This window comes from Elusimicrobiota bacterium (assembly GCA_026388095.1).
In the GTDB taxonomy this organism is placed as follows: Bacteria; Elusimicrobiota; Elusimicrobia; order UBA1565; family UBA9628; genus UBA9628.
Map to the genome: position 1 here is coordinate 1 of JAPLKL010000067.1, position 55,882 is coordinate 55,882.

At 67.4% G+C, this 55,882-nt stretch carries 51 protein-coding genes and 2 tRNA genes (1 of these 53 cut by a window edge); 22 read left to right on the forward strand and 31 right to left on the reverse strand.

Translation table 11 applies throughout. The annotated features are described in order from the left end of the window. The 4 genes from NTY77_16510 to NTY77_16525 form a co-directional block, all read right to left on the reverse strand. On the reverse strand, positions 1-246 hold a 246-nt coding region (locus NTY77_16510), incomplete at its 3' end, for a GTP-binding protein (protein ID MCX5797096.1). 66 nt (positions 247-312) lie between these two features. Beyond that, positions 313-385: transfer RNA gene (locus NTY77_16515), tRNA-Thr, on the reverse strand. An 8-nt stretch (positions 386-393) separates the two neighbouring features. Beyond that, a tRNA-Gly gene (locus tag NTY77_16520) sits at positions 394-467 on the reverse strand. 103 nt (positions 468-570) lie between these two features. Beyond that, a complete protein-coding gene (locus NTY77_16525; protein ID MCX5797097.1) occupies positions 571-1,017 on the reverse strand; it encodes a nucleoside deaminase in 447 nt (148 codons plus the stop codon). A 60-nt stretch (positions 1,018-1,077) separates the two neighbouring features. Here NTY77_16525 and NTY77_16530 point away from each other — a divergent pair, with 60 nt between their 5' ends. Both NTY77_16530 and NTY77_16535 read left to right on the forward strand, forming a co-directional pair. Further along, positions 1,078-1,311 carry a hypothetical protein gene (locus tag NTY77_16530; protein MCX5797098.1) on the forward strand — a complete coding sequence of 78 codons (234 nt, stop codon included), beginning with the start codon at positions 1,078-1,080 and terminating at the stop codon, positions 1,309-1,311. A gap of 3 nt (positions 1,312-1,314) precedes the next feature. Next, positions 1,315-1,830: a hypothetical protein gene (locus tag NTY77_16535; GenBank protein MCX5797099.1), complete on the forward strand. Its 516-nt coding sequence runs from the start codon at positions 1,315-1,317 to the stop codon at positions 1,828-1,830. A gap of 139 nt (positions 1,831-1,969) precedes the next feature. Here the strand turns inward: NTY77_16535 and NTY77_16540 are convergent, their stop codons facing one another. Then, positions 1,970-2,470: a rubrerythrin family protein gene (locus NTY77_16540; GenBank protein ID MCX5797100.1), complete on the reverse strand. Its 501-nt coding sequence runs from the start codon at positions 2,468-2,470 to the stop codon at positions 1,970-1,972. 132 nt (positions 2,471-2,602) lie between these two features. On the opposite strand from NTY77_16540, the gene NTY77_16545 reads away from it, so the two are divergent. Beyond that, positions 2,603-3,817 (forward strand): adenosine deaminase family protein, encoded by a 1,215-nt coding sequence (locus NTY77_16545; GenBank protein ID MCX5797101.1) that lies wholly within the window; start codon positions 2,603-2,605, stop codon positions 3,815-3,817. Here NTY77_16545 and NTY77_16550 read toward each other — a convergent pair whose 3' ends face one another. Together NTY77_16550 and NTY77_16555 are read right to left on the reverse strand one after the other, a co-directional pair. Continuing rightward, positions 3,818-4,582, reverse strand: coding sequence for a glycoside hydrolase family 75 protein (locus tag NTY77_16550; GenBank protein ID MCX5797102.1), 765 nt, complete (start codon positions 4,580-4,582; stop codon positions 3,818-3,820). A gap of 57 nt (positions 4,583-4,639) precedes the next feature. Then, the gene (locus NTY77_16555) at positions 4,640-6,121 is read right to left on the reverse strand and encodes a hypothetical protein (protein MCX5797103.1); all 1,482 of its coding nucleotides are present in this window, start codon (positions 6,119-6,121) and stop codon (positions 4,640-4,642) included. Positions 6,122-6,203: 82 nt separating this feature from the next. Here NTY77_16555 and lepB point away from each other — a divergent pair, with 82 nt between their 5' ends. Both lepB and NTY77_16565 read left to right on the forward strand, forming a co-directional pair. Next, entirely contained in the window at positions 6,204-6,716 is a 513-nt protein-coding gene (gene lepB, locus NTY77_16560) for a signal peptidase I (GenBank protein MCX5797104.1), read from the forward strand. Between the two features lie 11 nt (positions 6,717-6,727). Beyond that, positions 6,728-7,537 (forward strand): hypothetical protein, encoded by an 810-nt coding sequence (locus NTY77_16565; protein MCX5797105.1) that lies wholly within the window; start codon positions 6,728-6,730, stop codon positions 7,535-7,537. Here NTY77_16565 and NTY77_16570 read toward each other — a convergent pair. The 4 genes from NTY77_16570 to NTY77_16585 all read right to left on the reverse strand — a co-directional run bounded on the left by NTY77_16570 (position 7,534) and on the right by NTY77_16585 (position 12,810). Further along, positions 7,534-8,805, reverse strand: coding sequence for a BamA/TamA family outer membrane protein (locus NTY77_16570; protein ID MCX5797106.1), 1,272 nt, complete (start codon positions 8,803-8,805; stop codon positions 7,534-7,536). The two genes, NTY77_16565 and NTY77_16570, sit on opposite strands and share 4 nt — an antisense overlap. A 151-nt stretch (positions 8,806-8,956) precedes the next feature. Then, entirely contained in the window at positions 8,957-11,293 is a 2,337-nt protein-coding gene (locus NTY77_16575) for a VIT and VWA domain-containing protein (protein ID MCX5797107.1), read from the reverse strand. Between the two features lie 714 nt (positions 11,294-12,007). Beyond that, positions 12,008-12,358 carry a hypothetical protein gene (locus NTY77_16580; GenBank protein ID MCX5797108.1) on the reverse strand — a complete coding sequence of 117 codons (351 nt, stop codon included), beginning with the start codon at positions 12,356-12,358 and terminating at the stop codon, positions 12,008-12,010. Further along, positions 12,355-12,810, reverse strand: coding sequence for a type II toxin-antitoxin system RelE/ParE family toxin (locus tag NTY77_16585; protein ID MCX5797109.1), 456 nt, complete (start codon positions 12,808-12,810; stop codon positions 12,355-12,357). The genes NTY77_16580 and NTY77_16585 overlap by 4 nt, the downstream gene beginning before the upstream one ends. 219 nt (positions 12,811-13,029) lie before the next feature. Here NTY77_16585 and NTY77_16590 point away from each other — a divergent pair, with 219 nt between their 5' ends. Next, positions 13,030-16,308, forward strand: a complete 3,279-nt coding sequence (locus NTY77_16590) for a caspase family protein (protein MCX5797110.1) — start codon at positions 13,030-13,032, stop codon at positions 16,306-16,308. Positions 16,309-16,412: 104 nt separating this feature from the next. On the opposite strand, the gene NTY77_16595 is transcribed toward NTY77_16590, so the two are convergent. After that, positions 16,413-17,063: a phosphatase PAP2-related protein gene (locus tag NTY77_16595; protein ID MCX5797111.1), complete on the reverse strand. Its 651-nt coding sequence runs from the start codon at positions 17,061-17,063 to the stop codon at positions 16,413-16,415. After that, positions 17,060-18,274, reverse strand: coding sequence for a lysophospholipid acyltransferase family protein (locus NTY77_16600; protein MCX5797112.1), 1,215 nt, complete (start codon positions 18,272-18,274; stop codon positions 17,060-17,062). The genes NTY77_16595 and NTY77_16600 overlap by 4 nt, the downstream gene beginning before the upstream one ends. Positions 18,275-18,332: 58 nt before the next feature. Here NTY77_16600 and pyk point away from each other — a divergent pair, with 58 nt between their 5' ends. Beyond that, a complete protein-coding gene (gene pyk, locus NTY77_16605; protein ID MCX5797113.1) occupies positions 18,333-19,736 on the forward strand; it encodes a pyruvate kinase in 1,404 nt (467 codons plus the stop codon). Here pyk and NTY77_16610 read toward each other — a convergent pair whose 3' ends face one another. After that, positions 19,737-21,179, reverse strand: a complete 1,443-nt coding sequence (locus tag NTY77_16610) for a radical SAM protein (GenBank protein ID MCX5797114.1) — start codon at positions 21,177-21,179, stop codon at positions 19,737-19,739. It lies immediately after the preceding gene. Positions 21,180-21,269: 90 nt separating this feature from the next. Between NTY77_16610 and NTY77_16615 the strand changes: the two genes are divergently transcribed. Next, complete coding sequence (locus NTY77_16615; protein ID MCX5797115.1) at positions 21,270-22,796, forward strand: amino acid permease; 1,527 nt, start codon at positions 21,270-21,272, stop codon at positions 22,794-22,796. A 451-nt stretch (positions 22,797-23,247) separates the two neighbouring features. Beyond that, complete coding sequence (locus NTY77_16620; protein ID MCX5797116.1) at positions 23,248-23,631, forward strand: response regulator; 384 nt, start codon at positions 23,248-23,250, stop codon at positions 23,629-23,631. A 164-nt stretch (positions 23,632-23,795) separates the two neighbouring features. On the opposite strand, the gene ric is transcribed toward NTY77_16620, so the two are convergent. Next, complete coding sequence (gene ric / locus NTY77_16625; GenBank protein ID MCX5797117.1) at positions 23,796-24,545, reverse strand: iron-sulfur cluster repair di-iron protein; 750 nt, start codon at positions 24,543-24,545, stop codon at positions 23,796-23,798. Between the two features lie 263 nt (positions 24,546-24,808). Next, positions 24,809-27,313: a glycogen/starch/alpha-glucan phosphorylase gene (locus NTY77_16630; GenBank protein ID MCX5797118.1), complete on the reverse strand. Its 2,505-nt coding sequence runs from the start codon at positions 27,311-27,313 to the stop codon at positions 24,809-24,811. 31 nt (positions 27,314-27,344) lie between these two features. Here NTY77_16630 and NTY77_16635 point away from each other — a divergent pair, with 31 nt between their 5' ends. Next, a complete protein-coding gene (locus tag NTY77_16635) occupies positions 27,345-28,253 on the forward strand; it encodes a DMT family transporter (GenBank protein MCX5797119.1) in 909 nt (302 codons plus the stop codon). Between the two features lie 9 nt (positions 28,254-28,262). Here NTY77_16635 and NTY77_16640 read toward each other — a convergent pair whose 3' ends face one another. After that, positions 28,263-28,706: a hypothetical protein gene (locus NTY77_16640; GenBank protein MCX5797120.1), complete on the reverse strand. Its 444-nt coding sequence runs from the start codon at positions 28,704-28,706 to the stop codon at positions 28,263-28,265. A gap of 193 nt (positions 28,707-28,899) precedes the next feature. On the opposite strand from NTY77_16640, the gene NTY77_16645 reads away from it, so the two are divergent. Beyond that, positions 28,900-29,955, forward strand: coding sequence for a hypothetical protein (locus tag NTY77_16645; protein MCX5797121.1), 1,056 nt, complete (start codon positions 28,900-28,902; stop codon positions 29,953-29,955). On the opposite strand, the gene NTY77_16650 is transcribed toward NTY77_16645, so the two are convergent. Continuing rightward, positions 29,936-30,661 carry a class I SAM-dependent methyltransferase gene (locus tag NTY77_16650; GenBank protein ID MCX5797122.1) on the reverse strand — a complete coding sequence of 242 codons (726 nt, stop codon included), beginning with the start codon at positions 30,659-30,661 and terminating at the stop codon, positions 29,936-29,938. The genes NTY77_16645 and NTY77_16650 overlap by 20 nt on opposite strands. Positions 30,662-30,691: 30 nt before the next feature. Further along, positions 30,692-30,892 carry a hypothetical protein gene (locus tag NTY77_16655; GenBank protein ID MCX5797123.1) on the reverse strand — a complete coding sequence of 67 codons (201 nt, stop codon included), beginning with the start codon at positions 30,890-30,892 and terminating at the stop codon, positions 30,692-30,694. Positions 30,893-31,366: 474 nt separating this feature from the next. On the opposite strand from NTY77_16655, the gene NTY77_16660 reads away from it, so the two are divergent. Continuing rightward, complete coding sequence (locus NTY77_16660; GenBank protein ID MCX5797124.1) at positions 31,367-32,545, forward strand: hypothetical protein; 1,179 nt, start codon at positions 31,367-31,369, stop codon at positions 32,543-32,545. 54 nt (positions 32,546-32,599) lie between these two features. On the opposite strand, the gene NTY77_16665 is transcribed toward NTY77_16660, so the two are convergent. After that, positions 32,600-32,893 (reverse strand): FxLYD domain-containing protein, encoded by a 294-nt coding sequence (locus NTY77_16665; GenBank protein ID MCX5797125.1) that lies wholly within the window; start codon positions 32,891-32,893, stop codon positions 32,600-32,602. A gap of 66 nt (positions 32,894-32,959) precedes the next feature. On the opposite strand from NTY77_16665, the gene NTY77_16670 reads away from it, so the two are divergent. Next, a complete protein-coding gene (locus NTY77_16670) occupies positions 32,960-33,910 on the forward strand; it encodes an MBL fold metallo-hydrolase (GenBank protein MCX5797126.1) in 951 nt (316 codons plus the stop codon). Between the two features lie 118 nt (positions 33,911-34,028). Then, complete coding sequence (locus NTY77_16675) at positions 34,029-35,033, forward strand: hypothetical protein (protein MCX5797127.1); 1,005 nt, start codon at positions 34,029-34,031, stop codon at positions 35,031-35,033. A gap of 21 nt (positions 35,034-35,054) precedes the next feature. Here NTY77_16675 and NTY77_16680 read toward each other — a convergent pair whose 3' ends face one another. Next, complete coding sequence (locus NTY77_16680; protein MCX5797128.1) at positions 35,055-35,774, reverse strand: ATP-binding protein; 720 nt, start codon at positions 35,772-35,774, stop codon at positions 35,055-35,057. A gap of 84 nt (positions 35,775-35,858) precedes the next feature. Between NTY77_16680 and NTY77_16685 the strand changes: the two genes are divergently transcribed. Continuing rightward, positions 35,859-37,469 carry a DUF2079 domain-containing protein gene (locus NTY77_16685; protein MCX5797129.1) on the forward strand — a complete coding sequence of 537 codons (1,611 nt, stop codon included), beginning with the start codon at positions 35,859-35,861 and terminating at the stop codon, positions 37,467-37,469. On the opposite strand, the gene NTY77_16690 is transcribed toward NTY77_16685, so the two are convergent. From NTY77_16690 to metK, 5 genes are all read right to left on the reverse strand, one after another. Then, positions 37,392-37,574 carry a hypothetical protein gene (locus NTY77_16690; protein MCX5797130.1) on the reverse strand — a complete coding sequence of 61 codons (183 nt, stop codon included), beginning with the start codon at positions 37,572-37,574 and terminating at the stop codon, positions 37,392-37,394. The two genes, NTY77_16685 and NTY77_16690, sit on opposite strands and share 78 nt — an antisense overlap. Before the next feature lie 33 nt (positions 37,575-37,607). Beyond that, the gene (locus NTY77_16695; GenBank protein ID MCX5797131.1) at positions 37,608-38,576 is read right to left on the reverse strand and encodes an anti-sigma factor; all 969 of its coding nucleotides are present in this window, start codon (positions 38,574-38,576) and stop codon (positions 37,608-37,610) included. A gap of 5 nt (positions 38,577-38,581) precedes the next feature. Next, positions 38,582-39,124 (reverse strand): sigma-70 family RNA polymerase sigma factor, encoded by a 543-nt coding sequence (locus tag NTY77_16700; GenBank protein MCX5797132.1) that lies wholly within the window; start codon positions 39,122-39,124, stop codon positions 38,582-38,584. A gap of 100 nt (positions 39,125-39,224) precedes the next feature. Continuing rightward, the gene (locus NTY77_16705; protein ID MCX5797133.1) at positions 39,225-39,542 is read right to left on the reverse strand and encodes a hypothetical protein; all 318 of its coding nucleotides are present in this window, start codon (positions 39,540-39,542) and stop codon (positions 39,225-39,227) included. Between the two features lie 7 nt (positions 39,543-39,549). After that, positions 39,550-40,767, reverse strand: a complete 1,218-nt coding sequence (gene metK, locus NTY77_16710) for a methionine adenosyltransferase (protein ID MCX5797134.1) — start codon at positions 40,765-40,767, stop codon at positions 39,550-39,552. A gap of 153 nt (positions 40,768-40,920) precedes the next feature. Between metK and NTY77_16715 the strand changes: the two genes are divergently transcribed. Beyond that, positions 40,921-42,606 (forward strand): hypothetical protein, encoded by a 1,686-nt coding sequence (locus NTY77_16715; GenBank protein MCX5797135.1) that lies wholly within the window; start codon positions 40,921-40,923, stop codon positions 42,604-42,606. Beyond that, complete coding sequence (locus NTY77_16720; protein ID MCX5797136.1) at positions 42,603-43,163, forward strand: hypothetical protein; 561 nt, start codon at positions 42,603-42,605, stop codon at positions 43,161-43,163. Before NTY77_16715 ends, NTY77_16720 begins: the two co-directional genes overlap by 4 nt. A 15-nt stretch (positions 43,164-43,178) precedes the next feature. Here the strand turns inward: NTY77_16720 and NTY77_16725 are convergent, their stop codons facing one another. From NTY77_16725 to NTY77_16735, 3 genes are read right to left on the reverse strand one after another with little or no spacing between them, the layout of a single operon-like run. Next, the gene (locus tag NTY77_16725; protein MCX5797137.1) at positions 43,179-44,216 is read right to left on the reverse strand and encodes an NDP-sugar synthase; all 1,038 of its coding nucleotides are present in this window, start codon (positions 44,214-44,216) and stop codon (positions 43,179-43,181) included. 3 nt (positions 44,217-44,219) lie between these two features. Further along, complete coding sequence (locus NTY77_16730; protein ID MCX5797138.1) at positions 44,220-45,638, reverse strand: phosphoglucomutase/phosphomannomutase family protein; 1,419 nt, start codon at positions 45,636-45,638, stop codon at positions 44,220-44,222. Between the two features lie 13 nt (positions 45,639-45,651). Beyond that, on the reverse strand, positions 45,652-46,713 hold the full coding sequence (locus NTY77_16735; protein MCX5797139.1) for an NDP-sugar synthase: 1,062 nt from the start codon (positions 46,711-46,713) through the stop codon (positions 45,652-45,654). 47 nt (positions 46,714-46,760) lie between these two features. Here NTY77_16735 and NTY77_16740 point away from each other — a divergent pair, with 47 nt between their 5' ends. Then, positions 46,761-48,890: a hypothetical protein gene (locus NTY77_16740; protein MCX5797140.1), complete on the forward strand. Its 2,130-nt coding sequence runs from the start codon at positions 46,761-46,763 to the stop codon at positions 48,888-48,890. Between the two features lie 25 nt (positions 48,891-48,915). On the opposite strand, the gene NTY77_16745 is transcribed toward NTY77_16740, so the two are convergent. After that, a complete protein-coding gene (locus tag NTY77_16745) occupies positions 48,916-50,385 on the reverse strand; it encodes a glycosyltransferase family 39 protein (GenBank protein MCX5797141.1) in 1,470 nt (489 codons plus the stop codon). A 38-nt stretch (positions 50,386-50,423) separates the two neighbouring features. Here NTY77_16745 and NTY77_16750 point away from each other — a divergent pair, with 38 nt between their 5' ends. From NTY77_16750 to NTY77_16760, 3 genes are read left to right on the forward strand one after another with little or no spacing between them, the layout of a single operon-like run. Then, entirely contained in the window at positions 50,424-51,455 is a 1,032-nt protein-coding gene (locus NTY77_16750; protein MCX5797142.1) for a trypsin-like peptidase domain-containing protein, read from the forward strand. A 1-nt stretch (position 51,456) separates the two neighbouring features. Continuing rightward, positions 51,457-52,569 carry an LptF/LptG family permease gene (locus NTY77_16755; protein MCX5797143.1) on the forward strand — a complete coding sequence of 371 codons (1,113 nt, stop codon included), beginning with the start codon at positions 51,457-51,459 and terminating at the stop codon, positions 52,567-52,569. Further along, positions 52,566-53,642: an LptF/LptG family permease gene (locus NTY77_16760; protein MCX5797144.1), complete on the forward strand. Its 1,077-nt coding sequence runs from the start codon at positions 52,566-52,568 to the stop codon at positions 53,640-53,642. Before NTY77_16755 ends, NTY77_16760 begins: the two co-directional genes overlap by 4 nt. Before the next feature lie 58 nt (positions 53,643-53,700). On the opposite strand, the gene traF is transcribed toward NTY77_16760, so the two are convergent. Then, the gene (traF, locus tag NTY77_16765) at positions 53,701-54,963 is read right to left on the reverse strand and encodes a conjugal transfer protein TraF (GenBank protein ID MCX5797145.1); all 1,263 of its coding nucleotides are present in this window, start codon (positions 54,961-54,963) and stop codon (positions 53,701-53,703) included. A 55-nt stretch (positions 54,964-55,018) separates the two neighbouring features. On the opposite strand from traF, the gene ychF reads away from it, so the two are divergent. Then, positions 55,019-55,882, forward strand: partial view of a redox-regulated ATPase YchF gene (ychF, locus tag NTY77_16770; GenBank protein ID MCX5797146.1) — the 5' portion only. 216 nt of this gene lie beyond the right edge of the window; 864 of the gene's 1,080 nt are visible here — the first part of the coding sequence; it begins with the start codon at positions 55,019-55,021; its stop codon lies beyond the right edge, outside the window.

Below are 55,882 nucleotides of genomic sequence, written 5' to 3' on the forward strand. Positions count from 1 at the left end.
GCAGTCCACGTGCGCGTAGTGCCGCTTGTCCGTCTGGTACTCCGCGTGGTGCACGTTGATCGTCACGCCCCGCGCCTTCTCTTCCGGAGCGTTGTCGATCTCGTCGTAGCGCTTGGCCGTCGCCAAGCCCTTCTTGGAGAGGTAGAGGGTGATCGCCGCGGTCAGGGTCGTCTTGCCGTGGTCCACGTGCCCGATCGTCCCGATGTTGACGTGCGGCTTGGTGCGCTCGAATTTCGCCTTGGCCATGTTCGATCTCTCCTTGACATTATGCGCTGACTGTCCGTCCTGAGGCGGCGTATTCTAACATAAACCAGCTGGGGATGGGAATCGAACCCACGACCTTCTCCTTACCATGGAGATGCTCTACCAACTGAGCTACCCCAGCATCTGAACTGGAGCGGGCGATGGGAATCGAACCCACGTAACGAGCTTGGAAAACTCGTGTTCTACCATTGAACTACGCCCGCGTCCCAGCCCGCCGACCCATAAGCATTCCGCTCTTGTGCCGGAAAATCTCGGGGATTTGCGGCGGCGGGACCTGGATAATATAGCGATTTTTCCTAAAAGGTGTCAAACCCCTATGTCTTCGTTCCATAACTCCGGGCGGCGGCGTATGAAATCCGCCATCAGCTCGCGGCACTCGGCCAGGTCGAGGTTGACCAGACGGGTGAAGCGGCGCGAGTAGCTCTCCGGGCCCTTGAAGGTCCGGTTCTCGCCGATGACCACGCGGGGGATCTTGTAGAGGAGGATGGCGCCGGTGCACATGGCGCAGGGCGAGAGCGTCGAGTAGAGCGTGCAGCGCCGGTAGTCGCGGGCCTTGAGCCGGCCGGCGTTCTCCAGGCAGTCCATCTCCGCGTGCAGGATGGCCGACTTCTTCTGCACCCGGCGGTTGTGGCCGCGGCCTATGACGCGGCCGCCCTTGACCAGGACCGCTCCAATGGGGATGCCGCCTTCGCGCAGGCCCTGGCGGGCCTCTCGGATGGCGGCTTTCATGAACTTGAGATCGTCCTTGCGCATGGGGCCTCCGTGGTCGAGGGATGATACCAAATCTCCCTGAAAAGAGTTATCATCACCGGCATGAGTCCATCAACGCAGTCGGCCCTGTCCGGCCTCCTGGGGGCGGCTCTAGCGGTGGCGGGGGTGCTCTACGCCCAGCGCGTCCTGCGGGAGAACAAAGAGAACTGGGCGCGGGCGCATCAGGAGCAGCAGGCTCCGGCGCAGCCCGCCCCGGCGGCGCAGGCACAGCCCGCCCCACCGCCGCAGGCGCAGCCGGCCCCCGCGCCGCAGGCGCAGCAGCCTCAGTCGCCCTGACCTATGTCGCGGCTCTGGCCGTGGGCGCCGCTGCTGCTCTGCCTGGCGCTGACCGCCTGCCCCTACGGCGCTCCGGTCCCGCTCGGAGCGCCCGAGGCCGGGAAGATCGACGGGCGGCTGCTGGGGCGCTGGGTCCAGGTCCATGAGCAGGAGGTCGGCTTCGCCGAGTTCGAGTTCTTCGCCTTCAACGACCACGAGTATGTCGTGGAGATGCGCAGCCACGAGCCCTATAAGCCCGAAGAGGCGGCCCACTACCGGGTCTTCTCATCGGAGGTGGGGGGGAAGAGCTTCCTGAACTGCCGGGACCTCGGCGAGAAGGAGTCCTACAACCTCGCGGTCTACGAGTTCCCGGCCCCGGACAGCGTGACCTTCTCCTTCGTCAAGGACGACGCGATGAAGCCGGCGGGCGAGGTCAAGACCTCCAAGGCCCTGCGGCGCTTCGTGGCCGAGCACATCGCGGACAAAGGCTTCTTCGAGCCCGGCTTCACCTTCAAGAAAGCCGAGCCGGCCCGCAAGTAGTTCCGGTCACGCCATAGGCGTGACCGGAACCCAGCGCCGACACTCCGGTCGGCGCTGATCCGTTGTCGGCTGAGCGGGTTCTGCCGCCCGCTGCGCGGGCGGTTGCGGGCGAGCGGAGCTCGCCCGCTCGGGGGACGGACTAATCCATCCGGCGGAACTTCTCCGGCGGCAGGCCGCAGACCCGGCACTTGCCAGCGGGCTTGCCCAGCTCCAGGTGGCCGCAGACCGGACAAAGGTAGATCTCAACCTGGTCGAGGTCCTTGCCCCCTTGCACGGCCTGCAGGGCCTTCCGGTAGAGGCCGGCGTGGACTTCCTCGACCTGGAGCGCCCAGTTGAACATGGTCTTGGCCTTGTGGCCGTCCTTCTGGGCCTGGGCCAGCATGGGCGGGTACATCTCGGTGAACTCGTAGGTCTCTCCCTGCACCGCGGCCTTGAGGTTGTCGGCGGTCGGGCCGATGGCGTCCATGGCCGCGAGATGTCCCAGCGCGTGGATGGTCTCGGCCTCGGCCGCGGCCCGGAACAGCTTGGCCACCTGCGGGAAACCGTCCTTCTCGGCCTTCTGGCCGAAGGCGAGGTACTTGCGGTTGGCCTGACTCTCGCCTGCGAAAGCGGTCTTGAGGTTCTCTCTCGTGTCGGTCATCACTGGCATCGTTCGCCTCCTATCCTAAGACGACGGCCATTATAGCCTTTTTGACCGTCTCCCCTCGGTTGGAAAAATTTCGTAGGATAGGAGTCCTCTGGAGGCCATACCCTGAAGACCACACATCCCGCGATGAAAGACCGGATCACCACCGAGTTCATCCGCCGCATCCCCAAGTCCGATCTGCACCTGCACCTCGACGGCTCCCTGCGCCTCAAGACCCTCATCGAGCTGGCCCGCCAGGAGAGAGTGAAGCTGCCTTCCACCAGCGAAGCCGGGCTGCGCAAGCTCGTCTTCAAGGACTCCTACCGCGACCTCCTGGAGTACCTCCACGGCTTCGCCTACACCTGCGCGGTCCTGCGCCGGCCCGAGAACCTCGAGCGCGTGGCGCGGGAACTCGTGGAGGACAACGCGGCCGAGGGCGTGCGCTACATCGAGGTCCGCTTCGCCCCCCAGCTGCACGTCTGCGACGGGATGAGCGCAGGCGACGCCGTGCGGGCCGTGGCCAAGGGGCTCTGGGCCGGCGCCAAGGCCCACAACCGGCGGGCCGCCGTGCGTTCCGGCGCCGACCTGCCGTTCCATTACGGCATCATCGTCTGCGGCATGCGCAAGTTCAAGAAGGGCATGTCCCCGTATTTCGCGAGCCTGCTGAGCCTCATGGAGTACGCGGACAAGGACGACGTCTACGCCGCGGCCTCCTTGGAGCTGGCGCGCTCGGCCGTGGCTTGGGCGCGGGAAGGCATGCCGGTCGTGGGCTTCGACCTGGCCGGAGAGGAGGCGGGCTACCCGCCCGAGGACCATCGGGAGGCCTACCAGTACGCGCACGACCACTTCATCCGCAAGACCGTCCACGCGGGCGAGGCCTACGGCCCGGAGTCCATCTGGCAGGCCATAACCCAGTGCCACGCCAACCGCATCGGGCACGGGACCTTCCTCTTCGCCCACGAGATGATCAAGGCCTCGGACATCCCCGACCACCGCCGCTACGTCGAGGACCTGGCCAGCTATATCGCCAGCCAGCGCATCGGCATCGAGGCCTGCGTCACCAGCAACCTGCAGACCACGCCGACCATCAAGACCATCGCGGCCCACCCCATCAAGACCATGATCGACTACGGCCTTTCGGTCAGCATCTGCACGGACAACCGCCTGGTCTCCAACACCACGGTGTCGCGCGAGCTGGAGCTGGTGACCCGCGCCGTGGGGCTCTCGCGCCACCAGCTGCGCAACCTGGTCATCGCGGGCTTCAAGGGCAGCTTCTTCCCGGGCTCCTACAACGCCAAGCGCGAGTTCGTGGCCTCGGTCGTCGCGCACTACCGCCGCATCGAGACCGAGCTCCTCGGCTGATCAGAGGGAGGCGAGCCGGGTGTCGGAGGGGCCGGCCAAAGCGGCCTTGAGCGCCCGGGGTCCGGAGTAGCTCCGGCCCGAGCCGGGATAGAAGGAGTAGGTCACGCCGCCGGACACGCCGCCGCTGGTGCCGCTGGCCGGGATGCCCAGGCTCTCGGCCAAGGCGACCGAGCCTTCCCCGAAGCGCGGCCCGCAGTCGCCGACCACGGCCATGACGCGGCGGCCGCCGTATTCGACCTCCACCAGGTCTCCCAGCAGGCTTTGGTGCCGCTTGGGCACCACGACATAGGGTATCTCCGCCGGGTTCAGGGAGCTTCCGTCGCTGTAGCGCAGGGAGGTGCGGGCCTGCCGATAGGGGTCGTTGTGGATGCGCGGATCATAATTCGCGGTCTTGCCGTCCGTGTCGATGGCCATGCCCGCGCGGACCACCATGGGCTTGCCGGCCACGGCCGGGGCCAGGGCCTGGCGGGCGGAGCCGTCGAAGCGCACCCGGCCCTCCTGCACGCCGCGCAGATCGGCGTCGGGCGAGGAGCCGTCGGCGGGCCCGATGGCGGCCAGCTCCCGGGCTCCGGCCATGAGCCCGGCCGCGGCGGGGGAGAGCTGGGGCTGCTGGGGCGAGCCGAAGCGGGCGGGCGCCGGGGCGGAGAGGCCCGCGGCCGAGACGGCGCTGCCGTCCGCGCCGCAGGACGGGTCGCAGCCGCACAGCCCTCCGGCCAAGACCGACCAGCCGAGCAGGACCGCGATCCCCCGCCAAGAGCGCTTCATGGGAATAGTGTAGGCCTCTGGGCCCAATCGCGCCTGGAGAATAGGTCCCGGCAGGGCCTAGGACTTTCGACCTAGGCCCTGCAGGAGCCGGTCCAAAGACCGGATCCGGGGCCGGCCAGCCATGAGAGCCACGGCGCGGGCGAAGAGCGGCAGCGGGTCGGGCGGCTCCGGGCAGCCCTCCTGGGGCGGCAGGAGCGCGGCTACGGCCCGGGCCTCCTCGTCGTCCTCGGCCAGGCCCCTGCGGTTGGTGGAGAGCCGGCGCGCCAAGCGCCACAGGACCGCGGTCTGGGGATGAGCGAAGCGCCAGGGCAGCTCCTCCTGGTCCGCGGCCACGACGCAGCCGGAGTTGTAGGAGCGGTCGTCGTGCCGGCGCAGCACGAGCCCGTCTGCCTCGGCCAGGGCCGTGATCGGGCGCCCCGGGAAGAGCTGGAGGCGGCTGCCCAAAGCCGAGCCGTGGTGGATGAGCGGGCAGCGCCCGATGGCGCGCAGGTTGACGCGCAGGTCGGCCGGCGTGGTCCAGGGCGTGAAGAGGATGGTGCTCAGATGCCGGGACGGGTAGCGGAAATGGCGGGGCCAGCGGCGGCTCAGCTCGGCGATGAGCCGCACGGCTTCGTGGACCTGGGCCGCGGAGATGCCTTTGTTGAGGCGCCGGTTCTCGGCGGGCGAGAAGTTCTCCACGCCCATGCCGTAGAGCCGCAGGGAGAGACCCCGGGCGGCCAGGCGGGGCAGGCAGCGCTCCAGCGCGGCTCGCGCGGCCAGGAACTCGTCTATGCGCGGCATGAAGCCGAGCTCGGCTGCGCGCACGCCCTGCCGCGACAGGGCGCAGGCGAGCTTCTCCAGACGCCGCCAGAGCTCGTGGCCGACGAAGACGAAGCGCCGCTCCAGGCCCGCGGGGAGACGCGCCCGGCAGGCGGCCGCGGCTTCGCGCGCGGCGAAAGCGACCGGGTCGCGCGCGAAGGGCTGTTCCGGAAGGCAGCCGGCGAAGCAGAAGGAACAGCCCATGTGCCGCAACGGCAGGCTCAGACCGCGGTAGAGGGGGAGGCCGGCCAGGCGCTTGCGGTAGGAGCAGCGCAGACCGGCCACCACGCGGATGGGCGGCGCGGCGGCCCAGGGCGCGGCGTTGATGACCCGGCGCGCGAAGCCCGGCCGGACGCGGTCCGCCAGATAGGGGTCGTCGAGGCCGGGCCCCTCGGCGCCGAGGTGTTCCTTGACGAACCGGCCCAAGGCTGAGAGGTCCTCATCCAGCGGGCAGTAGACCAGGCGCGCGCCGCCGGCGCCGAGCTCGGTCCACTGGCCGTCGCGCAGGCGCTCGTTGAGCACGACGATATCGGGCTTGCGCCGCCGCAGCTCGGCGCGCAAGAGCTTCAGGTCGCCGGGCTCCAAGGCGTAGCTCAGGGTGGGGTCGTAGCGCACGCCCAGCGCGATCCAGGAGGCGCGCCAGCCCAAGGGTCGGGCCAAGCCCATGAGGAACGGGTAGGAGCTGGCGCGGAAATGGCGGTCCGCCTCGTCGGGGACCAGCTCCACGAGCAGCAGGCTCATGGGTTTGCGGGCTGGGCCGGGCATATGAGGGCTAGGATAACAAATTGCAGGCTTGCGCACCGTCTGGTATCATTGTCCCTAGGTGAAGCTCCCCAGGCTGTTGTTTTTGGTCAGCGTGGCCGTGTCCATCGCGCTGGCCCTGCGCATCTGGGTCTGCGAGTCCATCTTCGTGGCTTCGGGCTCCATGGAACCGACTCTGCTCGTGGGCACGCACCTCGTCGTCGAGAAGGTCACCCTGCGCCTGCGGCCGCCGCGGCGGGGAGACATCGTCGTCTTCCACTCTCCGACCGGGGAGAGCCTGGACCTGGACAAGAGGGTGATCGCTTTGCCCGGGGAGACCGTGGAACTGCGCGCCAAGACGGTCTATGTCGGCGGCCGCGAGCTTCCGGAGCCTTATGTCGAGCACAAGCGGGCCGGGGAGCGGCTTCTGGGCGACAACCTGGGACCGCTGCTCGTGCCGCCGGGCGAGATTTTCGTGCTCGGCGACAACCGCGACGAGTCCTACGACGCCACCGTGTGGAAGGACGCCGCCGGCAAGCCCATCTATTTCATCCCCATCGCAGGGCTCCAGGGGCTGGTGCGGGGAGTCTACTAAAGGAGGGGTCCATGACAGACAAGACGCGCGCGGCGGCGGCGGTCCTGTTGCTGCTTTCGGGCTGGGGGGCCGGGGCCCGCGCCGAGACCTTCATAATGAAGAGCGGGAGCCGCTTCGAGGGCAGGCTCCTGTCCGCCACCACCGATTACCTTGGAGTCTCGGTCCAGGGCCGCGCGCTCGACATCCGCCGGGACAGCATCCGGCGCATCGACTACGAGCCGGACTGGGACGGGCGCTCCGTGCGTCTGGGCGAGCGCGTCATCAAGGCGGGCTTCGGCGGGGCCTTGCCCCTGACCAGCTACGGCTTCAAGCGCGTGGCCAACGGCGGCTCGGCCGCGGACGTCGAGTTCCTCGTCCACTGCAAGCCCGAATGGGACCTGGGCCTGCGCCTCGACAGCATGGGCTTCACCAAGGCCCGGCCGCAGAGCGCGACGCTCGACGGCACGGCCCAGGTCCAGGCCTCGGTCCTGCTCTTGGAGGGCCGCTGGCTGCCCCGGCCCGGCCGCCGGGTCAGCCCGTTCTTGGTGGGGGGCCTCGGGGCCAATGTCTATTCCGAGGAGATCGAGATGACGCCCAAGGCGGGCTCGGTCTGGAGCGACACGGGCACGCGGGAGATGCGCGAGATCGACGAGACTTCGACCGGGCTGGCGGTCATGCTGGGCGGCGGCGTGCAGGTGCTGCTCTCCCGCAGCTACGTCGCGGATTTCGAGGCCGGCTGGCACTACTGGACGATCGCTGGGGCCAAGTTCGGCAACTCCATCCAGTCCTCCAGCCAGGTCCAGGCCGTATCCCTTCTGGCGCGGCTGGGCTGGCGGTTCTAGAAGGGGTAGTCGATGCCCATGTAGACCGCGGGGCCCTCGCGGCTGACGCCGGTCTCCACGCGGCCGACCACGGTCGGCTTGACCACGGCCCGGAACGCCGCCCCCACCACCGGCTCGAGGTGCTTGACCTCCAGCCGGTCCGGGCTGGGGAAGACCGTCCCCACGTCCACGAACGGGGCGACCTGGAACTCGGTCACGGCGTTGACCACGCTGAGCCGGTGGAAGGTGAAGCGCTCCTCGATGTTGCCGAAGACCGAGCCCCGGTCCTGGAAGCGTCCCTCCGGGTAGCCGCGCAAAGAGCGCGGCCCGCCCAAGGAGGCCAGCGCGGTGAAGGGGATGGCGCGCCCGTCCGAGTATTCCCCCTGTAAGTGGAAGGCCGTACCGTGCCCGTCCGAGTGCGGCAGATAGAGCCGCCATTGGCCCCCATAGCGCTGGAAGGAGGAGTCGCTGCCCAGGGCCTGCCGGGAGAATTCCGTGAAGAGCTCGGCGAAGCTGCCCTGGCTCGGCGTGGAGCCCAGGTCCCGGGTGTCGCGCGAAAAGGTCAAGCGGGGCATGGAGTAGCCGGCGGTCTCCAGGCGGGCCGGGTCGAAGGCGGCCGGCGCGGCCACGGTGCCGGGCAAGGTCTCGGCGCGGCGGAACCGCCAGCCGGCGCTGGCTTCCAGGCCGTGGCGGAACTTCACCCCGAAGTCGGCCTGCGCCAAGCCTTCCTTGAGCCGGTAGCTCGACTCCCCGCTCTTGGGGCTCGCCGGCCCGACGCCGAAGAAGCGGGGCGTGCCGTCCTCCTCCAGGTTGGTGTCGACCCGGATGAGGCAGCGGTCGCCCAGGAAGGCGCGGTCCTCGTAGCGCAGGGCGGCGCGGCCGTTGACCTTCTGCGCCTTCTGCAGCACGGCGCGGAAGTTGGCGTCGGCCGAGGGGTACCAGTAGTAGGTGCCCAGGAAGGCCGGCCCGAAGAGCTGGTTGTAATTCACCATGGGCGCGATGATGTGCTCGACCTCGTGGCGGGGGTTGGTCAGGATGGCGACCGGCAGGACCCCGTAGGTCACCCCGGAGTTGGGGTTGGCCGAGATGGCGGGCAGGAAGACCAGCCCCACGGGGCCGTCCATGTGGGTGAACACGCGCGCCGCGCCTTTGAGGAAGCGGTCGACGGGGCCCCCCTCGGCCGTGGATGGGGACGACGGCGGCATGCGGGGTTGGGCGGACGCGGCGGCGGGACTCAGCAGCAGCGCGGCCGCGAGCAGGGCGGTTGCGAGGCGTGCGGAGCGCTCCATGGCCGGAAGGATATCATAAAGGCCTGGACCGGAGCAGGATGTAGTCTTGCCCAATCCAACGGAACCGGCGCCCCCGGTTCACCCCCAACGACACGCCGGCCCCCCTCGTAGGGGGGCCGACTGACTCGGCACCCTGCGGGTGCCGAGTCCTTTACTGCGGCGCCACCTCGTAGAGAGTGTCGCCGTCCATGACCTTGAGGCTGCTCCCCAGGGCGAGATAGCGCGCCAAGGCCGGCTTGCGGGACAGCAGGTCGAAGTATTCCGGGCTGAGGTAGACGACGCGCACGGTCTTGGGCGCGGCGCCTTCGCGCAGTTCGTAGTCGCCGTCCACCCAGGTCTGGCCGCGCTTGTAGAAGGTCTTGCCCGCGATGGTGCGGGTCTGCGTCGCCCGGGACCCCTGCCGGCCCATATCCTGGCGGACGGCGGCCTCCTGCTCGGCCATCATGTCCATGGGCGCGGCGGCCGCGCCGGAGATCATGGCCATAGACGAGCCCGACAGGGCGCCGAGGAAGCGGGAAGCGGACTGCGCCTTGCGGGCCACGCCGGCGCCTCCGGAGAAGCCGCTGGACGCCGCGTCCAGGGCCATGCCGCGCACGGCCGAGACGGCCGCGGCCTGGATCGCGGGCATGTTCTGGCCCTCCTCCGCGATGAGGTAGGAGGTGTAGGGCGTGACGATGCCGTATTTCTTGGCGAGCTTGACGATGGAGGCGATGGTCTCCTGGTCGGCAGCGCCGGAGAGGCGCATCGCGTCGAGCTCGTGGGCCACCTTCATGCCGGCCCAGAGCTTGGGCAAAAAGGCCCGGTCGGCCGTCGCGGGGAGCTCGACCGGGAACACGAAGCGCGCGGCCCGGCCGGCCATGCGGCCGGTCACGACCAGGGACCCCTTGCCATGGTCGCGGTAGCGTCCCATGAGAACGAGCTCGGAGCCGTAGAACAGGTCGGTGACCGGCCGCGGGTAAAGCTCCTTGACCTCGAGGCCCTGCCAGTCGACGCGCACGTCGGTCAAAGCCGGCTTGGCCACCTTCTGGTAGAGTCCGGAGACCTTGCCCTCGATGTCCTCCCCCGGGGCCACGTAGTCGCGGCTGCCGCGGTTGTCCGCGGCGAGCTTGTCGAGGAGCAGGGTGTTGACGTCCGAGCCCACGCCGAAGGCGAAGAGCCGGGCGTTGAGGGAGGCGTTGCGCTCGTGGGCGCGGCGCAGGAGCTCGTTGACGTCCGTGGCGCCCACGGTGGGCAGGCCGTCGGTGATGAAGAAGACCATGGGGAGGCGGCCTTCGCCGCGGCGCAGGAACTTGAAGGTCTCCTCCAGGGCGCCTTCGATGTTGGTGCTGCCGGCGGCCGAGATGCCTTCCACGTAGCGCTTGGCGCGGGCCTTGTTGGCGGCGCTGGCCGCGACGAGGCCGGTCGCGAAGGTGTTGGCGTCGGTGGCGAAGTCGACCACGGCGAAGCGGTCCTCGGCCGAGAGGCGGCCGATGCAGTAGGACAGGGCCTTGCGGGCCTGGCCCATCTTGCCGTCGTCTTCCATGCTGCCGGAGCGGTCGAGGACGAAGACGATGTCCTTGGGCGTGGCCGCGCCCTGGGCCTGCAGGCGGGGCGAGAGGTTGAGCATGAAGAAGCCGTCCTCGCCGTCCTCCTTGTAAGCCAGGAGGCTGGCGGCCAGGGGGTCGGAGCGCATGGAGAAGAAGAGGTCGAGGTCCGCGGCGGGATGCTGGGAGCTCTCTTCATAGGAGACTTCGGCCTGCCGGTCCCCGATGCGGCGGATCTGCGCGCCGGAGAGGGGGGTGTAGAGGGTGCGCAGGGGGGCGGTGGTGCTGAGCTTGAGGCGCACCGAGGCGCGGCCGGCCTGGCCTTGCAGCATGCGGGCGGACTTGACCGGGATGTTGAGCGAGACGAGCTCGCCGCTCTTGTGCAGGAGCTGGGTCAGGCCGATGTGCACGCTGATGTCGCCGCTGGGCTCGATGGGGAAGACTTTGGCGCGCAGGAGGCGCTCGCCGACCAGCTCCAGGAGCGCGGGGTCGCGCATGCGGTTGACGATGCCTTGGTAGATGGCGGAGGCTTTGTCTGATTCCAGGAGCTCGCCGTTCATCTTGTGGCCGTTGACGGTCATCGTAAAGCCGCTGAGGACGGTGTCGGCCGGGATGGGGATGAGGAGCACGCCTTCGAGCCTTTGCTGGGTGGGATTATGGAAGGTGATGTCGAAGGAGAGGTCCGCGGTCTGGTCGGCCACGGTTCCGTCCACTCGGTAGCCGGAGAAGGTCATGACCGTGCCTTCTGGCTGGGGCAGGGGCTGGGGCTGCGGGACCGGCGTCGGGGTGGGATGCGGCGGCCGGGGGACGGGCCTGAAAATGGGCGGGAGGGGTCGGATGGGCATGCCGGGCAAGAACATCCGCAGGCCGTTCTGGGAGCCCATGGGCCAGGCCACGAGCTGTTGGGCCGAGGCCGGGGCGAGGCTGGCGAGGATGAGGCCGAGGGTCAGTGCGAGGGTCTTCATGGCGTCCTCCTTGACGGGCATGGGGATGGGACACCGGGGGTGGGAAAAGGTTCCAGGGGGTTGCTTGTCCCCGGGATATGTCGTTGAGGATATATTCACCCCCAGCGCTGCTGGCATATGCACTTCACTCAGTCACCCAATCCGGGAATTTACGATGCCCGTTGCGAGAGGTATTGATCCGAGGGCGCCGACCACGGTCCCCGTCATCTTTATTCGACGAATAAGCCTGGTCCGATGGTGATCGATGCGCATGTGCCGCGTCGGTTGCATCCGACAAGCGCCTGATGGAGGAGCGCCTCTCCTGCAAGTACGAATGAGGCGCAATTGAGCGTCATGCGAGGGCAGATGGTCCTACGTTTTTCAGAAAATAACGCTGAAAATATCGGTGCTATTCACATCGCGCGCGCGATATGAATAACGCTGTAAAATAAAGAACAATTTTTAAAAATGTGAGGAAAACGGGAGGCCGTCGAGGAAATCAGAAGGCTGGCGAAGCAGACAGAAGGCGGCCCAGACCAGCTCACCGTCGGAAGAAACAAAAGGGATTCCATTGAAGTTAAACTGGCGGCATATGCGCTTGAGCCGCTCAATCCGAGTCAATCCGAGAATCTGCCAAGTGAAGCCTCGTCCGAGGGTGAGCAATGTGCATATGCCGCCAGCGCCAAAGGTGAATATATTTTTGAAGGTATATCCGGGTCTGAGCGTTGGGCCGATTTAGCGCGCGGCGCTCGCCGCTTGGCCCAAGGCGACGAGTCGGGCCACCTTGGCAAGGAGTTCGTCTGGCACCAACAAGAGGTGGCAATGGAGGGCGCGGGCTTGGTCTTGGATGGAGGAGAGTCTGGGATCGTGGCGTGAGCTTTCCATCCTTGCCACATGGGGCTGTTTGGCTCGGAGGGTTTTGGCGAGGCTCTTCTGGGAGAGCCATCTTCTGCGGCGCATGATGGAGAGCTGGGTGGCAAGGGGGAGTTGGGCGAACTGCTCGGCGTGGGCCTTGGCCAATGCGGGCTTGTCCTTGAGGACTTGCTGGAGGTGCTCGTCAAAACCGCTCTGTGTCACCTTTCTCATGATCCTATCCTTCGCATGCGTTTGCGGGCGAGCCGGATATCATCCAGTGGGGTCTTGGCGCTCGTCTTCTCCAGGGCATGGAGGAGCCAAGCGCAGCCTTTGTCCACGCAGAAGAAGACTCGATATCGGATGCCCTCGAAGAGCCGCTTGAGTTCCCATAACCCTTGGCCAAGAGGCCGGATGGTGATCCGTTTCGACCGAAGCCCTTCTGCTCCCAGTATCTCGAGGTCCAGGGCCAGCTTGAGAAATGCGGCTGGGCGTTGTTCGACCAGGCTGTCGAGATATTCCCGCACCGGGCCGGAGCTTCCGTCTGGATAGTATTTCGTCTTTAGGAAGCTCATCTGTAATATAACAGATAAGTTATTTATTATCAAGTGCCCTGGCCTTGGGTTTTGGTCCGGGCGCATGACCGACCCCACTCTATATACGATCAAAGCCTTGAAAAGTTCCAAGGGGAATGGGTGGCGTGTTATGCGGCCCGGCCTGGACGGCCCTTGCCGAATAGGTGGGCCCTTCTGTCCATTGCTTTGCGAAGGCGGGAGAACTATAATTCCGATGGACGGCGCTTTATGCCGTCAATGTTATACTGACCAACAGAATCACACGTAGGGCAATGTCGAAAAACAGAACAGCTAGACTGCACCGCCGGTAATCATCAGCCGCGTCGCTTTATGAAGCCTATGAGGACAAGAACCACGAACTGTTGGCTCGGCCTTCTGCTGTTGCCAGCGCTGATTCCGACGGTGTGGTCCCAGGCATTCGGCAAGCAGTCGGGCCTGCAGCTCGAACTCCAGACGGGGCATACGGCTCACGCCACCTCCGCAGCCATCACGTCGGACGGGAAGTATCTCATCAGCGCGAGCGACGACGAGACCGCAAAACTGTGGGAACTTTCCACGGGGATACTGATTCGGACCTTCCGGGGGCAGGGCTCCGGGATAAGAGCCATGGCAGTGAACGCCGATTGCGACAACCTGGCAACGGGGGACCAGGCCGGGAATGTTGTGTTGTGGAATCTCTCCACGGGGCGACGCATGGGGACTTACCGTACCCATAATGAATGGGTGACTTTCCTCGCGCTGAACTCGGATTGCAGGCGTTTCGTCGCGGGCGGATTGGACAACACCGTCAAATCATGGGACCTATCCTTAGGAAAAGAGCTCAGATCTTTCGGACCATTCGCCAGCCCTGCCTTCTATGCCACTGACCGCTATCTGCTGACAATAGCGGCCCGTAGGGGTGACCACCAAGACATTTACACCTTGTGGAATACGGCTACTGGGGAGTCGGTCCGGACTTTCCAGGGCAGCGGGCTGGCGTCCGCCATCGCGATGAGTTCCGATGAGAAACTGATGGTGACGGGTCGCGGCGATGGGACAGCCATACTGTGGGATATGAGGACGGGGAAACGAATCAGGGATTTCAAAGGACATGCCGATCCGGTCTTGGCGGTCGCAATATCCCCGGATAATAGGCGCTTGGTCGCAGGGGGGGACGGCGGGGCCGTCCAGTCATGGGATCTCGCCACAGGCAAGGAGATTGCTATTTTCAGGGGCAGAGCGCCTGTGCGCGCCCTTGCCGTGACCCCAGACAGCAGATACCTGGCCGTAGTCTCTTTTGACCAGGCCGTCAAGCTCTGGGATTTGACGTCTGGAGAAGAAGTCCGGACGTTCACCGGCCACGCATTTCAAGCAGGCTCCATCGCCATGACGCGCGATGGGAAATATCTCGTGACCGGCGGTTCCGGCGGTTCCGAAGGCGTTGCCAAGCTTTGGGATCTGTCGACAGGGCAGGAAATCAGGACCTACCCTGCCCAGAAAGTCACCTCCATAGCCATAACGCCGGATGGAGAGTACCTGGTCACGGGCAGCTATGATTGCACGGCCAGGCTTTGGAGTCTGGTGGGAGGGCAGGAAATCAGGGTATTCCGGGGACATCACGCCGGCGTGACCTCGGTCGCCATCACCCCTGATGGGAAACAATTGGTTACCGGCGGCGAGGACCATGCGGCCAAGCTTTGGGATCTGGCGACCGGACAGGAAGTCCGTACTTATATTAGTGAAGATCTGGTGAGACCATCCGTCGCCGTAACGCCCGATGGGAAGCGCCTCATCGCGGGCGGCCTTTCGGGCGCCAACATATGGGACATCGCCACCGGCAGGGTGGAGCGCGACTTCGGCAGGCTGGGGGCGGTCTCATTGGCTGTGAGTCCCAATGGCAGATATCTTGCGGTCGGCAGATATTCGAGCCACAACAGCGCTCAGTGGCTGGATATCGCTACGGGTGAGGTGATAAGGACATTCGATACCGGGAAGGCCTCGTGGTCGGTCGCTGTGACCCCTGACGGGGAGAGAATGGTCACGGCCAGTGATGACACTAATGCCTATCTCTGGGACCTGCGGACAGGAGCGAAGATCCGGTCGTTCATAGGACACAGCGACCGGCTCTTGGCAGTGGCGGTAACCCCGGACGGGAAACGCGTGGTCACGGGCAGCGCCGATGGATCTTTGCGGATCTGGGATATCGAAACCGGTGAGAATCTGGCCCTCGTGAGCTCGGCTTCAAGCGACGATTGGATCATGTACACCCCTGACGGATATTTCGATGGCTCAAAGAATGCGGGGGACTTGGTCAAGATGGTCAAAGGGCTGACCGCCTACGGAGTGGATCAGTTCGCCACGAGGCTCAACCGCCCAGACGTCGTCCTCGCCAGATTGAAGCTGGGTGACCAAGGGCTGCTTCAGCATTATCTCGCGCAGCACGAGAGGCGCCTGAAGAGGTTGGGAATCCCCTACGATCTTCCGGCGGGCGACTTTCAGGCCCCTGACGCGAAGATCCTGGGCAGCAAGCAGACCGGCAAGTTCCTGCAGATCAGATTCAAGCTGCACGATGCAACGTCCCGGATCAAGAAATACAACATCTACGCGAATGACGTCCCGCTTTTTGGCGCTTACGGCAAGGATGTCGATGGCAAAGACATCGCTCGGACGGAAAGGATCGAGCTGGCGAGCGGGCGCAACAAGCTGGAGGTCTCGTGCTTGACCGCTGACGGGGTGGAGTGTCTGAGGGCTTTGACCTTCGCTGATTATAGAGAGCAGGTCGGCGGCGACCTCTACTATATTGGCTTCGGCGTATCCGACTATGCGAACGAGGCGCTCAATCTGAAGTACGCGCATAGAGATGCGCTCGACCTTGCGGATGCCTTCGTCAAGATGAAAGGGAAGTCTTTCAAGAACGTCTATGCCAAGAGCTTTGTGAACAGAGAAGCCACGGTCCAGAACATCAAAGGAGCCAGGAAACTGCTGGAGAAAGCTGGAGTCGACGACACCGTCGTCATGTTCATTTCCGGGCACGGGATCCATGATCATGATGCGGCCGCAACGTACTACTTCGCCACCCATGACGCGGATCTCCGGGACTTGTCGCGAACGGCCGCCAGCTTCGAGCTGCTGGAGAGCATCATGCAGGGGATCTCGCCTCGCAAGAAGTTCTTTCTCATGGACACCTGCGAATCTGGGGAGGTGGAGGAGAAGGCCGCGAATCAACAATATGCTCAGGCCAGGAGCCGGGGGTTGCGCCCCAGAACGATCAAGGATATCCGGGTGCGAAGTGACGGAGGCCGGTTCTCTCCGCGGCCGTTCCTGCTCCAGAAGAATCGGTATATCTATAATGATCTGCTGCGCCGATCCGGAGCGATCGTGTTCTCTTCCAGTCAGGGAGGGGAATTTTCTTTTGAGCGGGATGACCTTCAGAACGGGATATTCACGAAGGCGCTTCTCTCGGGCCTTTCAAGCGGCGCCGCTGACGGGGACGGGGATGGGACCATCTCGACCGATGAGTTGCGCGAATATGTGATTGCAGAGGTGGATAGGGTGAGTGGAGGGATGCAGCATCCGACGGTCGATCGGGACAACATCTACCAGAAGATTACATTTCCGCTGATCAGGTGACCGTGCCAAGTCACCCGGTGGAGCCAGTGGTAAGGGCCATTGAACAACAGGTACATCTTCGTCATTCGTTTGGCTGCCGATGGAAGAGGGGACTCGTGTCCGCCTCAGCCCTTGATCAGGCGGGAAAACGCCCCGTCCACCCATAGCGCCGCCGGCTGGCTGGCCGACCACACCCACAGCGCCACCACCGCGCCCGTGAACACATCCAGCGTGTAGTGCGCGCGCAGGACCAAGACCGCGGCTATCTCGAAAGCCGCCACGAGCAGAACGACGCCATCGAGCCAGACATAACCCAGAGAGTGCAGGACCAGAGCGCCCAAGACCGCGATGGCCGTATGCCCTGAGAAGAACAGGTCGTTGGACACCCCGTAGGTCACCAAGAAGGACGGGACTCCCGGGTCGCGCCAGATCATCCCTTTGGGCGGCGGCAGGGAAGTCGTGGCCTGGCACAACTGGCGCAAGGAGAAGATTATCAGGAGAGCGATCAACGGCCGAACGCTCGGCCCGAAGATCGAGTAAAGGATGGTCGTTGCCCCAAGCAGGTCTATGCCCAAAGAACTCGCGATGAGCAAAGCATCCGCCGCTTTCGGGTTCCGAGCCAGCGCCGCGTTCCAGGACTCGGTCCAGACATGCACTTGGTCTCCGACCGCGCCCGGCGCGCCGGAGCGCCTCCCGATCAGCCGCTGGGTCCAGAACCACAATCCCAAAGCCCCGACCATCGACACCCCGCGCAGAGCGGCCAGCGGGACCGTCATGAAGACCACCCCGTGCCCGCGGGGATGGCCGCGCCGCGGCCCAGGTCGGAGAGCATCCCCTCCAAAGCCTCGCGCAAAGACCCGGTCAGCGGGTCAGGAGAGCCGCCCTTCTCAGCCGGCACCTCGATCGCGGGCCCCACGCGCACCCGCACCGAAAGCGGACCGTGGACGGCGCAGGCGTCGGTCAGGTCCTCCTCGAAACGCTCCAGAGTCTCGATGATCCTCTCCGCGGTCGGCCGCCGCGCCACATAATCGGGAGGATACAGGCAAAGCTGCTGGGCCAGGTAAAGGTCGGCGAGTTGACCCCACCGCCGGGCCCGCTCCGCTTCGTCTATGGAGCCCTCGGCCATCTCCGGCAGGATGGCCGAGCGCAAGGCCCGCACCCGGTTGGGCACATCCGCGTCCTTCTTGGCTACTGTCCACTCGGCTTCCAGGGGAGCCAGGATCGCGTCTATGAGCCGGGCCTGCCGTTCTTCCAAGGCGCCCGGCTGCGGAGCCTTCAGATACTCCAGCTCCTTGAGCGCCAGGAGCGCTTCTCCCACCGCGATGATCCGCTCGCGCAAAGAGGCGTTCGCCTTCCTCGACCAGGTCAGCCGCGCCTCGATGCCGCTCAACATCTCATCGGCGGTCTTGAGCAGGTCGCCGCCGTAGTCGTAGCGCAGCGCGACCGGATGGATCACGATCCGGCGCCCGCTCTTCTCCCCCTGGCGCGCCGCCGAGCGCGCCATGAAGGCCACCCCGTCGTTGAGGCGCTGGAGCTGCTCGTTGGCGCGCGAGACGAGGCCTTCCGGGAAGACGATCAGCGGCCCGCGCGCGTCGCGCAGGATCGCGATCGCCTCCTTGAGCGAGGCGGAGTCCAGCCCCTCGCGGTACACGCTGAACGCTCCCAGCCGCGGCAGCAGCCACGCCATGACGCGCCCCTGCATGAACAGATGCCAGCTCGCCATGATGAACAGCTTGCGCCCCAGCTCGCCGTTGAGCAGCCCCATGACCATCGGGTCGCACGGCCGGCAGTGGTTGGGCGCCAGCAGGACCCCGTGCCCCGCGTCAAGCGACGCGCGCAGATGCTCCAGCCCCTCGAAAGTAATCTTCTCCAAACCGTGCTGGCGCCGCAGTAGCGGCCGCAGGATCGGCTGGAAGACTTTGGGCCAGAGCGGATTGTGGTTCGGAGGGACGAACTTGTACGGCTTGTCGATGATGATGTTCTGCATGGGCGGTCATCCCGGCTCCGGGTATTGTATGATAGCGGCGCAAACGGAGCAATCTCCCATGTGGAACAAGACCAGCATCATCTGCACTTTGGGCCCCGCCACATCCAAGCGGAAGACCCTCCTATCCCTCATCTCGGCCGGCATGGATATCGCCCGGCTCAATTTCTCTCATGGGGACCTCGAACAGCACCGCGGCTTCATCAAGCTCGTGCGCGACTGCTCCCAGCGCGCCGGCCGCGCCATCGGGATACTCCAGGACCTCCCCGGACCGAAGCTGCGCGCCGGCAAGCTCCCCGGCGACACCCTCGAACTCCACGCCGGCGAGCAAGTCCTCCTCTCCCCGCGGCCCCAGCCAGGCCTCAAGCACCTCCCCTTCCCGGACCAACGCCTCCTGCGCGCCCTCAAGCCGGGAAACGACGTCTGGCTGGCCGACGGCATGTCCCACCTCAAGGTCCTTAAGGTCGAAGACGGAGCCGCCCTGTGCCGCTCCCTCTCCCACGCGGTCCTGCGCTCGCACTGCGGGGTGAACCTCCCGCACGCCGGGCTCTCCATCGCGGCCTTCACGGCCGCCGACCGCCGTTATCTCCGTTTCGGCCTGGCGCAGGGCGTCGATTTCGTGGCGGTCTCATTCGTCTCCGGGCCGGAGGACCTGCGCGCCGTGCGCCGCGCCCTGGCCGGAGCCCGCCGCAAGCCCCGGCTCATCGCCAAGATCGAGCGCGCCGAGGCCATGGACCGACTCCCGGACATAGTCCGGGAGTCGGACGCCGTCATGGTCGCGCGCGGCGACCTCGGAGTCGAGCTCCCCTTCTCCCAGGTGCCCTTCGCCCAGAAGGAGATCGTCGCCGAGTGCCGAAGACAAGGCCGGCCCGTGATCGTGGCGACCCAGATGCTGGAATCCATGATCTCCAGCCCCCGGCCCACCCGCGCGGAGATGACCGACATCGCCAACGCGGTCCTCGACGGCGCCGACGCGGTGATGCTCTCGGGCGAGACTTCGGTGGGCAAGTTCCCCCGCGAGGCCGTCGCGGCTCTGGCCGCGGTGGCCCGCGAGGCGGAGGCGCATCTTGAGCCCCAGGTCTGCTGCGACTATCCCTTCGCCTCGCCCAGCGCCCGCGCCATCGCCGCCTCCGCCGTGACCTTGGCCGAGGGCGTCCGCGCCAAAGCCATCGTGGTCCCGACCTTCACCGGCGACACGGCGCGCTGCGTCTCGCACCTCAAGCCCCGCTGCCCCATCGTGGCCCTGTGCGCTCCCGGCCCCGAAAGCCAGCTCACCCTGCTCTGGGGCGTGCGGGCCTACGTGGTCCCGGGCCTGGGCCGGCGCCTGGAGGGCATACTCGCCGAGTCCCGCCGCGCCGCGCGCCGTCTGAGGCTGGCGCGGCCGGGCGAATCCATCGTGGTGACCTGCAGCCTGCCGGGCCGGGGGACTTCGGACGGCCGCATCACGGCCGCGGTCAGGGTCTGATCACCCGGGCTTCGGGATGTTCTTCTCGCGCAGGAGCTTCTCCTGCCGGTCCGACTCCTCGGAGGGCCGCTTCTCGCGGACCAGGCCCAGCGGAGCGAGGGCCTCGATCATGCGCCGGCGGCGGTCCTGGCGGATCGCGTGGGTGTTGGAGAAATCCCGCAAGTGCCAGGCGCCGGGCGGCTCGTTGTCGGGGATGATGCCCCAGGCGTCGAACCGCTCCGATATGGGCGAGTAGGTCTGCGGCCCCATGACCGAGACCGACCCGATCGTCGAGATATACCCGGCGTTGCGCTTGATGAAGTCGATGGTGGCCTGGAAGTCGGCCTCCGTCTCCCCGGGGAAGCCGACCATGACGCAGACCGCGGCGTCGATGCCGTGGCGCTTCATGTCGCGGAGGACCGCCTCCGCGTGCGCGAGCTTGAACCTCTTGCCCATCGCGTCGAGCACGCGCTGGGAGCCGCTCTCGAGCCCGAAGTTGAGGCAATAGCAGCCGGTCCGGCTGAGCTTCTCGATGGCGGCCTCGTCCATGAGCGGATGGAACACCGCGAAGCCTTCCCACTCGATGGCGAGCTTCCGGCCGATGATGAGGTCGCAAAGCTTGAGCAGTTCCTTCATGTCGGAGTTCGCGGTCGGGCTGGACTCGAAGAAGGAGCTGATCCCGTAGCGGCCGACCTGGTGCTCCAGCTCCGCGCAGATGCCCTCCGCCGAGCGCGACCGGAACTCGGGGATGTAGCCCGGCACGCTGCAGAAGGCGCAGCGCCAGGCGCAGCCGCGGTTGAACGCGATGGGCAGCTGCTTGTCCACCAGGCTGAGGTCGTAATCGGAGAAATCCGGGAACGGCAGCCGGTCCGGGTGGACGACGGGGCGCGGGGGGCCTTGGACCATGTCCGCGCCCTGGCGGACGTAGGCCCCGGCGCAGGGCGCCAGCCGGCCCCCGGCCTCGTAGGACCCCAGCAGCTCGAGCACGGTGAGCTCGCCCTCGCCGTAGACGACCGCGTCGACGGCGGGCTCTTGGGCCAGCCGGTCGCCGTGCCAGCGGGGCATGCAGTCCGGTCCTCCGAAGATGACGACGCACCGGGGATCGCGGCCTTTGATGATGCGCGCGAGGGCGATGCTGTTGTCCCGGTTCATCTCCCAGACGCTGAGGCCGAAGACCCGGTAGCCGGAGGCGATCAGGCCGTCGATCTCCGCCACGATCTCCGGCATGAAGCGCTGGAAGACCTCCGCCGACATCCGGACGTACTGGCTCGTGTCGGCGCCGTACCAGTGCCAGGCGTCGCGGGTCGCTTCGTCCACGCGGCCGTACAGCGTCCAATTGTAGTCCAGGACCTTGACGTCGTAGCCCGCGCGCGCGATCACGGCCCGGAGGTAGCCGACGGCGAGGTCCGGCGGGAACGGCAGCGTGACGCAGGGGCAGCGGATCAAGGCGATCTTCGTCTGCAAGGCTAGATTCTACCTGATTGCCGCATCGTTTTTTTGTAGGATTTGGCGGGAACTTTCCCCAAAACCCAGCCGCAGCAAGGAACCCTCCATATGAAACACCTTTTCGCCCGCAAGCCTCTGAGCCTGCTCCTGCAGGAGATGGAAGGCGAGCATCGCCTGCGCCGCGTCCTGGGCCCGGTGCAGTTGACCGCCCTCGGGGTCGGCTGCATCATCGGCACCGGCATCTTCGTCTTGACCGGCGTGGCCGCGCACGACAAGGCGGGCCCGGCGCTCATCCTCTCCTTCGTGGTGGCGGGCCTGGCCTGCATCTTCTCGGCTTTGTGCTACGCGGAGTTCGCGGCCATGGCGCCCGTGGCCGGCTCGGCCTACACCTACGCCTACGCCACCTTGGGCGAGCTCTTCGCCTGGATCATCGGCTGGGACCTGGTCCTGGAATACACCGTAGCCGCCGCCACCGTGGCCCACGGCTGGTCGCACTACTTCCAGAATTTCATCGGGATATTCGGGCTGAGCATCCCCCAGTCCATATCCATCTCGCCTTTCGACTTCAGTCCGGAGCTGGGGCGGCTGGTGGCCACGGGCTCGGTCCTGGACGTGCCGGCCATCGTCATCGCCGGCATCATCACCTGCATCTTGATCGTGGGCATCAAGGAGAGCGCCTCCTTCAACACCGCGATGGTGGGCATCAAGGTCGCGGTGGTGTTCTTCGTCATCATCGTGGGCGCCTTCTACATCCATCCCTCCAACTGGATCCCTTTCGCTCCCTTTGGGCTGACCGGGGTGAGCTTCTTCGGGCACACTTTGGTGGGGCAGACCGGAAACGGGGGTGAGCCGCTGGGCATGCTGGCCGGCGCGGCCATGATCTTCTTCGCCTATATCGGCTTCGACTCGGTCTCCACGCATTCGGAAGAGGCCAAGAACCCGCAGCGCGACGTCCCCGTCGGCATCATCGTCTCCCTGCTCCTGTGCACCGTGCTCTACATCGCGGTCTCCGCGGTCCTGACCGGCATGGTGCCCTACAACCATCTCGACATCCACGCGCCGGTGGCCGACGCCTTCCGCCAGGTCGGCCTGCCCTGGGCCCAGTTCATCATCGACGTGGGGGCTTTGGCCGGCATCACCTCGGTGCTGCTGGTGCTCATGCTCAGCCAGCCGCGCATCTTCCTGGCCATGGCGCGCGACGGGCTGGTCCCGGCGAGCATATTCGGCGCCGTGCACACGAAGTTCCGCACGCCCTACAAGTCCACCATCCTGACCGGCATCCTGGTGGGCATCCTGGCCGCCTTGGTGCCCCTGCGCGTGCTGGCCGAGTTGGTCAACATCGGCACGCTCTTCGCTTTCGTCATCGTCTGCGCGGCCGTGCTCATCATGCGCCGGATCGAGCCGCACGCCAAGCGGCCCTTCCTCTGCCCCATGGTGCCGCTCGTCCCCATCCTGGGCATCCTCCTGTGCTTGCTGCTCATGTTCTCCCTGCCCGCGGAGAACTGGCTGCGGCTCATCGTGTGGCTGCTGCTGGGCTTCGTGGTCTACTTCCTCTACGGCCGCCACCACAGCGTGATGGCGCAGCACCGCAAGAGGTCCCAGGCCCCGCTGCCCGCCCCGATCGAGGCGAACTAGCAGGCTGCTGATAAAGTCCGTTCTGCGAGCGCCCGGCGGCCGTCTGCCGGGCGCAACCGACCCGCGAAGCGGGGCGGCAGAACCCATCCGATAGGCTGCACGAAGGATGGCGCCTTCGGCGAGACTGGCCCAGACAGGCTGCGCCTGTCTGGGCCAGTTCGGGGATGGACTGTTGCCCGCTACCGAAAGGACTGTGTCCGGACATAGTCCTTTCCGCAGGAGGGTTTATCAGCAGCCTGCTAGCGCGCGGCGGCCGCGGGAGGTCTCCAGGCGGACGATGCGCTGGTCGTGGTCCTTGCTGTTCCAGGACATCAAGGAATGGTCGCGTCGGGGTTGCGGCCTGACCGGCCGCAACCTTCAATTGCGGCGGCTTTTGAGGCGCTGTGGGCATTCGGCCGCCGCTTTCCAGGCCGCAAGGCGGGGCCCGGCAATTCATATAATAGGACCTGCCATGGCGAGACTCTGGATCGTCGACGACGACCCCACTTGTCTCAGCATACTCGGCGGGATCCTGCGTCCGATGGGACATGAGCTGGTGCTGTTCCACGACGGTTCCGAGCTGCTCAAGCGCCTACAGGATCCGCAGGAAGCGGTCCCCGACCTCATCCTGATGGATGTGATGATGCCGGGCTGCGACGGCTACACCCTGCATCAGAAACTGCGGGATGACAGCCGGTTCCGCAGAGTCCCCGTCATCGTCATGACCGCAAAGAGCAACATGCGCGAGTTATTTTCTCCGGAGCAGGGAGTGGTCGCCTTCCTCGAAAAACCTATCAAGTTCAGCTTGTTGCGGGACACCGTCACCAATGCCCTGGAGGGAAAAGGGACTCTTTAGTCAGTGTGTCGCCCTTCGGCATGTTCGGAGGCGGGAGGACCTCGATGGGGACGAGCGCAGGCATCAACACCGAGGGGGCGGGCGCGGGCGAGAGGCTGCGCCTGAGCTTTGAGAACGACCGGCTGGCGAGCATCAAGAGCCGGTCCTCCTAGGCCGGCCGCTGCCTAGAGAGGCGTCCCCCCCCGCAGTCTTGCGGCTTTCGGGAAGAGGATGTTGTTCTCCAGGTGCACATGCTTATGGAGGTCGCCCTCGAACTCCTCGATATCCCGATAAACGACCATGAAGGCGTTGCATACATCGCCAGGGATGGCATAGTCCTTGGCGAGACGGCGGATCTCGTGCATCGCGCCGCCGATCTCTTCGTGTTCGCGGATGAATTCCTTTACGCAGCGCTCGATCGTTCGGACGTCCTGCGCCTGCGGCGAGGAGCCTGACTGCCGAGCCGCATCGGCTCGCTTCATGGCCGGGAAGCCGATCTCCTCTTCCTCCTTCATATGGGCCGTCAAACGGGCTGTCGTCGTCTCGAAGAGGCTGGCGATCGCGATCGCCTCGGGATGGGGGGCGCCATGGACGGACGCGATCTTCTTGGCGGAGGCGACGATCCTCCCGGTATTCTCCTTGAGATAGGCATGGTGGGTCTGGACGATGTAGTCGGCCAGGAGCGTCACCTGCCAGGCCGCATAATCCAAGCTCCGTTCGCCCCGCGCGCTCGTCGCCGCATCGAGCTCCGCCGTCATCGCGGCAAGGTCGGCGCCTTTTTCCGCGCAGGCCTTCGCCAGGGTGGCCTGGCCTCCGCAGCAGAAATCGATCCCGTGCTCAGCGAAGACCTTGGCGCTCCTGTAGTCGGCGGTGACGATCTCGGCGACGGTCTGGTCCGGGGCGTACATGGGGTGCTCGGCTTGCGGTCCTTTCATGGCATCCTCCTGGTCCTGGCCCGCGGAGCGCGGCCAGGGCGGGCGTCCCTGAGGCTGTGGTCAGCGCGGGGTCTCAGCCTCGGGACACCTGCATGCTGGGATGATACTCTCTTCGCGGGGTCCCGGCTATGCGGAGTTATACGCGGGACGCCGGGTAGAATCCCGCACTGGGCCGGCGACCGGTAGGGGCGAGGCCAGACAGAAGAGACTGGCGATCCGGGCGGACCGTCGGCGGATCAGAGAGGGGCTATTTCTCCTGCAACTCAGCGCTTGGCCAGCCCGCGGCAGGGCGCGCGCCAGATGTCGCGCGCGTAGTCCGTGATGCTGCGGTCGCTGGAGAAGCGGCCGGACTGGGCCACGTTGATGATAGAGGAGCGGGTCCAGGCCCGGCGGTCGAGGTAGCGCCGCTCCGCGTCCTGCTGGGCGCGCAGGTAGTCGCCGAAGTCGGCCAGCACCAGGTAGGGGTCGTCCTTGAGCAGGTAGTCCACCAGCGGCCGGAACAGCCCCGCCTCCCCCTGCGAGAAGTGGTCGTTGGCGACCAGCTCGATGGCCTCGCGCAGGCCCGGCACGCGGTCGAGCCACTGCTCCGGCCGGTAGCCCGAGGCCTTGAGCGCCGCCGCCTCGTGGGCTTTGAGGCCGAAGATGAAGATGTCGTCCTCCCCGACCTCCTCGGCGATCTCGATGTTGGCTCCGTCCAAGGTCCCGATGGTCAGGGCCCCGTTCATCATGAACTTCATGTTGCCCGTGCCCGAAGCCTCGGTGCCGGCCGTGGAGATCTGCTCGGAGAGGTCGGCGGCCGGGATGATGCGCTGGGCCAGGCTCACCCGGTAGTCCTCCAGGAACACCACCTTGAGCTTGTCCGAGACCGCGCGGTCCGCGTTGATGACTCCGGCCACGCTGTTGATGAACTGGATGATGTGCTTGGCCATCCAGTAGCCGGGCGCGGCCTTCCCTCCGATCAGAGCCGTGCGCGGCACGAAGTCGGCGCCCGGGTTGGCCTTGATGAGCAGGTAGCGGTGGATGAGGAAGAGGGCGAAGAGGGTCTGGCGCTTGTACTCGTGGATGCGCTTGACCTGCACGTCGAAGAGGGATTCCGGGTCCACGGTCACGCTCGCAGTCTTGCGGATGAAGGCCGCGAGATCGGCCTTGTTGGCGAGCTTGACGCGGCGCCAGCTCTCCTGGAAGCCGCGGTCGTCGGCGCGGGAGCGCAGCTCGCGCAGGCGCGATAGGTCGGTGGCCCAGGAATCGCCCACGGCCTCGGTGACGAGCCCGGCGAGCCGCGGGTTGGACTCCAGCAGCCAGCGCCGGGGGCTGACCCCGTTGGTCTTGTTGTTGAACCGGCCCGGGAACATCTCGTAGAAGTCGCGGAACAGGGTCTGCTTGAGCAGTTCCGAGTGCAGCGCCGAGACGCCGTTGACCGAGTGGCTGGCCAGCACGCAGAGGTAGGCCATGCGCACCTTCTTGGGCTCGCTTTCCTCGATCAAGGACATGCGGCGCAGGCGGTCCGCGTCGCCCGGCCAGCGGCCGGCGACCTCGCGCAGGAAGCGCGCGTTGACCTCGTAGATGATCTCGAGGTGCCGCGGCAGGAGGTTGCCCATGAGCGGCGCGGCCCAGGTCTCCAGGGCCTCGGGCATGAGGGTGTGGTTGGTGTAGGCGAAGGTCTTCTGGGTGATGCCCCAGGCCTGCTCCCACTGCAGGCACTCCTCGTCGAGCAGGATGCGCATGAGCTCGGCCACCGCGATGGCGGGGTGGGTGTCGTTGAGCTGGATGGCGACCTTCTTCGGGAAGTCCTGGAAGTCCTCGTTGTGCGCGTTGAAGCGGCGCACGATGTCGGCCAGGGAGGCCGCGGCGAAGAAGTACTCCTGCTTGAGGCGCAACTCCAGGCCGGCCGAGGTCTTGTCGTTGGGATACAGGACTTTGGAGATGTTCTCGGAGGCGATCTTGCGGTCGTAGGCCTTGATGTAGTCGCCGCGGGTGAAGTATTCGAGGTCGAAGTCCTGGGTGCCCTTGGCCGACCACAGGCGCAGGGTGTTGACCACGTCGTTCTGGAAGCCCGGCACGGGGATGTCGCAGGGCATGGCCAGCACGTCCTCGGTGTCGAGCCACATCGTGGTCATGCGTCCGTCGCCGGTCCAGTGCTGCTGGGTGCGGCCGTAGAAGCGGACCCGGATGGTGTATTCGGGGCGTTCGATGGCCCAGGGCGTGCCCAGGTGCAGCCAGTTGTCCGGGGCTTCGATCTGGCAGCCGTTGATGATCTTCTGCTGGAAGATGCCGTAGTTGAACATGATGCCGTAGCCGATGGCGGGCACGCCCAAAGTGGCCATGGAGTCCATATAGCAGGCGGCCAGGCGGCCCAGACCGCCGTTGCCCAGGCCGGCGTCGGCCTCCTCCTCGCAGAGCTCCTCGAGCTTGAGGCCGTAGGCTTGCAGGGCCTTCTTGATCTCCTTCTCCACGCCCAGGTTGAGGATGGCGTGCATCAGCAGGCGGCCGATGAGGAACTCCATGGAGAGGTAATAGACGCGCTTGACGTTCTGCTTGTGGTAGCGCTGCTGGGTCTTGATCCAGCGCTCCATCATGCGGTCGCGGATGGCGTAGGCCGCGGTCATGAAATTGTCGTTGGGGGTGGCCGTGTACTCGTCCTTGGCCAGGAGGAATATCCGGCGCTCGAGGAAGGACTGCTCCAGCGAGCCGACGCTGAGGCCGTCGCGCACGCGGGCTCCGACGGGCAGCGGTGCGGCGGGGGAGGCGGCCGCCTTGTCCTTGGACATATTGGGTATCATACATCATTAAGGGAAAAACATGGCCGACCCGACGCGCCTGAAAGTCCTGCTGGCCGTGCTCATCTGGGGCGCCTCCTTTTCCTTCACCAAGAGGGCTCTGGCCGAGGTCTCGCCCCTGGCTTTGGTCCTGGCGCGCTGCGGCCTGGGCAGCCTCTTCATGCTCGTCGTGGCCCGGACTCCGAGGCTCTTCCGGGGCCTGGCGCCCAAGGAGTGGCTGCAGCTGGCGGCCATCAGTGCCTCGGGAGTGGTCGGGCAGCAGACGATCCAGGCCTTCGCCCTGCGCCACACCAGCGCCAACCATGCCGGCTGGATCCTGGCCGCCACTCCCATAGCCGTGGCGCTGGCCATGGCCCTCTTCTTCGGAGAGCGCATGGGCCTGCAAAGGTGGTCCGGTTTCGGCCTGGGCGCGGCCGGCACGCTCCTCGTCATCCTCTCCCGCCAGCTCGTGGCCGGCGCCGGGCTCATCCCCACCGGGCGGGGGGACTTCCTGGTCATGCTCAGCTGCTTCAATTGGGCCCTCTATGTCATCATGATGGACCGCTGGCTCAAGTCCCGGTCCCAGCGGGACGTCACCGTCATGAGCATGGTCGCGGGCTTCGCGTTCATGGCCGCCGCGGCTCTGGCGGGCGGGCAGGCGCATGAGCTCTGGCACGTCAGCGCCAAGGGCTGGGCCTGCCTGGCCTACCTTGGGCTGCTGTCCTCAGGGCTCGGCTATCTCTTCTGGAACGCCGGCGTCGAGAAGATCGGCCCTTCGGCCTCGGCGGCTTTCCTTTATCTGGAGCCCCTGGCCGCGCTGGCCGCGGGCCGGCTCATGCTGGGAGAAGGCATCGCGGCCACCTCCGTGCTGGGGGGGGCGCTGATCCTGACCGGAGTCTACTGGGTCAACGCCGGGCGCAAGCTCCCCGAAACGCCCGAAGAAGCGGCCTGAGGCCGCCGTTCAAAGACGAGATCCGCACCGTCTCCTTGGCGCCTCCCGCTCCTGCATGTAGCGCTGGGCCATCATGAGCAGGGTGACGTACGCCATGAAGAGGCCGAAGCGGATCAGCGCGTTCCAGATCCCCATCCCCATATGAGGATAGATCTGCCCGGCCAGGAACTCCGCCCACAGCCAGCCTCCGGCCGACAGGGCCGGCGCAATCACGTTCCAGGCCCCGCCGAGGCACAGCACCGCCACGGTGATGGGCACGAAGGACAGGATCGGCGCGCTGACGTGCGGGCCGGACAAGTACTCGACGAAGAACACGGCCGTCACCAGCGCCGCGACCAGCGCCACGGCGACCGGGCGGGGCATGCGCCGCAAGGGCTGCGGAAGAATCTGCAGCAGAGCGGGCCAGAGCGGCGGGTCCTTGCGGGCGGCATCAGCCTGATATATTGGACTCATGGGCGCCTCCAAGGTCAGTTTAGCCGAGGGGTGGACAGTCTTCCATCTCGGGGAGTCAGGATTTGTCAGTGAGAGTCAGGGTCCGCGCGTCCGCGGCCTGCACCAGGGGCCCCCTTCCGCCTAGGCCTCTTGCCGCCCCGACGTGGGACCTTGGCTTCTGGCCGCCCTGACGCTCCGGGGCCATAATGACGGTATGAGAGGGAAGTCTCTGTCCCGGCTCCTGGCTCTGCTTCTGGCCATGCTGCCCGGCTCCGGCTGGGGCGCGCGCGTGGCCCTGCCGCCGGCCGTGGCGCCGACGCGCTTCGCCGGCCCCCTGGCCGTGGCGGTCCGGGCCGGCACGCCGCTGGCGCCGATCTCTCTGAGCCTCGGGTCCTTGCAGCCGGGCGTCCCGCCGCTGCTGGCGCCCGCGCTTCCCATGGCCCCGGCCGTTGTCCCGGCGGCATCGCCGCTGGCGGTCCTGAAGCAGACCGGCGTTTTCTCGGGCCAAGCGCTAAAGGCCGCGCCTGCCGAGGCGGCCGCGGCGTCGGCCGCCGCGGTCTTCGACCAGGCCGACCTCGGGCTGGGGGACGTCCGGCGCCGCTGGGGCAAGCTCTATCAGGACGGCCGGGAGTTGGAGGTCCTGGGCGAAGGCTCTTTCGGCCGGGTCTACGTGCATCCTCGCGACCCGGGCGCCGTGGTCAAGCTGATGACCAGTCTATCCGGCGACATCGCCCGGCAGTCGGCCCGGCAGGACAGCCAGGTCGGCATGAAGCTCGCCCAGGCCGGCGTCGGCCCCGCGGTCCTGGGGGTCTACGACATCCCCGGCCGGCCCAGCCGCCTGCGCCGCTGGCTCTGGCGCCTCTTCGGACTGGAGGCCCGCGCTCCGCCGCGCCCGGCCGTGGTCAAGCAACGGGTCTACGGGAGCACGGTCTTGGAGCTCATCGATGAGCTCCGCTTCACTCAGAAGGATTACGAGCTCGTCATGCGCATGCTCGAGCGCATGGCCGACCGCGGCCTGAAGGTGGGAGACCTGCGCACCGCCAACATCATGATCGGGCGGACCGCCGCGGACCCGGAGCCGCGAGCCTATCTGGTGGACGGCGGCTGGCTGCTCCCGGTGAAGGAAGGCGCGAGCCGGGAGGAGAGGCTGCGCGAGCTCAAGACCCAGCAGATGGAGATCCTCGGCGCCGGCGGTTCCGTGGGCTGGGCCAACGTCCTGGACCCCTTCGACGACATCCTTCAGGAAGGGCTCAGGGCTTCTCGGCCATGACCTCGAAGTCGTAGCCGAACTCGGTGTCGGCAAAACGCCAGAAGTGCTTGAGGCGGTCTCCCCAGAGATAGCGCGGCCAACTGGGCTGGGGCGGGATCAGGGCCCGTCCCTGCTCCAAAGAGAGCTCCTCGACCTTGGCCGCGGCCGCCTCGGCCCAGGTGTCCCTCTTGAAATTCTTGTAGGCTCTGGGCAGCCAGCCCCGCGCCTTCATGCCGAGCTTGAGGTGGAAGCAGCGCAGCGAGACCACGCGCAGGCCTAAGGAGCCGAGCAGGCCCAGCAAAGAGCGGCGCGAGAAGAAGAACAGGTGTCCGCCATGGCGGGTGTGCACCGGGCGGCCCCATCGTCGGCTCAAAGTCCTATTGGGCATGAGGTCCACCGGGCCGTTGGGCACGATGAGCTCCAGTCGGCCGCCGGGCCGGAGCATGCGCGCCACGCTGGCCACGGCCGCGCGGGGGGCGGGCTCGTGCTCGAGCACGTTGTTGAGGAGGATGTAGTCGAAGCTCTCCGGCGGATAGGGGGACTCGGAGAGCGGGCAGCTGGCGATCTCCAGGCCGTTGAGCCGCCGGCCCAGTTCCGCGGCCGCAGCCGAGAACTCCAGGCCGCGCACCCGCCAGCCCGAATGGTCGCGCAGTCCGGCCAGCATGGTGCCCAAGGCGCAGCCGGTGTCCAGGAAATCGCCGCTGGTGCGCCACTGCGAGAGGCGCAGGCCGATGGCCCGGCCCTTATAGTAGTCTCGTCAGTATTGCTTGAAGAAGGTCCCGAAATAGACCGGCGGGTAGCAGCGGGAGATCTCCTCGGCCGAGGGCGTGGGGTGGTAGAAGGCGGCGCCGCAGTCCGGGCAGTCGTAGACGTCCTTGACGCGGTCCAGGCAGAGCACGGCCGGGCAGGCCAGTCGTATCCGGGCGCCCAGGCAGACCGGGCAGGCGTTAGCGGGCATGGCGGCCTATTGTAGCTGTTTGCCCCGCCGCGGGGTAGGGCCGCTAGTCCAAGGCGCGAAACGCGTCTCCTGCGACTTCTCGACTTCACTCACTTTCTTCGTTGCCGTTGCAGAAGGTTCCAGCGCACAGCGCCGGAATCCGCCCGCCGCAGGCGCCCAAGAGGGGCTGACCACTAGCCTTTATGATTTCGCGCCGACAAGGAACGGGCGACGCCGGGGTTGGCGCGGCGAACGCCGCGCCAACCCCGAGAAGTATGCCTGGGCATGCGGTATTCCCTACACTTTCTGAAAATTTCTGCTGGATTTTGTGAAGTAATTCACATCGCGCGCGCGATGTGAATTATGATTACTAACTAAGCAGAATTTTTTCAAAAACGAAGGCTCGCAATGAACCCCAAACATCTCACAAGAGGTGGGTGAAGTCGCGCTACGACTTGCCTTGACAATCCAAGGTGCTGGGGCTACCCTTAAGATATGGCGACCCCTCTCGCCTTCTTGTTGCTGGCGGCCGTTTCCTCGAGTCACGCCGAGGCAACGGCCTACCTGCCGCACACCCGGACCAGCGTCCTGGCCGCAGCCTACGAGAGCGGGACTCCGGTCCAGCAGGCGCTCGAAGCCGAGCCTCCTATGCCGGAACTGGCCCCGTACGGCGCGGCGCGCTTCGCCGGACTCATGCCGCGCATCGCCGCGATCCAGTCCCCGCAGCCCGCGGCCGACTGCGCCGCGATGGGCAGGGAGATCGACGAGGTGACCGCCACCGTCGTCCTGGATGAAGCGGTGCGCCCCACGGTGGCGGAGATGTACAAGTCGCTCAAGGGCTGCTCGCCGAACAAGTCCGCCGGCGCCTTCTGGACGCAGGAGCGCGACTATCGGCGTGCGGGCTTCGCGCGCTCCCAGGCGGCTCAGCGCGCCGCCTACGAGCGCAACGAGCGGGTCCAGAAGCGGCTCGCGGGCGTGGACGGAAGCGTCTTCGGGAAGACCGGCGATCCGGGCGCCGTCGGAGCTCCGTCCGCAGCCGTGCAGGGCAGCGCGGGCAACGGCGCCAAGGGAGTCCCGGCTTCGGCCTATCTTCCTTCCGCTGAGGTCCCCGCTTCGATCAAGCACAACGCCGCCGACCCTCCGCCGCTCACCCAGGCCGGGGCGAATCCCTCCGTCAACCGCGAGGTCATGCGCGTGCTCGCCATCGCCCAGGACAGCGTCTGCCGCCTCAACCGACAGGGCCTGAGGAGCGCGGGCTCCGGAGAGGCCAACGGCATCTTGAACAACACCCTGAGCACGTTCACGGATAGGATCCGCTGCTACCCGCAGTCCGAGGAGGTGGTGGCGGACCTCAAGAAGTGGGGCGTCGGCGGCCCCGCCAGCCCGTGGCAGGTCGAGATCCGGAACAAGGAGGGATGGAAGCCCGCTTCCGACGCGGAAGCCGAGACTCTGAAGGGCCGGATCAAGACGCAGATATACAACAACGGCCATTGGTGGGTGCGCCTCAAGCCCAAGGACCCGTCCGCCCTTCCCGTGGTCGTCAACATCGATCCCTGGGCGGGGATCTACTCGGTGGATCCCCCCGACAATGTGAAGCCGCGCGAGCAGTGGCAGGTCATCCCGACCGCCGACCAGAAGGACTGCCAGCCTTCCTTGCCGTCCCCATCTCCGTAGGCCTGGGCCCCTGGCGCCGCGCGTGCTCTAGGGGACGGTCTGGCCGGCAGTCAGTCAGAAAGAGCTCTCGACGCTGCAATCGAACTTGGTCGTGGAGAGCTTCAGCAGGCGGGGCTCCAAGCCGTCAAGGTCCTGGCTGAAGATCTTGCTCGCGCCGGCGGGCAGGCCTTGGACCGAAAAGAGCTTGCTCGCCACGACGATCCCGTTGCTGCGGACGATCACGCGGAGATGGACGGTCGAGATATGCCTGGAGGTCTTGTTCCGTATCTCGCCCCGGAGGGAGACCTTGTTGCCGGACTCCGAGTCGCTGCTCAGACCCACGTGAATCAGCTCCAGATCTCCCCACATTGGCGTTTTTCCTAGCTCCGTGTATTGTACTATACCGATTGCCGTCCCCCTCGGGGCCGGTAGACCATGAAGATCCGGTTCTGGGGGACCTGCGGCTCCATCCCCGCCCCGACGGATGCCTCCGCGATACGCGGGAAGGTCCTGGGCGCGCTGAACGCGGCCCGGGGGCGGCGTTTCGACGGCCTCGCCGATCTCGAAGGCTTCGTGGACTCGCTGCCGTTCGCGATGCGCGCCACCTACGGCGGGAACACCTCATGCGTCGAGATCTCCCACGGCGCGGATCGCGTCATCTGCGACGCGGGGACCGGGATCCGCGACCTGGGCGTCCGCCTGCTATCCCGGAAAGACGGCGGCGCGCGGAAAGTCTTCCACATCTTCCTCTCGCACATCCACTGGGACCACATCCAGGGGCTCCCCTTCTTCCTGCCGGCCTATGTCCCCGGGAACACCGTCCATATCTACGGCTGCCATGCGGATATCGCGGCGGCCGTCTCCGGGCAGCAGGCCGCGCCCTATTTCCCGGTCCCCTTCCCCTCCCTGCCCGCGACTTTGCGTTTCACGGTCCTTTCCCCGGGGCAAGACTACGAGCTCGGCGGCTTCCGGGTCCGCGCCTTCGCGCAGGCCCACCCCGGGGGCTCCTTCGGCTATGCGTTCACGGCCGCAGGCCGAAAGGCGGTCTATTCCACGGACTCCGAGCACAAGGCCGACGACGTCCAGGAGTCGCGCTTCGTGGAATTCTTCTCCGCGGCCGACCTCCTCGTCTTCGACGCCCAATACTCCCTGGCCGAGGCGGAACTCTCGAAAAAGGACTGGGGGCATTCGAGCAACGTGCTGGGGGTGGAGCTCGCGGTCCAAGCCCGAGCCAAGCGCCTCGTCCTGTTCCACCGGGAGCCCCGGTCCAACGACGAGGCTCTGGACCGACTGCTCGCCGACACGCGCCAATACGTGAAGCTCTACGCCGAGACGTCGGACTTGGCCGTGGACCTGGCCTACGACGGGCTCGAGATCGAGCTCTGAGTCGAGCTTGGACGGTCCGTCACCGATCGGTGGGTCCTTAGGCCTAATCGCGGCGCGGCCAAAGGTCCCTGGTCCTTTGGGCCATCCGGGGTCACGCTCCTATTGTCGGAGGTGACTCATGAAACTCGATCGTCCAGCGTGCGCCCTCGCAGCGGTCCTTTTGTTCGGAGCCTGCAAGCCTGAAGGCAAGGACGCTCCGGCCAAGACCGGGGCCGCCGCGAGCCCGCCGGCCGCTTCGAGCCCGATCGGGCCGGCTCAGCAGGGCCCCGCCCAGGCCGTCGCGAAGAGCATCCTGCCCGCCGCGCCGGCCTCCGGCGCCGTCGCCGCGGATGAGAAGGCCAAGCAGGACGCGGGGCGGGTGTTCGACAACACGCCGGCCGCCGACGAGCTCTCCAAGCTCGCGGGCGACGACAAGCCGGCGGTCGCGGCCCCGGCGCCGTCGCCGGACGACAAAGCCCGGGCCGATGCGAGCCTGACCGCCGCGGCCGTCCCCGCGGTGGCGCTGGACGATCCGTCCCGAGCTCCGGCCGCTCCGGAGGTCGCGGAGGCGGGGCCTGGCTTCTGGGCGGGCGTGAAAGACCGCGCGGGCGCGGTCGTGGACGGCGCGAAGGAGCTCGCGGCCGGCGCGGCCCAGGCGGTCAAGGAATACGTCGTGGAACCCACTGTGGCCTTGGCCGAGAAGGTCGGCGACAAGGCCGGGGAGCTTTACGCGAGCGCCAAGGAGCAGGTGGTGGAGACCTACGCGCGGGCCTCCCAGGCTGTCAAGGAACACGTCGTGGAACCAGCCAAGGCCCTGGCCGAGAAGGTCGGCGGCAAGGCCGGGGAGCTTTACGCGAGCGCCAAGCGCCAGGTCGTGGAGACCGCCGCGCGGGTGAAAGAGAAGGCGCAGGAGCTCGTCGCCTCGGCGACGACCAAGGTGACGGAGGTCGCGGCGCAGGTCAAGACCGCGGCGCAGGAGTTCGCGGCCCCGGTGACGGCCAAGGTCGCGGAGGTCGCGGCGAAGGTCAAGGAGACCTCCGCACAGGTCAAGGCGGCGGTCGGCGATAAGATCGGTCAGGCGACTCAGGCCGCGCGCGGGCTGTTCGACGGCGCGCTGAAGTGCTGGGGAGCCTTCGGCCGATAGACAGCCTTCTCTTCGTAAAGACTAGGCCCGCGGCAGGTCGAAGCCGAACACCGCGCCGCCGCCCGGCCGCGGCTCGACCCAGAGCCGGCCGCCGTGGAGGCGCACGATCTCGGCCGAGGTGAACAGGCCCAGCCCGGTGCCCTGGCCCTCGGGCTTGGTGGTGAAGAAGGGCTCGAAGATGCGGTCCGCCACCTCGGGAGGCACCCCCGGCCCGTCGTCGGCCATCTCCACCTGCAGGCGCCCGCCGGCCTCCTCCAGGCGCAGCCAGATCTTGCCGCCGCGGCCGTCGATGGCCTGCGCGGCGTTGAGCACGAGGTTGAACAGCACCTGCTTGAGCGCGTGGGCGTCTCCCAGCGCCGAGGGCAGGCCCGGCGCGGCCTCTATGGCCGCTTGCACGCGGCGGCGCTTGAGCTCCGGGGCGGCCAAAGCGAGGGTCTCCTCGGCGACTTGGCGCAGCTCCACCGGGCCCAAAGCCGGCGCCGCGCCGCGCGAGAAGCCCAGCATCCCCGTCATGATCTTCTGGATGCGGTCGACCTCGGCGTGGATCTTGAGCAAGGTGGCCATATGGTCCGGAGGGGTGTCGGGCCGGCGCAGGAGGACTTCGGTCAGGCCCATGATGGCGCTGAGCGGGTTGTTGACCTCATGGACGATGCCGGCCGCCATGCGGCCCAAAGCGGCCATCTTCTCGACCTGCACCATTCGGCGCGCCAAGTCGGCGCGCGCGGCCTCGGCTGGAGTCATCGCCCTGAGAGGATAGCAGGCCGGCCGCGTTTCGTGGTGTCGCCGTTGTTACGGCGCGGCGGGAAAGGGCTATAATCTCAGCCGATGAGGAGGGCGTCTTGGGCGGCGGGGGGGCTGTGGCTCCTGGCCGTGCTCATGCCTTGGACCGGCCTGCCTTGGCGGGCCTTCAGCATCCCGGCCGGAGCGCTGCTCATGCTGCTGGCGGCCGCGCTGGCGCTGTCGCCCGCGGGGGTGGGCGCGGCCGAGGAGACGGCGCAGGGCCTCGAAGCGCTGGACCCGGAGCGCTCGGCTTGGCGCCTGGCCGCGCTCTTCTTCTTGTGGCTGGCCAGCCTCAAGCTCTGCCAGTACGCCTCCTTCCAGTCCCACTACGGCGATCTCGGCCAGGACGCCAACATTTGTTGGAACACCTTGCACGGCCGCCCTTTCTTCGACTCCATGACGGGCACGAACTTTCTGGGGGACCATTTCGAGCCGGTGCTGGCCCTCTGCGCTCTGGCCTTGAAGGTCTGGCCCAGCGCCGCGGTCCTGCTCCTCATCCAAAGCCTGGCCTTGGCTTTGGCCGTGGTCCCTCTGGCCGCACTGGCGCGGCGGCATTGCCGGCACCACGCCTTGGTCCTGGCCGCGGCGGTCCTCTTCATGCTCAATCCCTATCTGCACCTGGTCAGCGAGTTCGATTTCCATCCCGAGGCGCTCTTCATCCCGGCCGCGCTATGGGCTCTCCTCTTCTGGGAGCAGGGCCGGCCCTGGCTGGCCGGATTCACGGCCTTGCTCTGCCTGGGTCTCAAGGAGGATGTCCCGCTGGCCCTGGCCGGCTTCGGGCTCTACGCGGCGCTGTTCCGGGGCAAGAAGGCTGGCTGGGTCCTGGCCGCTGTTTCAAGCGCGGCTTTCGCCGTCATCGCTCTGTGGGTCATCCCGCATTTCGCGGGCAGCCGGGTCTCCTTGCACCAGGACCGCTACGCGAGCCTGGGGGCCAGCACGGCCGAGATGATCCGCAACATCGCCTGGCATCCCTGGGTGGTGCCCCTGCGGCTGCTGCGGCCCCGGGTGCTGCTGACTTCGGCGGCCTTGCTGGCCAGCGTGGGCTTCCTGCCCCTGGCCGCGCCTGCGGCCTTGGTGCCGGCGCTGGGGGCCTGTCTGCACCATCTGCTCTCCGACTACCGTTCGCAGTACTGTCTGGTCTCGCAGTACTCGGCGCTGACCGTGCCCTTCCTCTTTTACGCCGCGCTCAAGGGTCTGGCCGTCTGCGAGGAGAGGCTTTGGTCCAGGAAGGGCCGGCTGGCCTCGGGCTTCCTTTTCCTTTACGGAGCGGCGCTCGCCTTCCAGCCCTTCTATACGGGGCCTTTCAAATGGGGCGATATCCTGGAGGCGGCGGCCCTGGTCCGGCAGGTCCCGGACCATGCCTCCGTGGCCGTGGACGGCAGCCGCGGCCGGGGCCGGGAGGACCTGCTGCCGCATCTGGCCCTGCGCGGCCAACTGTCCCAGTTCGACGCGGCCCGGCCCTTCCAGGAGCCGTCCGCGGAGTATGTGCTCCTGGACCATCGGCTTTCGGCGGAATTCGCCGCCGGCCTGGCCAAGACCGGAAGATTCGCGCGGCTGGGCGCGGGCGACGGCTTGGAGTTATGGCGCCGGCTGGAAGACCACGGGCAGCTCGCTGCGCGGGATGACGCGCCAGCGCTGCTCCGGCCGCGGCGCTGAGCCCAGCGGCCGGAAGCTGACCACGATGCGGTCGGCGCCTGGGACCACGGATTCGATGCGGGCCTGGCCGAAGAGCACCACCAGCATCTCTTTGGAGAAATCCACGCGCGGGGCGGAGCCGGGCAGACCTTGCTCGCGTCAGAGCAAGACCGACTCCTCCATGGAGTAGACGGCCCGGCCGGTCTCCAGGGGAGCGGCCGCGGGCAGGGGCACGCCCTCCTTCTTCAGCTTGGCCGGGGCCCGGCCGCCGCTGAAGTCCTCCGGCGGCACCAAGGCGCCCTCGGCCGCGCTGCGGCCCGGGCCCTGCGGCTGGGCCAGGAGCGTGCTGGTCTGGCCGACGAGCGGGGCGGGGACGGACTCAGCTACGAAGCTCGGCCCTGCCGCGGGCGCGAGGTCGCGCGCCGCGCCCCGCAGGGCGCGCACCACGGAATTCGGGGTGAGGATGCGCTGGATGCCCATGCGGGCGCGTTCGGCCTCGAGGTGCTTCTGCAGGGCTTCGTTGGAGTAGGCGGGCTTGGCTGCGGGGGCTTCATCGAGGGCTCTGCCGCCGAAGCCCTTCGGGGCCGCCGGGGCGGAGAGTCCGGCCGCCGAGATGCCTGCGGCTCCCGCGTCTGCGCCGCGCAGGGCCGCGATGCCTTCGGCGCGTCTCTGCTCCTTGGACAGGGCCACCAGGTCGCTGACCGTGACCGGGCCTGCCGGCCCAGCCGGCGGCGGTGCCGCCACGGATTTTAAATCGGAGGCCGCGCCGGAGACCATCCCTTGCAGCGGCTCGGCCATGCGCGGCGGGGTCTGGAGGTTCAAGGTCTTGTAGGTCACGAAGATGACGGCGAAGGCGCAGGCCGCCCAGGCCGCGTTGCGCGGCGCCAGCAAAGAGGCCCAGCCCTCGGTCCGGGTCTCCTGCCTGCGCCGATTCTCCAGGCGCTGCAGGAATCCCGCGGGCAAGGGCTTCTGGGGCAGGCCTTTGACCATGCCGCAGGCCTTGCGCAGGTCCTCGAGCTCGGCGCGGCACTCGGCGCAGTCCTTCAGGTGCGCCTCGATGCGGCCGCGCTCGGCGTCCGCCGCGGCCCCGTCCAGATAGCCGGAGAGGTTCTCTTTCTCGTGTCTCATGTTCGTCACGGCGCCACCTTCTTCAGCAGCCGGGCCTTCAAGGCCTCGCGGGCTCGGGAGAGGCGCGACTTGACCGTCCCTTCCGGCACGCCCAGGGCCTCGGCCAGCTCCTGGTACGACTGCCCCTGGATCTCGCGCAGCACGATGATGCCGCGGCTGTCCTCATCGAGCTCCATGAGCGCTGACTGCACCTGCGCCTCCTGCTCCGCCTTCTCCAGGCCCTGGTCCAGGGGCGGATCGTCGGCCGGAAACGGAGCCTCCTCGTCGCCCTCCTCGCCCGTGAACAGGCCCAAAGAGACCGTCTTCCAGAACCCCCGCCGCTTCTCGGAGCGCACCCGGTTCTTCCAGGTGTTGACCGTGATTCGGTAGACCCAGGTCTTGAGGCCCGACTCGCCCCGGAAACCGGGGAGGGCCTTGAGCGCCCGGATCAGCGAGTCCTGGGCCAGATCCTCAGCGTCGGCGGCGTTGCCGGTCAGGCGCAGCGCCACGTTGTAGACCAGCTGCGCGGTCTGAGCCAGGAGCTCCTGTTCGCCTATTCTGTTGGACACCGGGCCGCCGCCGTTTGTTCCTGATGAGGACGCCGCCAGGGGCGGCGTCCGAACAACGAGCGCGGCACCCTGTGGGTGCCGCGCAACCGGCGGCCCCCCCTCAGGGGGGGCCGCCGGTTCCGTTGGGGGGTGAGCCGCTATCCCTCAACGGAACCCGCTCTACGGCGCGCACGGAGAAGTCCTTGTAATCGACCCGCAGCAGCTGGCGGAACACCCAGATCTGGGCTCCGAAGGCCAAAGGCCAGGCCACCGCGCGGGCCAGGAACAGGGCCGTGGCCTGCTCCGGCTTGAAGACCGCCACGAGGATAGCGACGGGCACCAGCGGCACGAGCATCACCAGCGGCCAGCGCCAGGTGAAGGACCACCAGAGGCGCAGGGCGTGCTTCCAGCCCGGCGCCTCTATGGTGGAGTTGCCCACGGCGGCCTCAGGCCGCCGTGAGGACCTTGCGTCCCGCCTTGGAGGGAGCCTTGCCCAGCAGCTCCTCGCGCAGGGCTTCGGCCTTGTCCGTCTTCTCCCACTCGAACCCCTTCTCCTCGCGGCCGAAGTGGCCGAAGGCGGCTGTGGCCCGGTAGATGGGCCGGCGCAGCTTGAGGGACTCGATGATGCCGCGCGGGGTCAGCGCGAAATGCTTGCGCACCGCGGCCTCGATGCGGCTCTCGTCGACCTGGCCCGTGCCGTGGGTGTTGAAGTACACTCCCACCGGCTCGGCCACGCCGATGGCGTAGGCCAGCTGCACCGTGCATTCGTCAGCCAAGCCGGCGGCCACGACGTTCTTGGCGATGTGGCGGGCCATGTAGCAGGCGGAGCGGTCCACCTTCGTCGGGTCCTTGCCGGAGAAGGCGCCGCCGCCGTGCGGGGCGCGGCCGCCGTAGGTGTCCACGATGATCTTGCGGCCGGTCACGCCGGTGTCGGAGACCGGGCCGCCCACGACGAACTTGCCCGTGGGGTTGATGAGGATCTTGGTGTCCTTGTCCATGAGGCGCTTGCCCAGGACCGGCTTGATGATGGCCTCTGTGATCTCGGCGCGGGCCTTGTCCGTGATCTGCTTGCCGGAGCGGTCCAGGATCTCGGTGGTGTGCTGGGTGGAGACGACCACGGTGTCCACGCGCAGGGCGCGGCCGTCCACGTACTCCACGGTCACCTGGGACTTGCCGTCCGGCCCGAGGTACTTGAGGCCGTTGGCGCGGCGCACGTCGGAGAGCTTGCGGCAGAGCTTATGGGCCAGCATGATGGGCAGGGGCATGAACTCGGGCGTCTCCCGGCAGGCGTAGCCGAACATGATGCCCTGGTCGCCGGCTCCGCCGGTGTCAACGCCCTGGGCGATGTCCGGGGACTGGCGGCCGATGCAGTTCATGACGCCGCAGGTCGCGGCCTCGAAGCCGTACTTGTGATGGTCGTAGCCGATCTCCTCGATGACCTGGCGGGCCAGCGCGTCGACGTTCACGAAGGTCTTGGTGGTGATCTCGCCGCCCACGATGACCATGCCGCGCGTGATGAAGCTCTCGCAGGCCACGCGCCCGGTCGGGTCGTCCTTCATGACCGCGTCGAGGACGCCGTCGGATATCTGGTCGCAGACCTTGTCCGGGTGGCCTTCGGTGACCGACTCCGAGGTGAAAAAGTACTTGCCGTTGTCGCGCTGCATGCTTCCTCCTGCCGTGGATTATCGACGGCTCGCGGCCGCCTGGGAGATAAGATGATAGGAAATATCCCGCCTGCGACTCAATCCCGCGGTGGACTCGTGGTCCTTGACAAGACCGGGCCCAGGCCCTATCCTTAGTAGTGCCGGAGGCATCCCATGACCCCTCGCCCCCGCGTGTGCGCCGTCCTTTGCCTGGCCCTGCTGGCGGCCTGGCCGGTGGTGTCCGCCCGCTCGGCCGCCGCCCCGTCCGAGACCGGCGCCAGCCCCCTGACCGAGGACGAACGGAAGTCCTTCTCCCTGTTGGGCCTGAGCGTCGACAAGCTGGCCGCGCCGGACCTCGCCCGGTACCGGGCGCCGTTCGATTTCCACAAGGAATCCCTCAACGACGAGGAGAAGGACGGCCTGCTCTACGCCGGCAACCGCTTCGACGAGGACACCGGGCACATCCTCTCTCTCCAGAGCAAGCAGCCCCTCACGGTCCTGGATATCGAGGTCTCCCGCCGGAACACCCTCCTCGGCCAGAAGGACGCCATCCTGGCCAAGCTCTCCCTGCTGCTCTCCCAGCAGGAACCCGGCAAACCCCTCTCCCCCCAGGCCCAGACCCAGGTCAAAGCCCTGGTCGACGCCTATCCCGGCGCCCTGCCGCCCAGCCTGGTCAAGACCCTGACCACGCCCGGGCTGAGCGCCTCCTCGCTGCATGCGGACGCGGCGCAGGCCTACGAAGCCTCCACCCGCTTCTTCGACGGCCAGAACACCCTCAAGGATTGGGTCGGCAACGCACTGCCCGTCAAGGCCGAGCCCACCTCGGCCTACGCCGCCAAGGTCTACTTCGACGACACGGAGAAGAGGCTGGGCCAGACCCTGCGCGCCTCGGTGGCCGACGAGCTCATGAAGAACCCCGTGGGCCGGGAGCTCCTGGACCATTTCCGGGACCGCAAGGGCGAGCTGGACCTGCCCCACTTCCTCATCCTCAGGATCGACCCCAAGGCCATGGCCGTCTACAGCAGCTCCAACAAATCCGTGGTCTTCAACCAGCGGATCATCGAGGACGCCCTGATGGACGGCGTGCCGGCGAAAGACCAGCCCAAGCTGCGCCGGGAGCTCGCCGACTCCAAGAAGTTCGCGGCCTACCTGCTGGCTCATCCCGAGGCCTTCCAGAAGGCGGTCGCGGCCAACGGAACCACCTTCCTCCATGAACTCACCCACGCCTGGCAGGACCGGCGCGAAGGACTCATGGGCGAGGGCGACCGCGGCAACGTCCCGGGCGTGAACGCGATCGAGAACGAGCACGAGGCCTTCCTCATGGAGGTCCGCTGGCTCCACGCCCGGCTGCTGGCCGATCCGAAGTCCGCGGCCAAGGACGAGATGCTCGACAGCTACCGCCAGTTCCTGGCCAACCCCGACCTCTGGCGCAACGACATCACCCAGCGCTACCTGGCCAACTGGCCCCAGTCCTCGGCCGATTTTCCCACGGCCCTGCAGCTGCAGGAGCAGCGCGTGGGCGTGGCCCGCAAGTTCATGGGCGAGGGGCTCCACCAGCGCCTGGTCCAGGCCATCAAGCTGCTGGGCTACCAGCGCGGCACCGAGGAGATGAAGAAGTCCGAGTCCGCCGCGCGCAAGCGGGTCGCGGAGTTCGACAAGACCGTGTACCCGCAGATGCGCCAGGAGGGGATGCGGGGACTGGCCGAGCTCTTCTTGTCTTTGGCCCGGGAGGCCGAGGACGCCGACGACCGGAAGGAAGCCTTGAAGCAGGCCGAGGGCTACGCCCAGGAGCTCAACGATAAGGAGCTCCAGCGTCGCGTGGAGGAGCTGCGGCCCAAGCCCGGGAGGAAGGGCCGATGAGGCCCGCGCGCTTGGCCCTGGCCGCCTGCCTGTGCCTGGCGGCCTGCTCGCGCAAGGCCGCCAGCCCCCCACCCGCCCGTCAAGGAGAGACCCCCGGCATGGCCATCTATCAGCAGCCTCAGCACCTCTTCACCTGCCAGGCCCCCGCGGACTGGCGCGTCCTCGAAGACCAGGGCGGGGCCCAGCGCGTCACCTTCCTGGGTCCGGCCTCCGGAACGACGCCTTTTTCGGCTTCCATCAGCATCTACCAATATCTCAAGGCGGGCTCCGTCTTCGACTCTCCCCAGGCCTATGCCCGGGCCCAGGCCACGGTCGGAGGCCAGGTCACTGCCCTCAAGCCCAGGGCTTGGCCGGGCGGGGAGGCCTTCGAGTTCAGCCAGGTCCGCAAGGGGCCGCACATCGGCGCGCTCAAGCCCGAGGCCCGCAGCGAGCTCACCGTGCTCATCCCGGTCAAGGACGGATTCTTCGCTTTGGCGCATTCCGCGCCCGAAGGCGCGCGCGAGCTCACCGCTCCGCAGTTCGAGGCTCTCGTCGGGAGCTTCCGCGCGGCGCCCTAGCCGGCCGCCCGGCGGCTACTCCCGGATGTTGAGGACCGCGGCCTCGTAGACCGTGATGTTCTCCCGGACCTGGCCGTTGGCGCCCAGGATACAGTTGGAGAGGTGCACGTCCTGGCCCACGGTCACGTTGTCGAAGAGGATGCAGTGGTCGAGCTTCGCCTGGGCGCAGATCAGCGCCCGGTCTCCCACCACGGTGTAGGGCCCGATCTGGGCTCCGGCCTCGATGCGGCAGCCCTTGCCGATGAGGCAAGGGGCGCGCAGGACCGCCTTGGGGTCGATGGCGCTGCCGCCTTCGACCCAGACGCCTTTGCGCGCCTCGGTGCCTGGGATGTTGATGTGGATGTTGCGGTCCAGGGCGTCGATCTGGCAGCGCCGATACTCGGAGAGGTTCCCCACGTCGGTCCAGTAGCCCTTCCACTCGTAGGCGTAGATGGGCTTGCGCAGCTTCAGCAGCTTGGGCCAGAGCTCATGGCCGAAGTCGTAGACCTTGCCGCGCGGGATGAGGCGCAGGACCTCGGGCTCGAAGAGGTATATCCCGGTGTTGACCATGTTGGAGAATACGTCGCTCCAGAGCGGTTTCTCCTTGAAGCCCCGGATGCGGCCGGAAGGCCCCAGCAGGGTCACGCCGTAATCGAAGCGGGAATCCACGGCCTTGACCGCCATGGTGGCTAGGGACTTATGCTTGCGGTGGAAGGCCAGCATGGCCGTAAGGTCGATGTCCGAGAGGCCGTCTCCCGACATCACGAAGAAGGGTCCGTCCTTGAGGAAGGGCTCGACCTTCTTGACCGCGCCCGCCGTGCCCATGAGCTTGGGCTCCGGGGAGTAGCGGATCTTGAGGCTCCAGCGCGAGCCGTCGCCGCAGTAGCCGCGCACCTGGTCGGCGTGGGCGAAGAGGTTGACCGCCACCTCTTTGATGCCGTGGCGCAGGAGGTTGTCCAGCACGTGGTGGATGACCGGCCGGTTGACCACCGGCACCATGGGCTTGGGGGTCTCATAGGTCAGGGGCCGCAGGCGCGTGCCCGCGCCGGCCGCCAACACGATGGCTTTGACCATGGGCTAGGCCAAGGTGGGCCCGATCCACTTCTTGGCCAGTTCCAGGAGTTCGGCCGTGCGCTTGGCGGAGTCCGTCTCCGCGTAGACGCGCATGAGCGGTTCGGTGCCCGAGGGCCGCATGAGCAGCCATTGGTCGCCCGCCAGGATGATCTTCAGGCCGTCGATCTGGGACAAGGACTGGATCTCCGCGCCCAGGATCTTCTTGGGCAGCTTCTTGATCAGCTTAGCCGCGAAGGCCGCCTTGTCCAGCACCGGCTTGTGCAGGCGCAGGTCCAGGCGCTTGAAATGCGAGGCCCCGTACTTGGACTCGATCTCCTTCCAGAGCTGGGAGGTCGTGCGCCCCGACATCGCGAGCATCTCCAAGAGCAGCAGCGCGCTGCGCAGGCCGTCGCGCTCGGCCAAGCCGCCCTGCCAGCCGTACCCCCCGGACTCCTCGCCGCCGATGACCGCGCCGCCCGAGGCCAGGCGCTCGGCCACGTGCTTGAAGCCCACCGGCAACTCCTCGAACGGCAGGCCGTGAGCCTTGGCGATGCGCGCAGCGATGCAGCCTAAGGACACCGTCTGCACGATCTTGCCTTTGAGCTTCTTGCGCGAAAGGAGATGGTCCACGATCATGGGGAAGACCTGGCAGGGGGTCAGGTAGGTGCCGTTCTCGTCGACCACGCCCACGCGGTCCGCGTCGCCGTCCAGGGCGATGCCGATCACGGCCTTCTCCGCCTTGACCCGGGCGCAGAGCTCCTTGAGATTGTCCGCCACGGGCTCGGGGGGGAGGCCCCCGAAGAGCGGGTCGTGCTCGCAGTGCATGGCGATCAGGCGCGGGGAGGGCAGGACCTCCTCCAGGAGTCCGGCGGCCGAGCCGTAGAGATAGTCGATCACGAAGGGCTTCTTGAGCCGCGCCCGGATGATCGGGAGGTTCGCTTTCGCGCGCAGATACTGCAGATAGGCCTCCCGGCCCGACTTGGCCTTGATCTCGGTGGCGCGGGTGGGCTGGGTGCGGTCGAGGCAGGCCTCGATGGCCCCAGTCAAGGACTCCGGGGCGGTCTGGCCCGCGAACTTGATCTTGATCCCGTTGTAGGCGGCGGGGTTGTGGCTGGCCGTCACCACCACGCCCAGGCCCTTGCTGCGCTGGGTCAGCAGGCTCACCGCCGGCGTGGGCAAGGACTCGGCCAGGAACACGGCGCCCAGCTTGTTGCCCTCCAGGACCTTGACGATCTCGCGCGCGAAGGCCTCGGACTGGAAGCGGCGGTCGTAGCCCACCACCACGGGCGCGGCCCAGGGGGTCTTCTTGCGGTTGGCGGACTTGAGGATCTCGTCGTGCAGATGGTCGGCGATGGCCTGCGCCACGCGGCGCACGTTCTCGAAGGTGAAGTCGCGCGCCATGACTCCCCGCCAGCCGTCCGTCCCGAACCTGATGGTATCCATGGATCCTCCCGAATCAGAACTGACTGAACGGCCGCAAGGTCGAGCCTCCCGCCAGGGCCGTGCCCGCAGACATCACGGCGTGGTGTCCGACGCGGCAGCGGGGGCCGACCACGCAGCCCTTGAGGGCCGCGCCGTCGCCGATGCGCGCGCCCGCCAGGACCACGCAGTCCTCCAGCGCCGCCCCCTTGCCGATCTCGCAGCCCGCGCCCACGCAGACGCGCCGGGAGAAGCGCGCGAAGTCGGCCACGCGCACCCGGTCGCCCAGCACCGTGAGGCCTTCCCGGTCGAAGGTGAGCTCCCGCCCGAGACGCACGCCCCGGCCCGCGCGCAGGCCCGGGCGCCGATGCCCCGGCGGCAGGGGCAGGCGCGTCGCGCCGCCCAGGATGTCCAGGTGGACCTGGAGGTACTTGTCCACGGTCCCGATGTCCATCCAGTAGCCGCGGGAGACGTAGCCGAAAAGGCGGGCGCCGTCCTCGAGCAGGTGCGGGAACAGCGAGCGCTCCAAGGAGTAGTTGACTCCCGGCGGGATGCGCGCCACCACCGAGGGCTCGAAGAGATAGGCCCCCGCGTTGATGGTGTTGGTCACGATCTCGTCCCAGGAGGGTTTTTCCAGGAACCGGCGCACGCGCCCCGAGGGCTCGGTCTCGACCAGGCCGTAGAGCGTGGGGTCCTTGACCCGGGTCAGCGCGATGGAGAGGTCGGCGCGGTTGCGGCGGTGGAAGCGCAGGAAGGCGGTCACGTCGAGCGTGTGGAGCACGTCGCCGTTCAAGACCAGGACGGTCTGCCCGATATGCGGCTGGGCGTTCTTGACCGCGCCGCCCGTGCCCAGGGGCCGGCGTTCGTGGACGTAGCGCAGGCGCAGGCCGCGCCCGCGGCCGTCGCCGAGCATGCGATGGAACCAGGCCGGCTTGTAGGCGGTGCACAGCACGATGTCGCGCACGCCGTGCCGCTTGAGCACGTCGAACTGGTACTCCAGGAACGGGCGGTTGACCACGGGCAACAGCGGCTTGGGGAAATCGCAGGTGAAAGGCCGCAGCCGCGTCCCGGCCCCTCCGATCAGGATCAAGGCGATCATAGTGGTTTAGGCTGGCGAATTGTACAAAAAATATATACTAGGGGCCTATGGATGATGCGCGCCCGTCTCCCCGGGCCTTGGCTCTGAGCCTGGTCGGCTTGGCCTTCTTCCTGTCCTGGCAGGCCCTGGCTCTGCGCTCGTATATGCGGGCCGACGCCCAGCCGCCCGCGTGGGAGCCGGCGGCCAACCTGCAGGCCGCCCTGGACTTGCGGGAGGCCGCCCCGGCGCAGGGCTGGGCCGCTCTGTCCCATGCCGCGCCCGAGGCGCGGGCGGCCGCCGCGCCGCCGCTCTATCTCATGCTGCTGGGGCGCTTCTGCACCGGCCCCGACCCCGCGGGGGCCGGTCTTTGGCTCAACTGGTTCTATCTGGCCCTGCTGAGCATCGCGGTCTTCGGCATCGCCTGGCACTTCCGTCCTGACGAGACCGCGCTCTTGTCCGCGGTCATCCTGGCGGGGTCGCCGGCCCTGCAGGAGCTGCTGCACACGCAGGTCGCGGACTTGGCGCTCGTGGCCGTGACCGCGGCGGGCTATTGGGCTCTGCTGCGCAGCGACGAGTTCCGCAAGTGGCCCGCCTCCTTGGCCTTCGGGGCCGTCTTCGCGGCGGGGATGCTGCATGGCTGGAGCTTCGCCTCCTACTTCCTGCCGGTCCTTTACATGGGCTTGCGGGCCCTGTACCGGCCGAGCAGCCGGCTCAAGGTCCTGGCCGCGGCCGCGGTGGCCTGGGCCGGGTTCTTACCCTGGTACGCGGCGCACCTTCCGGCCTTGCTGGTGAGGGTGCTGCAGTCTTCGGGCATCTCCTTGAGCGCGCTGTGGCAGGGCGGGGCCATCCTGGGCTATCTCGTTCCGATGGCCAACGGCCTGGGTGCGCCGTTCTTCGCCTTCGCTTTGGCGGGCCTGTGCGTCCCGCAGTTCCGACGCAACTGGCACCGCGGCTGGGTGCTGGTGGCGTGGTTCGTCGCGTCCTATCTGCTTTGGTGCCTGGCGCCGGACCCCCAACTGCGCTGCCTCATCCCCTGCCTGCCGGCTTTGGTCGTGGCGGGCCTGGGCGCTTGGCCACGAGCTTTGGTCTGGGTCCTGGCGCTGGTGCAGCTTTTCACCATGGTCAACTTCACTTCGGGGATGCTCTCGACGATCACCATCCCTCTGCCCACCGCCAGAATCCTGCTCTTCCCGAGCCAGCCTCCGCTCCGTCAGGACTGGGGCGTCGACGAGATCCTGCGCGAGGCCCAACTGCGCCGCGACCCGCAGCAAGCGTTCTCCGACCTTACGTTGGTGGCCAACTCCGCGCGCTTCAACCAGACCACCTTCGAGTGGGAGGCCCGCCGGCTCGGGATCGCCGGGGTGCACATCCGCCAGCCCGGCATGCGGCTGTGCGAGTTGTCCGAATTCCTGCTGCTCAAGGACGGCCCCTGGAAGACGGCCGGCGCCCGCGGACCGCAGCTCCCGGAAGCGGTCAAGACCATCAAAGACCCGGAGGGCTGGTTCTCGGCCGCCTACGCGGAGGTCCGGCGCTGGCCCCTGCCCGACGATTCCTCGGCCGTGCTCTTCCAGCAGAAGCGCCGCGCCAAGCCGCCCGTGCCGGCGGGCCGGTACCGCTACCAGTTCTACACCTCGGGACAGTTCGAGGTCACGGATCTGGTCATCGAGTTCGGAGGCTGGGATGCGCAGCGGTCCGTGTTCCGCTGGGCCAAGGCCTCCGCCGCGGAGGTCCGCGCGGGCGGCCTGCGCGTCGCGGGCGTGCAGGCGGAGCTGGAGGACCTGTTGTTCCAGCCGATCTACGAGCACGGGTCCAACACCTGGGGCGACGTCCGCTTCCTCAAGCTGGGAAAGCTGCGCATCAATTCCCTGCGGGTCGATCGCGAGTCCACGCGGGCGTTTCTGGAGGGACGCTTCCCGGGCCTGCGCATCTCGGGGCTGGAGCTGGACCAGACGGCGCGGCTGCGCGGCCGGCTGGGCAATATCCAGGTCGGCGCGGAGGCCTCCGTGCGCCTCGAGACCTCGCCGCCCGCGCTGCGCATCGAGATCATCAACGCCCAGTCCGGGGCGAACCAGCTGCCGGGTTTCTTCCTGGCGCCCTTCCGGACCTTCCGGAGGCCGCTGACGCCCACCACCGAGACCCCCTTCGCCATCGAGCTTCCGGGGCTGACGCTCTCCAACGGCTGGCTGTCGATCCCTTAGGGTCGGGCGCGGCTGCGCTGAACCGTCAGCGCAGCCGGAAGATCAGCAGGCCGTCCTGGTCGTAGGCGACCGGGAAGCGGGCATAGAACCGCCGCGCCGTCTCCCCTTCCCGGTCCTGGAAGGGGCCGGATTTCGGCGCGAAGAAAAAGCGCGCCCCGGCGGCGATGCGCCGATCCAGCTCGGCCCATGCGGCGGCGGGGTCCCCCTCGATCCCGACCCCCCAGCCCCGGCGATGCAGATAGAAGAGGAACAGCGGCAAATGGACCGAGTTGCACAGGAAGAGGTCGTCCGGCGCGCTGACGCGATCCGCGGCCGCCGCGGCTCGTACCAGCGCGGGAGAGCCGATGCTGTACCAGCGCCGGATGCGCAGCACGCTGTAGACCGGCATGCCGGCCACGAGGAGGGCCAGGCCCGCCAGGGCCCACGCCTTGGGGCGCGGGCGCAGCGCCGAGGCCTTCTCGCGCAGGAGGAGCAGGCCCGCGCCCATGAAGGCCGCGTTGACCGGCGCCCAGGGCAGGGAGGTGTATTCATGGTCGAAGGTATAGGAGCCGCCCGCGACCAGGCTCAAGCCGAATGCCGCGAACCAGGCCTCGTAGAAGAACAGCCGCCGCCGCATGAAGAGTACGGCTCCGGCGGCCAGCGGCAGGAGGCCCAGGTGGGTGGCGCAGAGCTCCGGGAATCGCGAGATGAACTGCCGCGGGATATAGTGGAGCTTGTAGTTCAGCAAGGCCCCGAACTCCCCCGGCTTCGAGGGGATGACGAAGGTCCCGGTGCTGGCGTGCTTGTACCAGGCGGCGGTCCCGGCTAAGGCCAGCCCAAAGGCCGCCCAGCCGCGCAGGTCGCGCCAGAACGAGCGCCCCAGCCGCTCCCAGGAGAGCCAGGCCAGGGGGGCGAACAGATAGACGTAGGGGAGCTTGAGCGAGACGGCCAGGAAGGCGGCCAGCGTCGCGGCCGCCCAGTGCGCCCAAGGGCGCGCGGGTCCGAGGGCGAGGCGCCAATGATAGAAGGCCGCGACCGTGGCGCACAGCGCCATGGCCTCGGGCTGCACGGTCCGGCCGAAAAAGATCTCGATGGGCAGGAAGGAGAACAGGATCCCGGCGTAGAGCGCGGCCTCGCGGCCGAGGTCCTCCTCCAGGAGCAGGAACAGATAGACGGCGGTCAGCGCCGAGAAGGCTGTCGCGAGCAGGCGCCCCCACAGCTCGCCGAGGCCGGCCAGGGGCCAGAGCAGGGCGGTCAGCCAGCTGAAGAGGGGGAATTCCGTCGCCGCCAAGCCGCGGTAGGGGCCGGCCCAGTCGATCTGGGGGCAGAGCAGGCGCATGCCGTTCTCATGGAAATTGCGCGCCAGCGTAGCCGTGTAGCTCTGGCGCCAATAATGCACGTCCGCGAGGGGCGAGGAGATCCCTTTGAGATGCATCACCACGGACAGGGCCGCGACCAAGGCCAGGCCCAGCGCGCGGCCGCGCCAGGCGGGGGACGATCCGTTCCTTGATGGCATAGACCTCAAAGGGGCCGCAATTATATAAAATTGACCTGATGAGACGATCCGCGGCCCTCGCCGTCATCCTGTCCCTGGCGGCCTCCCCGCTGGGCGCGGCTCTCAACCCCGAGGAGCAGAACACCATCGCGGTCTTCAAGTCGGCCGCCCCCGCGGTCGTGTTCGTCACCAACATCGCGGTGCGGCAGGACTTCTACATGGACGAGTTCGCCATCCCCCAGGGCAGCGGCTCGGGCTTCGTCTGGGACGACGCCGGGCACATCGTCACGAACTACCACGTGGTGGCCGGCGGCGACGCCTTCCTGGTGACGCTCAAGGACCACACCGAGCTGCAGGCCGAGCTGGTGGGGGTGGAGAAGCGCAAGGACATCGCCGTCCTGCGCGTGAAGGCGGCCCCGGGCAAGATCTTCCCCCTGGCCCTGGGCGACTCCGGCCGCCTGCAGGTCGGCCAGAAGACGCTCGCCATCGGCAACCCTTTCGGCTTGGACAACACCCTGACCACGGGCATCGTCAGCGCGTTGGGCCGCCAGGTGCGCAGCGTCGCGGGCGTCCCCATCCGCGATATGATCCAGACCGACGCGGCCATCAACCCCGGCAACTCGGGCGGGCCGCTGCTGGACTCGGACGGCCGGCTCATCGGGATGAACATGATGATCTACTCTCCCAGCGGGGCCAGCGCCGGCATCGGCTTCGCCGTCCCGGTCGACATCATCAAGAGGGTCGTGCCCCAGATCATCAAGCACGGCCATGCGGCCCAGCCCGGCATCGGCATCTCGGTGCTGCGCGACGACCAGACGCTCCAGCTCCTGGGCCAGGCCGACGGCGTGGTCGTGCGCGACGTGGAGCCGGGGCTGCCCGCGGACCTGGCCGGAGTGCGCGGCCTGCGCGCCTCCCGGGGGCGGCTCGTGCTGGGCGACATCATCGTGGGCATGGACGGCCAGCCGGTCAAGGACTACGACGACCTTTACAACGCCTTCGACCGGCACAAGGTCGGAGACCTGGTCGAGTTCGCGCTCTTGCGCGGCGGCAAGAAGCGCGCGGTCCAGATCGAACTGGTCGACGTGTTCTAGCGTGCTCGGGACCCTCGAAGCCCCACTGCGCATCCTGCCCCGCTACTGCCTGCGGCTTTTCGCCCCGGTCTTCCTGCTGTGCCTGAGCGTGTTCACGGGCGTCCTGCTCATGAACAACTTCCTGCGGCTCTTCAACATGGCGCTGCTCAAGGGCATCTCCCTGTTCTGGATCCTGGGCTGCTTCTTCCGGCTCTTGCCGTATTTCCTGAGCCTGGCCCTGCCCATGGCCTTCCTGGTGGCCACGATGGTGACCTTGGGCCAGCTCAGCGAGCAGGGCGAGATCACGGCTCTGCGCGCCTCGGGGTTCTCGTTCTGGGACTTGACCTGGCCCTTCTTGGCCATGGCCGCGGCCTGCAGCGCAGCGCTCTTCCTGCTCAATCACAAGATCGCCCCGGAGGGTTTCCATTCCTTCCGCAAGCAGTACACGATCGCCGCCCAGCAGGTCTCGAAGGTCGAGCTGCAGCCGGGCTCGTTCCTGCGCCTGGGCCCCTGGAAGCTCTACGCGCGCAAGGCCGACCCCGACACCGGGCGCCTGGAGGGCGTCTACTTGGTGCGCGCCAACGCCAAGGACGCGGGCCTGCGCGTGAGCGCCCGTGAGGGTTTGCTCACCATAACGCCGGGCAAGTCGCTGGACCTGAGGCTCGAGCAGGGCGTCCTGCAGCTGCCCAACAAGGAGCCGGAGCGGTTCACCGCGGGCCGCTTCAGCCGCTACCGCCTGAGCGTGCCCGTGGCGGGGACCCCGGAGGGACGGGAATCGCTCGACATCCCGGAGATCACTTCCGCGCAGCTGCGCGAGGGCATCGCCGAGCCGGGCCGCGACGCGCAGTCCCGCAACGAATACCGGGTGGAACTGGCCATGCGCAGCGCCGTGGCCCTGGCTCCCTTCGTCTTCTTCTGGATCGCGGCGCCCCTGGGCCTGCGCTTCCAGCGCCACAGCCGCGGTCTGGGATTCGCGGCGAGCCTGCTGGTGCTCATGGCCTACTATGGCCTGGTGGCGGTGGGCGTGGGCATCGGGCGCCGCAACGACCGGTTCTCCCGGTCCGCTCCCTGGCTGGCCGACGTCGCGGCCCTGGCCTTGGGCGCGGTCTTGACCCGGAGGGTGGTGTCGCGATGAGCATCTTCTCCTGGTACATGGTGCGGCGCTTCAGCAAGCCTTTCCTGTTCGGGCTGGGGCTCTTCGCGGTGCTCATCTTCCTGGGCGACCTCTTCAATAAGATGCACCAGCTCATGAAGAGCCATGCGTCGCTCTGGATCATCCTGCAGTACCTTTGGCTCGACGTGCCCTATTGGGGGGTGCGCATCATCCCGATGGCGACGCTGCTGGCGACCTTGGTGGCCATCACGGGCTTCATCCAGAGCGGGGAGTGGCTGGCGGGGCAGGCTTGCGGCTTCGAGTCGCGGACCTTCTGGAAGCCTCTGGTGGGCTGCGCTCTGGCCGTCACGGTCCTGTGCTTCGCCGCGCAGGAGACGATCCTGCCCGCCTGCTATCACCGCGTCCGCCAGCTTTGGGAGGACCGGATCTACCCGGAATGGGATTGGGACGTGTTCCAGGGGGTGGCTTTCGTGGTGGGCCCGGAGCGCTTCGTCTCGGCCCAGACCCTGTTCGTCAAGGCCGGCCAGCTGGAGCGCCCGGTCCTGGAGGACGTGGGAACCGACGGCGTGGCGCGCCAGCTCGACGCTTTGAAGGCGTCTTGGGACGCCTCGCTCGGACGCTGGGTGTTTCTTGACGGCGTGGAGCGCATCTTCGACAAGGGGGTGATGCGGGAGACGCCCTTCAAGCGCAAGGTCTCGGAGCTGGACCTGCCGCCGCGCACCCTGGTCCCCAAGACTGTGGATCCGGACGAGATGTCGCTGCTGGAGCTTTTGAGCTACAGCCGGCGCATGCGCCGGCTGGGCGCGCCGGTGACCCAACTGCGGGTGGCGGCTCACGCCAAGGTGGCCTATCCCTTCACCAACGTGATATTCTGCGCCCTGGGCATCCCGATCGCCATGCGCTTGCGCCGCAGCCCCATGGTCGTGAACTTCTGCGTGGCCATGGCCATTTCCTTCCTGTTCCTGTGGTTCATAGAGCTGGGCAAGGCCCTGGGGGCGAGCGGTCGCCTGCCGCCCGTTGCCGCCGCCTGGACTCCGAACCTGGTGTTCGGGGGCTTGGCCGCGGGGTTCATCAAGCGCTGGGCTTGGCATTGAAATCCCCGGCGCGCAGCGCCGGGGAAGGGCACCCCTGACGGAACCGGCGGCGAGAAGCCTACTCCGCCTTGGCCGCGTCCTTGCCGCCGCCGAAGAGCATGCCCACCTGCACTCCGAGGGAGAGCTCGGCGGGGATCTTCTCGTTCTTCTGGGCGGATTTGGTCTGCACTCGCGACGGCGAGACCATGGCCGAGGCGTCCACCATGAAGTGCAGCAAGTGGATCCCGAAGCCTCCGGTCAGGGAGGTCTTGGAGCCGGACTGCGCCAAGTTGCGCGCCAGGCCGATCCGGAGGGGGACGTTGAAGTTCTGGCTGTTGCCCAGGTTGACCTCGGTGCCCACGCCCGCGTACTGGCTGGCCACTCCGCCCACCGAGGTCAGGTTCCTGGTGAGGTCGGCGTCTGCCGCCAGGTGCCAGAAGCTGAGGGGGCTCACGGCCACGCCCAGGCGCGCGTTGCCCTGCAGGGAGTAATTGGAGGGCGCTCCCGCGAGCTTGGCTTGGTCCGGGTTTGAGAACTGCGGGTTGTTGATGTTGCGCGCGGTGATGCCGATGCGCGGCTGGAAGGGCACGATCTCGAGCGTGCGGTGCACGTCCCAGAGAGCTCCCAGGTCCACGCCGGGCTGGACGCTGGTCTTGGCGCCGCTCATGAACTTGTTGAGGGCGTTGGACGCGCCGGGCGAGTTGGCGTTGAGGGAGTAGTCGTACCAGCCCGCCTTGCCCACCAGGATCTTGAGGTTGCCGCCCACGAACAGGCCCGGCACCCAGGGCAGCTCCCGGCCGTAGCCGGCCCCGATCTCCGTCACGGAGAGGCCTTTGATGATGAGTTCGGATTGGTTGTTGGCGAAGGTGGCGGCCGTGGTGTTGGTGTTGTCGATCTTGGGCACGGCCGCGGCATAGCCCAGGTCGTTGACGAACACGGCCAGCTTATCGATCTTGACGTGCGCGCCCAAAGCCGCGTCGGCGCGCAGGCCGTTGTTCGGGTCGTTGAGCTTGGCCAAGGCCGAGTCGATGTTGGGCTGGGCGCACAGAGGCCCGACCGGGGTCTTTTGGCAGTCGCTGATGATGTCGTGCGCGTCGTTGGCGCCCTCGATGACCTGCCCGGTGAGCGCGGCATGCACGTCCGCCGGCACCTGCACGCCCGAGGGGCTCTCGGCGCGGCCCAAGGAGGCCGGGTTCCAGTAGCCCCCGACTGGGCCCTCGGCGACGGCCACGCCGGCTCCGCCCATGCCCATGGCCCGCGCTCCCAGGACGTGCCACTCCGTGGCGTAACCGGCCTGGGCCAACAACGAAGTCAAAGCGACGACGAGGGAAGCTCGTTTCATGGGGAAAGTATAGAAGAAGTCCGTCGGGAGGCGCAACTTTGATAAGATGGCTGGGATGGAGATCGGCATCGTCGGCCTGCCCAACGTCGGCAAGTCCACCATCTTCAACGCCCTGACCTCCGGCCACGCGGCCGCCTCCAACTACCCCTTCACCACTCTTTCGCCCAACGTGGGCGTAGTCGCCGTGCCCGACGCGCGCCTGGAGCGCCTGCACGCCCTCTTCCCCGCCAAGAAGAAGTTCCCGGCCACGGTGCGCTTCGTGGACATCGCGGGACTGGTGAAAGGCGCTGCGGCCGGCGAAGGCCTGGGCAACAAGTTCCTCTCGCACATCCGCGAGGTCGACGCGGTGCTGATGCTGGTGCGGCTCTTCCACGACCCGGACGTGGTCCACACCATGGGCGGAGTGGACCCGCGGCGAGACGTGGAGGTGGTGGAGGCCGAGCTCATCCTGGCCGACCTGGCCGCGGTGGAGAAGGCCATGGAGAAGCTCGTCACCAAGGCCCGCACCGGGGTAGGTGAGGCGCGCGCCGCCCTCGCCGTGCTGGAGAAGGTCAAGCCCGGCCTGCAGGCGGGCAAGACCGTGCGCCAGTTGGGACTGCCCCCGGAGGCGGTCAAGGACTTCTTCTTCCTCACGGCCAAACCCATGCTTTTCGTGGGCAACACGGATGAGAAGACGGACCCGGCCTTGGCGGAGCAGTTGGAGGCGCTGGCCCGGTCGCGGGGCGCTGGCTGCATCGCCTTGACCGGCAAGCTCGAGGCCGAGCTCGCGGAGCTGCCGCCCGAGGAGCGCGGGGCATTCCTGAAGGACATGGGGCTGCAAGCCCCCGGCCTGGAGCGCGTCATCGTGGCGGCGTACAAGCTGCTGGGCCAGATCAGCTTCTTCACCATCGGCGAGGCCGAGATTCGCGCCTGGAACCTC

Bases quoted from the DNA above. Each gene is read 5' to 3' on its own strand.
- NTY77_16525 (MCX5797097.1), bottom strand. From the start codon at position 1,017: ATGCGCAAGGACGATCTCAAGTTCATGAAAGCCGCCATCCGAGAGGCC.
- NTY77_16530 (MCX5797098.1), top strand. From the start codon at position 1,078: ATGAGTCCATCAACGCAGTCGGCCCTGTCCGGCCTCCTGGGGGCGGCT.
- NTY77_16535 (MCX5797099.1), top strand. From the start codon at position 1,315: ATGTCGCGGCTCTGGCCGTGGGCGCCGCTGCTGCTCTGCCTGGCGCTG.
- NTY77_16540 (MCX5797100.1), bottom strand. From the start codon at position 2,470: ATGACCGACACGAGAGAGAACCTCAAGACCGCTTTCGCAGGCGAGAGT.
- NTY77_16545 (MCX5797101.1), top strand. From the start codon at position 2,603: ATGAAAGACCGGATCACCACCGAGTTCATCCGCCGCATCCCCAAGTCC.
- NTY77_16550 (MCX5797102.1), bottom strand. From the start codon at position 4,582: ATGAAGCGCTCTTGGCGGGGGATCGCGGTCCTGCTCGGCTGGTCGGTC.
- NTY77_16555 (MCX5797103.1), bottom strand. From the start codon at position 6,121: ATGAGCCTGCTGCTCGTGGAGCTGGTCCCCGACGAGGCGGACCGCCAT.
- NTY77_16565 (MCX5797105.1), top strand. From the start codon at position 6,728: ATGACAGACAAGACGCGCGCGGCGGCGGCGGTCCTGTTGCTGCTTTCG.
- NTY77_16570 (MCX5797106.1), bottom strand. From the start codon at position 8,805: ATGGAGCGCTCCGCACGCCTCGCAACCGCCCTGCTCGCGGCCGCGCTG.
- NTY77_16575 (MCX5797107.1), bottom strand. From the start codon at position 11,293: ATGAAGACCCTCGCACTGACCCTCGGCCTCATCCTCGCCAGCCTCGCC.
- NTY77_16580 (MCX5797108.1), bottom strand. From the start codon at position 12,358: ATGAGAAAGGTGACACAGAGCGGTTTTGACGAGCACCTCCAGCAAGTC.
- NTY77_16590 (MCX5797110.1), top strand. From the start codon at position 13,030: ATGAAGCCTATGAGGACAAGAACCACGAACTGTTGGCTCGGCCTTCTG.
- NTY77_16595 (MCX5797111.1), bottom strand. From the start codon at position 17,063: ATGACGGTCCCGCTGGCCGCTCTGCGCGGGGTGTCGATGGTCGGGGCT.
- NTY77_16600 (MCX5797112.1), bottom strand. From the start codon at position 18,274: ATGCAGAACATCATCATCGACAAGCCGTACAAGTTCGTCCCTCCGAAC.
- pyk (MCX5797113.1), top strand. From the start codon at position 18,333: ATGTGGAACAAGACCAGCATCATCTGCACTTTGGGCCCCGCCACATCC.
- NTY77_16615 (MCX5797115.1), top strand. From the start codon at position 21,270: ATGAAACACCTTTTCGCCCGCAAGCCTCTGAGCCTGCTCCTGCAGGAG.
- NTY77_16620 (MCX5797116.1), top strand. From the start codon at position 23,248: ATGGCGAGACTCTGGATCGTCGACGACGACCCCACTTGTCTCAGCATA.
- ric (MCX5797117.1), bottom strand. From the start codon at position 24,545: ATGAAAGGACCGCAAGCCGAGCACCCCATGTACGCCCCGGACCAGACC.
- NTY77_16630 (MCX5797118.1), bottom strand. From the start codon at position 27,313: ATGTCCAAGGACAAGGCGGCCGCCTCCCCCGCCGCACCGCTGCCCGTC.
- NTY77_16635 (MCX5797119.1), top strand. From the start codon at position 27,345: ATGGCCGACCCGACGCGCCTGAAAGTCCTGCTGGCCGTGCTCATCTGG.
- NTY77_16640 (MCX5797120.1), bottom strand. From the start codon at position 28,706: ATGAGTCCAATATATCAGGCTGATGCCGCCCGCAAGGACCCGCCGCTC.
- NTY77_16645 (MCX5797121.1), top strand. From the start codon at position 28,900: ATGAGAGGGAAGTCTCTGTCCCGGCTCCTGGCTCTGCTTCTGGCCATG.
- NTY77_16655 (MCX5797123.1), bottom strand. From the start codon at position 30,892: ATGCCCGCTAACGCCTGCCCGGTCTGCCTGGGCGCCCGGATACGACTG.
- NTY77_16660 (MCX5797124.1), top strand. From the start codon at position 31,367: ATGGCGACCCCTCTCGCCTTCTTGTTGCTGGCGGCCGTTTCCTCGAGT.
- NTY77_16665 (MCX5797125.1), bottom strand. From the start codon at position 32,893: ATGTGGGGAGATCTGGAGCTGATTCACGTGGGTCTGAGCAGCGACTCG.
- NTY77_16670 (MCX5797126.1), top strand. From the start codon at position 32,960: ATGAAGATCCGGTTCTGGGGGACCTGCGGCTCCATCCCCGCCCCGACG.
- NTY77_16675 (MCX5797127.1), top strand. From the start codon at position 34,029: ATGAAACTCGATCGTCCAGCGTGCGCCCTCGCAGCGGTCCTTTTGTTC.
- NTY77_16680 (MCX5797128.1), bottom strand. From the start codon at position 35,774: ATGACTCCAGCCGAGGCCGCGCGCGCCGACTTGGCGCGCCGAATGGTG.
- NTY77_16685 (MCX5797129.1), top strand. From the start codon at position 35,859: ATGAGGAGGGCGTCTTGGGCGGCGGGGGGGCTGTGGCTCCTGGCCGTG.
- NTY77_16695 (MCX5797131.1), bottom strand. From the start codon at position 38,576: ATGAGACACGAGAAAGAGAACCTCTCCGGCTATCTGGACGGGGCCGCG.
- metK (MCX5797134.1), bottom strand. From the start codon at position 40,767: ATGCAGCGCGACAACGGCAAGTACTTTTTCACCTCGGAGTCGGTCACC.
- NTY77_16715 (MCX5797135.1), top strand. From the start codon at position 40,921: ATGACCCCTCGCCCCCGCGTGTGCGCCGTCCTTTGCCTGGCCCTGCTG.
- NTY77_16720 (MCX5797136.1), top strand. From the start codon at position 42,603: ATGAGGCCCGCGCGCTTGGCCCTGGCCGCCTGCCTGTGCCTGGCGGCC.
- NTY77_16725 (MCX5797137.1), bottom strand. From the start codon at position 44,216: ATGGTCAAAGCCATCGTGTTGGCGGCCGGCGCGGGCACGCGCCTGCGG.
- NTY77_16730 (MCX5797138.1), bottom strand. From the start codon at position 45,638: ATGGATACCATCAGGTTCGGGACGGACGGCTGGCGGGGAGTCATGGCG.
- NTY77_16735 (MCX5797139.1), bottom strand. From the start codon at position 46,713: ATGATCGCCTTGATCCTGATCGGAGGGGCCGGGACGCGGCTGCGGCCT.
- NTY77_16740 (MCX5797140.1), top strand. From the start codon at position 46,761: ATGGATGATGCGCGCCCGTCTCCCCGGGCCTTGGCTCTGAGCCTGGTC.
- NTY77_16745 (MCX5797141.1), bottom strand. From the start codon at position 50,385: ATGCCATCAAGGAACGGATCGTCCCCCGCCTGGCGCGGCCGCGCGCTG.
- NTY77_16750 (MCX5797142.1), top strand. From the start codon at position 50,424: ATGAGACGATCCGCGGCCCTCGCCGTCATCCTGTCCCTGGCGGCCTCC.
- NTY77_16760 (MCX5797144.1), top strand. From the start codon at position 52,566: ATGAGCATCTTCTCCTGGTACATGGTGCGGCGCTTCAGCAAGCCTTTC.
- traF (MCX5797145.1), bottom strand. From the start codon at position 54,963: ATGAAACGAGCTTCCCTCGTCGTCGCTTTGACTTCGTTGTTGGCCCAG.